53 protein-coding genes (2 of these 53 only partly in view) are annotated in these 57671 nt (G+C 68.8%); 17 read left to right on the plus strand and 36 right to left on the minus strand.

Annotated elements, in window-relative coordinates:
• From ACQP2T_RS48745 to rpmE, 19 genes are all read right to left on the minus strand, one after another.
• A protein-coding gene (locus ACQP2T_RS48745) for a F0F1 ATP synthase subunit gamma (protein WP_433511618.1) crosses the window boundary here: on the minus strand, positions 1-508 show its 5' portion. The gene continues 395 nt to the left of window position 1, outside the view; only the first 508 of its 903 coding nucleotides appear in the window; its start codon is at positions 506-508; its stop codon lies off the left edge, out of view.
• A 3-nt stretch (positions 509-511) separates the two neighbouring features.
• Positions 512-2161 carry a F0F1 ATP synthase subunit alpha gene (atpA, locus tag ACQP2T_RS48750; RefSeq protein ID WP_358427038.1) on the minus strand — a complete coding sequence of 550 codons (1650 nt, stop codon included), beginning with the start codon at positions 2159-2161 and terminating at the stop codon, positions 512-514.
• A 24-nt stretch (positions 2162-2185) separates the two neighbouring features.
• The gene (locus ACQP2T_RS48755) at positions 2186-3007 is read right to left on the minus strand and encodes a F0F1 ATP synthase subunit delta (protein WP_433511619.1); all 822 of its coding nucleotides are present in this window, start codon (positions 3005-3007) and stop codon (positions 2186-2188) included.
• Positions 3004-3555, minus strand: a complete 552-nt coding sequence (locus ACQP2T_RS48760) for a F0F1 ATP synthase subunit B (RefSeq protein ID WP_433511620.1) — start codon at positions 3553-3555, stop codon at positions 3004-3006. The genes ACQP2T_RS48755 and ACQP2T_RS48760 overlap by 4 nt, the downstream gene beginning before the upstream one ends.
• A 34-nt stretch (positions 3556-3589) precedes the next feature.
• On the minus strand, positions 3590-3820 hold the full coding sequence (gene atpE, locus ACQP2T_RS48765; RefSeq protein WP_225290366.1) for an ATP synthase F0 subunit C: 231 nt from the start codon (positions 3818-3820) through the stop codon (positions 3590-3592).
• Positions 3821-3894: 74 nt separating this feature from the next.
• Complete coding sequence (atpB, locus tag ACQP2T_RS48770; protein ID WP_433511621.1) at positions 3895-4686, minus strand: F0F1 ATP synthase subunit A; 792 nt, start codon at positions 4684-4686, stop codon at positions 3895-3897.
• Positions 4687-4753: 67 nt separating this feature from the next.
• The gene (locus ACQP2T_RS48775; protein ID WP_214641702.1) at positions 4754-4969 is read right to left on the minus strand and encodes an AtpZ/AtpI family protein; all 216 of its coding nucleotides are present in this window, start codon (positions 4967-4969) and stop codon (positions 4754-4756) included.
• Between the two features lie 65 nt (positions 4970-5034).
• Positions 5035-5457, minus strand: a complete 423-nt coding sequence (locus ACQP2T_RS48780; protein ID WP_433511622.1) for a hypothetical protein — start codon at positions 5455-5457, stop codon at positions 5035-5037.
• 131 nt (positions 5458-5588) lie between these two features.
• Positions 5589-6878: a glycosyltransferase family 4 protein gene (locus ACQP2T_RS48785; RefSeq protein ID WP_433511623.1), complete on the minus strand. Its 1290-nt coding sequence runs from the start codon at positions 6876-6878 to the stop codon at positions 5589-5591.
• A 70-nt stretch (positions 6879-6948) separates the two neighbouring features.
• Positions 6949-8214, minus strand: coding sequence for a serine hydroxymethyltransferase (gene glyA, locus ACQP2T_RS48790; RefSeq protein ID WP_433511624.1), 1266 nt, complete (start codon positions 8212-8214; stop codon positions 6949-6951).
• A gap of 279 nt (positions 8215-8493) precedes the next feature.
• Complete coding sequence (locus tag ACQP2T_RS48795) at positions 8494-10221, minus strand: SulP family inorganic anion transporter (protein WP_433511625.1); 1728 nt, start codon at positions 10219-10221, stop codon at positions 8494-8496.
• The gene (locus tag ACQP2T_RS48800; protein ID WP_433511626.1) at positions 10218-10562 is read right to left on the minus strand and encodes an ArsR/SmtB family transcription factor; all 345 of its coding nucleotides are present in this window, start codon (positions 10560-10562) and stop codon (positions 10218-10220) included. Before ACQP2T_RS48800 ends, ACQP2T_RS48795 begins: the two co-directional genes overlap by 4 nt.
• Positions 10559-10780 carry a hypothetical protein gene (locus ACQP2T_RS48805; RefSeq protein ID WP_433511627.1) on the minus strand — a complete coding sequence of 74 codons (222 nt, stop codon included), beginning with the start codon at positions 10778-10780 and terminating at the stop codon, positions 10559-10561. Before ACQP2T_RS48805 ends, ACQP2T_RS48800 begins: the two co-directional genes overlap by 4 nt.
• Before the next feature lie 167 nt (positions 10781-10947).
• Positions 10948-11325 (minus strand): hypothetical protein, encoded by a 378-nt coding sequence (locus tag ACQP2T_RS48810; protein WP_357942654.1) that lies wholly within the window; start codon positions 11323-11325, stop codon positions 10948-10950.
• A complete protein-coding gene (locus tag ACQP2T_RS48815) occupies positions 11325-13421 on the minus strand; it encodes a hypothetical protein (protein WP_433511628.1) in 2097 nt (698 codons plus the stop codon). Before ACQP2T_RS48815 ends, ACQP2T_RS48810 begins: the two co-directional genes overlap by 1 nt.
• Positions 13422-13779: 358 nt before the next feature.
• Positions 13780-14427 carry an L-threonylcarbamoyladenylate synthase gene (locus tag ACQP2T_RS48820; RefSeq protein WP_433511629.1) on the minus strand — a complete coding sequence of 216 codons (648 nt, stop codon included), beginning with the start codon at positions 14425-14427 and terminating at the stop codon, positions 13780-13782.
• Between the two features lie 117 nt (positions 14428-14544).
• Entirely contained in the window at positions 14545-15399 is an 855-nt protein-coding gene (gene prmC / locus ACQP2T_RS48825; RefSeq protein WP_357942650.1) for a peptide chain release factor N(5)-glutamine methyltransferase, read from the minus strand.
• Positions 15396-16448 carry a peptide chain release factor 1 gene (gene prfA, locus ACQP2T_RS48830; protein WP_433511630.1) on the minus strand — a complete coding sequence of 351 codons (1053 nt, stop codon included), beginning with the start codon at positions 16446-16448 and terminating at the stop codon, positions 15396-15398. The genes prmC and prfA overlap by 4 nt, the downstream gene beginning before the upstream one ends.
• An 89-nt stretch (positions 16449-16537) precedes the next feature.
• Positions 16538-16756 (minus strand): 50S ribosomal protein L31, encoded by a 219-nt coding sequence (gene rpmE / locus ACQP2T_RS48835; protein ID WP_225290356.1) that lies wholly within the window; start codon positions 16754-16756, stop codon positions 16538-16540.
• 214 nt (positions 16757-16970) lie between these two features.
• Between rpmE and ACQP2T_RS48840 the strand changes: the two genes are divergently transcribed.
• A complete protein-coding gene (locus ACQP2T_RS48840) occupies positions 16971-18008 on the plus strand; it encodes a hypothetical protein (protein ID WP_433511631.1) in 1038 nt (345 codons plus the stop codon).
• 206 nt (positions 18009-18214) lie between these two features.
• On the opposite strand, the gene ACQP2T_RS48845 is transcribed toward ACQP2T_RS48840, so the two are convergent.
• The 5 genes from ACQP2T_RS48845 to thrC all read right to left on the minus strand — a co-directional run bounded on the left by ACQP2T_RS48845 (position 18215) and on the right by thrC (position 25397).
• On the minus strand, positions 18215-18850 hold the full coding sequence (locus ACQP2T_RS48845) for a response regulator transcription factor (protein WP_358427004.1): 636 nt from the start codon (positions 18848-18850) through the stop codon (positions 18215-18217).
• A 9-nt stretch (positions 18851-18859) separates the two neighbouring features.
• Entirely contained in the window at positions 18860-20071 is a 1212-nt protein-coding gene (locus tag ACQP2T_RS48850) for a sensor histidine kinase (protein WP_433511632.1), read from the minus strand.
• A gap of 591 nt (positions 20072-20662) precedes the next feature.
• Positions 20663-22723 carry a transcription termination factor Rho gene (gene rho / locus ACQP2T_RS48855; RefSeq protein WP_433511633.1) on the minus strand — a complete coding sequence of 687 codons (2061 nt, stop codon included), beginning with the start codon at positions 22721-22723 and terminating at the stop codon, positions 20663-20665.
• A gap of 456 nt (positions 22724-23179) precedes the next feature.
• Positions 23180-24151, minus strand: a complete 972-nt coding sequence (locus ACQP2T_RS48860) for a homoserine kinase (protein WP_433511634.1) — start codon at positions 24149-24151, stop codon at positions 23180-23182.
• Between the two features lie 187 nt (positions 24152-24338).
• Complete coding sequence (gene thrC, locus ACQP2T_RS48865; protein WP_358537157.1) at positions 24339-25397, minus strand: threonine synthase; 1059 nt, start codon at positions 25395-25397, stop codon at positions 24339-24341.
• Between the two features lie 158 nt (positions 25398-25555).
• On the opposite strand from thrC, the gene ACQP2T_RS48870 reads away from it, so the two are divergent.
• Positions 25556-27070 carry a glycosyltransferase gene (locus ACQP2T_RS48870; protein ID WP_433511635.1) on the plus strand — a complete coding sequence of 505 codons (1515 nt, stop codon included), beginning with the start codon at positions 25556-25558 and terminating at the stop codon, positions 27068-27070.
• A gap of 9 nt (positions 27071-27079) precedes the next feature.
• Here the strand turns inward: ACQP2T_RS48870 and ACQP2T_RS48875 are convergent, their stop codons facing one another.
• On the minus strand, positions 27080-28723 hold the full coding sequence (locus ACQP2T_RS48875; protein ID WP_433511636.1) for a glycosyltransferase: 1644 nt from the start codon (positions 28721-28723) through the stop codon (positions 27080-27082).
• Positions 28720-29829, minus strand: coding sequence for a glycosyltransferase family 2 protein (locus ACQP2T_RS48880; protein ID WP_433511637.1), 1110 nt, complete (start codon positions 29827-29829; stop codon positions 28720-28722). Before ACQP2T_RS48880 ends, ACQP2T_RS48875 begins: the two co-directional genes overlap by 4 nt.
• A gap of 238 nt (positions 29830-30067) precedes the next feature.
• On the opposite strand from ACQP2T_RS48880, the gene ACQP2T_RS48885 reads away from it, so the two are divergent.
• The 4 genes from ACQP2T_RS48885 to ACQP2T_RS48900 are packed head-to-tail and all read left to right on the plus strand — an operon-like array spanning position 30068 to position 35671.
• The gene (locus ACQP2T_RS48885; RefSeq protein WP_433511638.1) at positions 30068-30505 is read left to right on the plus strand and encodes a hypothetical protein; all 438 of its coding nucleotides are present in this window, start codon (positions 30068-30070) and stop codon (positions 30503-30505) included.
• On the plus strand, positions 30502-31998 hold the full coding sequence (locus ACQP2T_RS48890; RefSeq protein ID WP_433511639.1) for a glycosyltransferase: 1497 nt from the start codon (positions 30502-30504) through the stop codon (positions 31996-31998). The genes ACQP2T_RS48885 and ACQP2T_RS48890 overlap by 4 nt, the downstream gene beginning before the upstream one ends.
• On the plus strand, positions 31995-33992 hold the full coding sequence (locus ACQP2T_RS48895; protein WP_433511640.1) for a glycosyltransferase: 1998 nt from the start codon (positions 31995-31997) through the stop codon (positions 33990-33992). The genes ACQP2T_RS48890 and ACQP2T_RS48895 overlap by 4 nt, the downstream gene beginning before the upstream one ends.
• Complete coding sequence (locus ACQP2T_RS48900) at positions 33989-35671, plus strand: glycosyltransferase (protein ID WP_433511641.1); 1683 nt, start codon at positions 33989-33991, stop codon at positions 35669-35671. The genes ACQP2T_RS48895 and ACQP2T_RS48900 overlap by 4 nt, the downstream gene beginning before the upstream one ends.
• A 750-nt stretch (positions 35672-36421) precedes the next feature.
• On the opposite strand, the gene iscB is transcribed toward ACQP2T_RS48900, so the two are convergent.
• Positions 36422-37744 carry an RNA-guided endonuclease IscB gene (gene iscB, locus ACQP2T_RS48905; RefSeq protein WP_433511642.1) on the minus strand — a complete coding sequence of 441 codons (1323 nt, stop codon included), beginning with the start codon at positions 37742-37744 and terminating at the stop codon, positions 36422-36424.
• An 849-nt stretch (positions 37745-38593) separates the two neighbouring features.
• Here iscB and ACQP2T_RS48910 point away from each other — a divergent pair.
• From ACQP2T_RS48910 to ACQP2T_RS48920, 3 genes are all read left to right on the plus strand, one after another.
• Complete coding sequence (locus tag ACQP2T_RS48910; protein WP_433511643.1) at positions 38594-39046, plus strand: hypothetical protein; 453 nt, start codon at positions 38594-38596, stop codon at positions 39044-39046.
• Between the two features lie 732 nt (positions 39047-39778).
• Positions 39779-39994 carry a hypothetical protein gene (locus tag ACQP2T_RS48915; protein ID WP_433511644.1) on the plus strand — a complete coding sequence of 72 codons (216 nt, stop codon included), beginning with the start codon at positions 39779-39781 and terminating at the stop codon, positions 39992-39994.
• Between the two features lie 200 nt (positions 39995-40194).
• On the plus strand, positions 40195-41337 hold the full coding sequence (locus ACQP2T_RS48920) for a hypothetical protein (protein WP_433511645.1): 1143 nt from the start codon (positions 40195-40197) through the stop codon (positions 41335-41337).
• A 58-nt stretch (positions 41338-41395) separates the two neighbouring features.
• Here the strand turns inward: ACQP2T_RS48920 and ACQP2T_RS48925 are convergent, their stop codons facing one another.
• On the minus strand, positions 41396-41791 hold the full coding sequence (locus ACQP2T_RS48925; RefSeq protein WP_433519933.1) for a RidA family protein: 396 nt from the start codon (positions 41789-41791) through the stop codon (positions 41396-41398).
• A gap of 142 nt (positions 41792-41933) precedes the next feature.
• Between ACQP2T_RS48925 and ACQP2T_RS48930 the strand changes: the two genes are divergently transcribed.
• Entirely contained in the window at positions 41934-42908 is a 975-nt protein-coding gene (locus ACQP2T_RS48930; protein ID WP_433511646.1) for a helix-turn-helix transcriptional regulator, read from the plus strand.
• Between the two features lie 58 nt (positions 42909-42966).
• Positions 42967-45198: a hypothetical protein gene (locus ACQP2T_RS48935; RefSeq protein WP_433511647.1), complete on the plus strand. Its 2232-nt coding sequence runs from the start codon at positions 42967-42969 to the stop codon at positions 45196-45198.
• A gap of 67 nt (positions 45199-45265) precedes the next feature.
• Here the strand turns inward: ACQP2T_RS48935 and ACQP2T_RS48940 are convergent, their stop codons facing one another.
• Entirely contained in the window at positions 45266-45910 is a 645-nt protein-coding gene (locus ACQP2T_RS48940) for an NYN domain-containing protein (RefSeq protein WP_433511648.1), read from the minus strand.
• Between the two features lie 175 nt (positions 45911-46085).
• A complete protein-coding gene (locus tag ACQP2T_RS48945) occupies positions 46086-46520 on the minus strand; it encodes a nitroreductase family deazaflavin-dependent oxidoreductase (protein ID WP_433511649.1) in 435 nt (144 codons plus the stop codon).
• A gap of 80 nt (positions 46521-46600) precedes the next feature.
• Between ACQP2T_RS48945 and ACQP2T_RS48950 the strand changes: the two genes are divergently transcribed.
• Positions 46601-49969 carry a protein kinase domain-containing protein gene (locus ACQP2T_RS48950; protein ID WP_433511650.1) on the plus strand — a complete coding sequence of 1123 codons (3369 nt, stop codon included), beginning with the start codon at positions 46601-46603 and terminating at the stop codon, positions 49967-49969.
• Here the strand turns inward: ACQP2T_RS48950 and ACQP2T_RS48955 are convergent.
• Positions 49966-50178 (minus strand): DUF397 domain-containing protein, encoded by a 213-nt coding sequence (locus tag ACQP2T_RS48955; RefSeq protein WP_433511651.1) that lies wholly within the window; start codon positions 50176-50178, stop codon positions 49966-49968. The two genes, ACQP2T_RS48950 and ACQP2T_RS48955, sit on opposite strands and share 4 nt — an antisense overlap.
• Before the next feature lie 22 nt (positions 50179-50200).
• Positions 50201-50662, minus strand: a complete 462-nt coding sequence (locus tag ACQP2T_RS48960; protein ID WP_433511652.1) for a Scr1 family TA system antitoxin-like transcriptional regulator — start codon at positions 50660-50662, stop codon at positions 50201-50203.
• 386 nt (positions 50663-51048) lie between these two features.
• Between ACQP2T_RS48960 and ACQP2T_RS48965 the strand changes: the two genes are divergently transcribed.
• On the plus strand, positions 51049-51861 hold the full coding sequence (locus ACQP2T_RS48965; protein ID WP_433511653.1) for a lysostaphin resistance A-like protein: 813 nt from the start codon (positions 51049-51051) through the stop codon (positions 51859-51861).
• Here the strand turns inward: ACQP2T_RS48965 and ACQP2T_RS48970 are convergent.
• The 4 genes from ACQP2T_RS48970 to ACQP2T_RS48985 form a co-directional block, all read right to left on the minus strand.
• On the minus strand, positions 51809-52528 hold the full coding sequence (locus ACQP2T_RS48970) for a response regulator (protein ID WP_433511654.1): 720 nt from the start codon (positions 52526-52528) through the stop codon (positions 51809-51811). The genes ACQP2T_RS48965 and ACQP2T_RS48970 overlap by 53 nt on opposite strands.
• On the minus strand, positions 52528-53844 hold the full coding sequence (locus ACQP2T_RS48975; protein WP_433511655.1) for a sensor histidine kinase: 1317 nt from the start codon (positions 53842-53844) through the stop codon (positions 52528-52530). The genes ACQP2T_RS48970 and ACQP2T_RS48975 overlap by 1 nt, the downstream gene beginning before the upstream one ends.
• 102 nt (positions 53845-53946) lie before the next feature.
• Positions 53947-54471, minus strand: a complete 525-nt coding sequence (locus tag ACQP2T_RS48980) for a hypothetical protein (protein ID WP_433511656.1) — start codon at positions 54469-54471, stop codon at positions 53947-53949.
• Between the two features lie 162 nt (positions 54472-54633).
• A complete protein-coding gene (locus tag ACQP2T_RS48985) occupies positions 54634-55584 on the minus strand; it encodes an NADP-dependent oxidoreductase (protein WP_433511657.1) in 951 nt (316 codons plus the stop codon).
• A 48-nt stretch (positions 55585-55632) separates the two neighbouring features.
• On the opposite strand from ACQP2T_RS48985, the gene ACQP2T_RS48990 reads away from it, so the two are divergent.
• The 4 genes from ACQP2T_RS48990 to ACQP2T_RS49005 all read left to right on the plus strand — a co-directional run.
• Positions 55633-56253 (plus strand): TetR/AcrR family transcriptional regulator, encoded by a 621-nt coding sequence (locus tag ACQP2T_RS48990; protein WP_433511658.1) that lies wholly within the window; start codon positions 55633-55635, stop codon positions 56251-56253.
• Positions 56254-56346: 93 nt separating this feature from the next.
• Entirely contained in the window at positions 56347-56706 is a 360-nt protein-coding gene (locus ACQP2T_RS48995) for a nuclear transport factor 2 family protein (RefSeq protein ID WP_433511659.1), read from the plus strand.
• A gap of 93 nt (positions 56707-56799) precedes the next feature.
• Positions 56800-57345, plus strand: a complete 546-nt coding sequence (locus tag ACQP2T_RS49000) for a GNAT family N-acetyltransferase (protein ID WP_433511660.1) — start codon at positions 56800-56802, stop codon at positions 57343-57345.
• Positions 57346-57439: 94 nt separating this feature from the next.
• A protein-coding gene (locus tag ACQP2T_RS49005) for a hypothetical protein (protein WP_433511661.1) crosses the window boundary here: on the plus strand, positions 57440-57671 show its 5' portion. The gene runs 86 nt beyond the window's last position; the window shows 232 of its 318 coding nt (coding positions 1-232); it begins with the start codon at positions 57440-57442; its stop codon lies off the right edge, out of view.

Here is a 57671-nt window from a genome sequence, read left to right on the forward strand (position 1 = left end):
CGTCGATCCCGTTCTCGTCCTTGAACGACTCGATCAGCAGCTCGGCGATCTCCTTGGCGTCGCTGTAGGCGGGCTTCCTGGAGAAGCCGACCCACTGCCCGCCCATCGTCCGGTTACGGAAGGAGTGCCAGGTGACACCCTTACGGCCGGTGACGAACGGAATGACCTCAAGGCCGCGGGTCTTCAGCAGTCCGCGCAGGGCCTCGGCCTCGCGCAGGACGTTGGCGTTGAAGCCGCCGCAGAACCCGCTGTCGCTGGTGACGACGAGCACGCCCGCCTTGGTGGGATTGTCCTTCGCCACGGTCAGCGGATGATCGACGCTCGCCGCGTTGCTGACGACGCCGGTGACGGCGCGAGTGATCTCACGCTCGTACGGCAGCGCCGCCTGCATCCGCAGCTGCGCCTTCACGATCCGCGAAGAGGCGATGAGCTCCTGAGCGCGGGTGATCTTGGCGGTCGACTTGACCGACTTGATCCGCCGCCGCAGCAGCCTTAGCTGGGCACCCATGGGCTACTTCTTCTCCGCCGAGCGGACGACCTTGCGAATCTTCTCCTGGCCGACCTCGCCCTCTTCGAGCGGGGCGACCGGCTCGTCCTTGACCAGGAGCTCGCCGGAGAAGGTGGTGAAGGACTTCTTGAACTCCGTGATGGCGTCCTTGAGGACGGTCACCGTGTCGTCCAGCAGATCGTTGGTCTCACGGATGCTGTCGAAGACACCCTTGTGCTTGCTCTGCAGGTAGTCCAGGAACTCCGACTCGAAGCGGCGGATGTCCTCGACCGGCACCTCGTCGAGCTCACCGGTGGTGCCGGCCCAGACCGACACGACCTCGCGCTCGACCGAGAACGGCGAGTATTGCGCCTGCTTGAGCAGCTCGGTCAGGCGCTGACCGCGCTCCAGCTGAGCCTTGGACGCCGCGTCGAGGTCGGACGCGAAGGCCGCGAAGGCCTCCAGGTCGCGATACTGCGACAGCGACAGACGCAGCGTGCCCGCGACCTTCCGCATCGCCTTGATCTGCGCCGAGCCACCGACTCGCGAGACCGAGATACCGACGTTGATGGCGGGGCGGATACCGGCGTTGAAGTAGTCGGTCTCCAGGAAGCACTGCCCGTCGGTGATGGAGATGACGTTGGTCGGGATGAACGCCGAGACGTCGTTGCCCTTCGTCTCGATGATCGGCAGACCGGTCATCGAGCCCGCGCCCATGTCGTTGGAGAGCTTGGCGCAGCGCTCCAGCAGGCGGGAGTGGAGGTAGAAGACGTCGCCCGGGAAGGCCTCACGGCCCGGCGGACGGCGCAGCAGCAGCGAGACCGCGCGGTAGGCGTCGGCCTGCTTGGTCAGGTCGTCGAAGACGATGAGAACGTGCTTGCCCTGGTACATCCAGTGCTGCCCGATGGCGGAACCGGTGTAGGGCGAAATGTACTTGTAGCCCGCGGGGTCGGACGCCGGAGCGGCGACGATCGTGGTGTACTCGAGCGCGCCCGCCTCCTCAAGGCGAGCCCGCACCTGGGCGATCGTCGAGCCCTTCTGGCCGACCGCGACGTAGACGCAGCGCACCTGCTTGTCCGGGTCACCGGACGCCCAGTTGTCGCGCTGGTTGATGATGGTGTCCACGGCGATCGCGGTCTTGCCGGTGCCACGGTCACCGATGATCAGCTGACGCTGGCCACGGCCGATCGGCGTCATGGCGTCGATCGCCTTGATGCCGGTCTGCAGCGGCTGCTTCACCGGCTGCCGCTGGACGACCGACGGGGCCTGGAGTTCGAGGGCGCGCAGGCCCTCGGACTCGATGGCGCCCTTGCCGTCGAGCGGGTTGCCGAGGGGGTCGACCACGCGGCCGAGGAAGCCATCGCCGACGGGCACGGACAGGACCTCGCCCGTCCGGCGGACCGTCTGGCCCTCCTCGATGCTGCTGAAGTCGCCCAGGACCACGACACCGATCTCGCGGGTGTCGAGGTTGAGTGCCAGGCCGCGCGTGCCGTCCTCGAACTCGAGCAGCTCGTTCGCCATCGCCGAGGGAAGGCCGGAGACATGGGCGATGCCGTCGCCACAGTCGACGACGGTCCCGATCTCCTCGCGCGCGGCGCCTTCCGGTTCGTACGCCTGGACGAAGCGCTCAAGCGCGTCCCGGATCTCGTCCGGCCGGATCGTAAGCTCCGCCATCTCTTCTCTGTCTCCTCTATCGCCCTAGCCGGCCAACCGGCGGCGGACTTCTTCGATTCGTCCCACAATGGTGGTGTCGATGATCTCGTCGCCGATGCGGACCGAGAAACCACCGAGCACTCGGGGATCCACTTCGACGTTGACGTGCACGTCGCGACCGTAAGAGGTGCGCAGCCACGCCGTGAGGCGCTGCTTCTGCTCCCCGGTCAGCTCGACCGCGGTGCGCACCGTCGCGACGAGGCGCTGGCGCTGCTGCGCCACCAGCCGGCTGAACTCCTCCAGGCCTGCCTCCAGGCTACGCCCACGAGGATGCACGACCACTTGCGTGATCAGACGCAGGCTGGTGGCGGCGACACGGCCACCGAGCAGGTCCTGCAGCAGCTGCCGCTTGCCCTCCTCGGGAGCGGCCGCGTCGGTGAGGGCCAGGCGGAGCTCGGGGTTGGCGGCGACGATCCGGCCGAAGCGGAAGAGCTCGTCCTCCACATCGTCCAGCTTGCCCTGCGCCTCGGCCTCCGCGGCCGCGGCGACGACGCCGAGCCGTTCGAGCACGTCGGCCAGGTCGCCGGCGCGCGACCACTTGACCTCGACCGCGGCCTCGGCCGTGGCGAGCGCGGCCGCGGTGACCTTGCCATCGAGCAGATTCCGGATGACCTGCGCCTTCTGAGCGCCGGGCCTGGCCGGGTCCGACAGGGCCCGGCGCAGTCCGTGCTCACGGTCCAGCAGGTCCGCGATCGCGTTGAGGTCCTCGGCCAGCTGGCCCAGGTCCGCCGAGCCCGCCACAGCGTTGAACCGCTCCTCGACCACGGCGAGCGAGTCCTTGCTGAGGCCCCTCATCTGGTCGCTCACCGCACCGCCTGCGCGTCCGAGCGCTCAAGCTCGTCGAGGAAGCGGTCGATGACGCGGCTCTGCCGGGCCTCGTCCTCCAGGGACTCACCGACGATGCGGCCGGCCAGGTCGGTCGACAGCCGGCCGATCTCGGTACGGAGCTGGGCGAAGGCCGCCTGCCGGTCGGCCTCGATCTGGGCGTGCGCCGCCTCGACGAGACGGCGGGCCTCGGCCTGCGCCTCCTCGCGGAGCTCCGCCCGGATCTCCGCGGCCTGCTCGCGAGCCTCCTCACGGAGACGAGCCGCTTCCTGCCTGGCCTCGGCCAGCTGTTCGCGGTACTGCTTCTGCAGGTTCAGGGCCTCGGCCTGAGCGTCTTCCGCTCGCTTTATGCCGCCTTCGATAGCTTCGGTCCGCTCGGCCAGCGTCTTCTGGATGCGGGGGACGAGCAGCTTACCGACTACGAAGAGGACAACGAAGAACGAGAAGATACCGACGACGAGCTCGAATGTGTGCGGGATGAGAGGGTTGGAGCCCTCCTCCGCGGCGAGGATCGTAGCTGCCATAGTCATGGATGCAGCCTTTCGTCAGGGATTCTTCTGGTCGTCAGATGTTCTGGAAGATGAACGGCGCGACCAGACCGAGCAGGGCGAGGGCCTCGGTGAGGACGAAGCCGAGGAGCATGTTCTGGCGGATCAGGCCGTAGGCCTCGGGCTGACGCGCGATGGCCTGCACGCCCTGACCGAAGATGATGCCGACGCCGATGCCGGGGCCGATGGCGGCGAGACCGTAACCGATGGCGGTGACGTTGCCGGAGACCTCAGCGAGAACGCTCATTGCTGTATTCCTTTACTGGACGGCCGGTGAAGCGGTGTCTCCACCGGTCATGGATATTCCGGTATGGATGGTTCTCAGTGCTCGGGGTGAAGTGCGTTGCCGATGTACATCGAGGCCAGCATGGCGAACAGGAACGCCTGCAGGAACTGGATGAAGATCTCGAAGCCGGTGAAGATGATGGTCATCACCACGCCGATGACGCCGACGGGGGCGCCCAGCGGGGTCAGCTTCTCGAACAGGAACCAGAAGCCCACCATGCTGAAGAACGCGAGGAGCATGTGGCCGGCGAACATGTTCGCGAACAGTCGGACCGCGTGCGTGAACGGCGCGATGATCAGGTTCGACAGGAACTCGATCGGCGACAGCAGGATGTAGATCGGCTTGGGCAGTCCCGGCGGGAACATCATGTTCTTGAAGTAGCCGATCGCCCCCTGGTGCTTGATGCCCAGGTAGACCTTCAGCACGTAGATCGAGATCGCGAGCACGGCCGGGAAGGCGATGTGCGAGGCCACGGGGAACTGGAGCAGCGGGACGACGCCCATGATGTTCCACACGAAGACCAGGAAGAACAGCGTCAGCAGCAGGCCCATCCACCGGTCGGCGTCCTTGCCCAGGAAGGGCCGGGCGACCTGGTCGCGGACGAACATGTAGCCGTATTCGGCAGCATTCTGGACGCCCCGTGGCACGACCTTCGGGTTGGCGAAGGCCGCCCAGCAGAAGCCGATCACGATGATCGAGCTGAGGAGCGCGAGAAGAACCGGCTTGGTGAACCAGTCCACCCCGGGAATGATGGGGGCGAAAGTGAACAGTTCATCAGGCGACGGCGCCTTGAACTGATCGTCGGCGAGGACCGTCAGCGCACTCACGCGGCGTTCCCTTCAACGTCGTAGCGGATCACAAGGGTTTCCTCAGCGAAGTGGTCGCGCCGTGCGGCTAGCGACCGTACTTGCGGTAGACCAGGTACACGGACAGCACGATCCCCAGGACGACGCCTATAGGGAAGAACGCGGACGTGTCGAGCCAACGGTCCAGCAACCAGCCGCCGCCGCCGTAGATCGCCATCCCGGCGAGCAGGTAGCTGGGGATCGACCATGCGGCGTTGGCGAAGTCCTGACCGTCGTCTTCCGGTCGGCGTTCCTGTTCGCTCATCGCGGGGCCGACGATAGCAGGCAAGTAGAGGACTAGTCATATCGGACCCCATCCCTTTACCAGCCTCATGGGCCACCGTTCCCCGGGACCTTGGCTTCGGGGTCGACATAAAGCATTTTTGTCTTCATGAACGCCCGGACCTCGAAGGCCGTCCAGACGAGCGTGCACACCACGACGGACCAGGCGAAAGCCCTGGTGTTCCAGGCCGTGGTGTCGCGGAAGGTCGCCAGCATCGCCATGATGGCGATGACTTTGATGAGATAGCTCACCATCGCGACGATGGCCATGATTTGCGGGGACACTCGGGCCGCGTAGGAGACGGCCACCACGCTGATACTGAAGAAGACGCCGACGAGCGCCGCGCCGATGGCCGCGCCCAGCGCTCCCTTCGCTCCCGACAGGAGCAGGGCCACGACCACGGCGACCACCCCAACCGCGAGGGTCGGGATCGCGGCACTCTTGAGTACGCGCACGTCGTTGGCCTGCATCGGTGCTCCAGTAAGCATGTTATCAAGCGAGCGTTTGCTACCCCCAAAGCCGGTGCATTGGGGGCCCCTGCTCGTGAAAGATATCACAAGCTCACTGAAGACCGCTTTTACCTGCCGTTTCTAGTTCGCGATCATGAACGGCCTGGAACGGCAGGAATGACCGGTTTCGCCGCGGCGTTCGCGCGCTCCTGCGACGGGCCGGGCGGCGGGCCGACGGGAGGCGGGGCCTGCCGCCTGACCTCGGCTTCCGGCAGGATCGGCGGCATCGGGCCGGTGGGCGGGCCGTCGTCGTCGGACCTGCCGCGGGAGTGGAGGCCGCCCCTGCCCCGCCAGCGCGGCGCGGCCATCAGGACCAGCACGCCGAGCGCGAGCAGGATGACCACCGGGAACAGCAGGACGGGCACGCCGATCGTGGACAGCGCGACGATGCCGAACGCGAACAGGAACGTCCACGCGTACATGATCAGCACGGTGCGGCGGTGGGAGTGGCCGATGTCGAGCAGGCGATGGTGCAGGTGACCGCGGTCGGGCGCGAACGGCGACATGCCGTGCGAAGTGCGCCGCACGACGGCGGTGACCAGGTCGATGAGCGGGAGCACCAGCACCGCGGCGGGCACGAGCAGCGGCAGCAGCACCGGCACCTTGTTCATGCCCTCGATGATCGACGGGTCGACCGGCGTGACGGTGACGATCGAGGAGGCGAGGACCAGCCCGATGAGCATCGCGCCGGTGTCGCCCATGAAGATCTTCGCGGGGTGGAAGTTGTGCGGCAGGAATCCCAGGCAGCAGCCGATGAGGATGGCGGCGATGGCCGCCGTGGTGGCGATGCGGTCACCGCTGATGCTCTGTTTGAGGAAGATCGAGTAGGCCCAGGTGGCCATGCCCGCGATGCAGACGATGCCCGCCGCCAGGCCGTCGAGCCCGTCGACGAAGTTGACCGCGTTGATCGCCACCACCACGACCATGATCGTGATGACGGTGCTCAGCGTGTAGTCGAGGCTGGTGGAGCCGCCCCAGTCCTTGGGCAGCGGGATGTAGGTGAGCCGCAGGCCGAACCAGACGAGCACGCCGGCGGCCGCGATCTGGCCGGCCAGCTTGATGAAGGCGTCCATGCCCCACCAGTCGTCGAGGAACCCCGTCAACGTGATGAGACCGCCCGAGATGATCAACGCCATCACCGGCTTGCCCTCGGCCTCGCTCAGCACCTTGCCGGTGTTGGTCAGCTCGCTGGCCACCAGCAGCCCGACGACCAGCCCGCCGTACATGGCCAGACCGCCCAGTCTCGGCGTCGGCGTGGTGTGCACGTCGCGTTCGCGGACCTCGGGCATGGCGCCGATGCGGATGGCGAAACGGCGCACCAGGGGGACGAGCAGATACGTCACCGCTGCCGCAATGAGCGCCATGAACAGGTATTCGCGCACGGACCTAGTTTCCTGGATGCTCCGACCGGCTGTGACCGGAAATCGACACACACCAGCTTAATTTTGGCTCTTAATATTGGCTGTCATATGGCTGGAAGGTCGCCGCCAGGGCCGCAACCCGGCCCCTGACCTCGGCCGCAGTGCCCGGATGGCGCACGGCCTGCACGAGCAGGGCCCCCACTTCCTTCAACTCCTGGGGCCCCATCCCCTGAGTGGTGAGACACGGCGTGCCGACACGTATCCCGGAGGTCACGGCCGGAGACTCCGGATCGTACGGGATCACGTTCCGGTTGAGCGTGATCCCCGCCGCGGCGCACCGCCGCTCGGCCTCGGCGCCCGACACGCCCAGTTCGCGCAGGTCGATGAGCATCAGATGCGTCTCCGTACCGCCTGACACGGGCCGCATCCCCTCGGCCGCCAGGGAGTCGCACAGGGCCTGGGCGTTGGCGACCACCTGCTTGGCGTACTCGCCGAACTCGGGCCGCAGCGCCTCACCGAACGCCACCGCCTTGGCCGCCACGGCGTGCATGAGGGGACCGCTCTGGATAAACGGGTACACCGCCCGGTCGATCCGCGCGGCGAGCTCCGCCGTACAGAGGATGCCGCCCCCGCGCGGTCCGCGCAGCGCCTTGTGCGTGGTGTAGGTGACCACGTCCGCGTACGGCACGGCGGACGGGATGGCGCCGCCGGCCATCAGCCCGATCGGATGCGCCACGTCGGCGAGCAGCCAGGCGCCCACCTCGTCCGCGATGCCACGGAAGACGGCGAAGTCGATCAGCCGGGCGTAGGAGGTGGCGCCACAGACGATCACCTTCGGCTGGTGCCGCAGCGCGAGGTCCCGCACTTCGTCGTAGTCGATGAGTTCGGTGTCCCGTCGCACCCCGTATGACACGACGTCGAACCATCTTCCCGAGAAGTTCACCTTCGAGCCATGGGTGAGATGCCCACCGTGCAGCAGATCCATGGCCAGCATGGTGTCGCCGGGCTGCAGCAGGGCCGCATACGCCGCGAGATTGGCGGAGGCCCCCGAGTGGGGCTGCACGTTGGCGTGGTCGGCCCCGAACAGCCTCAACGCCCGCTCGATCGCCAGCCGCTCCGCCCGGTCGACGACCTCGCAACCGCCGTAGTAACGACGGCCCGGGTAGCCTTCGGCGTACTTGTTGGTGAGGGTGGATCCGAGGGCGGCGAGGACCGCCGGGGAAGCGAGATTCTCACTCGCGATCAGCTGCAGACCGCCGCGGACCCGTTCCAGCTCGTCGAGCAGCACCTGAGCCAGCTCGGGGTCCTGCCGCTGGAGCCGTCCGAAGTCGGGACCGTAGTAGGGCACTACACCCATTCTCCCACTGTACGGCCTTTTGTCCGTTTTTCCCATGCCCCACAGCGGGTCCGGCAGCCAGGCAGCCGGCCAATGCGGCGCCCAACGTGCACCCCCGAAGGAGATAACCGTTCCTGGACAGCGAACGTGAGTTGCACTGGCGCGCCCCGGACGGTGTTGGGCGCGCGAGTGTGACCATGCTGTACGGGTCGACAGGGCCAGGGCGGCGCACGGGTGGCGCCTGTGGCGGGAACAAGTCCGCTGAGGGAACCCCTTAGGGACACCTGCTGGGACGATTCTTCAGATGGTCTTGAATTCCACTTCCGGTTCCTCGGCGGAGACGGCGGCGACCAGCACGCCATCATGGTGCAGGTGGTCGCGGGCGGCGGTGATCGCCTCGGGCGTGGAGGCGAACACATGCCCGGCGGCATCGAGTCGGGCGATGACGCCCAGCGTATGCAGGGCCTGGTGATGACCGTTGCGGATGCCGGAGACGTAGACGGAGATGCCGCGACGTTCTAGCCGGGTGATGGCGTCGCCCAGGATGAGCGCGCCGCTGGCGTCGATGGTAGTGACGCGCGACATACGCAGGATGACCACGGAAACGGCCGCGACTTCGGACAGTTCCAGCAGGAAGCGGTGAGCGGCTGCGAAGAACAGCGGCCCGTCGAGCCGGTAGGCGACGATGTGCTCGGCCAGCAGGGCATGCTCTTGCTCAGTGTGGTCGCCGGGCAGGTCAGGGCGGATGGGTGTCTCGTCCAGGCGGACGTTGCGGGCAATAGCACGTAGCGCGAGTGCCCCGGCCACGATCAGCCCGAGGATGACTGCCTGGACCAGATCAAGGATCAGCGTGGCCAGCGCGGTCAGGCCGAGCACGACCGCGTCTCCGCGGGTGGCGCGCGCCATTGCCTTGACCGAACCGACCTCGACCATCCGCACCGCGGTGGCCAGCAGCACCCCGGCCAGCGCAGCCAGCGGGATGAGTGTGACCAGATCGGCCGCCGAGTAGACGATCACTGCGAGGATGGCGGCGTGGGCGAGCGCGGCCAGACGGGAAGTGGCGCCGGAGCGTACGTTGACTGCGGTACGGGCGATGGCGCCGGTAGCCGGGACCCCGCCGAACAGTGGGGTGAGTAGGTTGGCCAGGCCCTGACCGAAAAGCTCGCGGTCCGGATCGTGCCTGTGGCTGACGCTCATGCCGTCGGCCACCGCCGCCGAGAGCAGCGATTCCAGTGCGGCCAGCGCGGCCACCGCGACCGCAGGGGCCAGCAGCGAGCCGAGCGCCGCCGGGTCGAGGAAGGCCAGCGATGGCGCGGGCAGCCCGGCGGGCAGCGCGCCGATCCGCATCAGCGGAGCGTGCGTCAGCTCCGCGACCACCGTGGCCGTGGCCACCGCGATCAGGGAGAACGGCACCGTGGGCCGCCGGCGGGCACCGGCGAGCATGAGGGCGGCCACGGCCAGGGTGGTCACCGGCGCCCCCCACGACGGCTCGGCCCAGAAGGCTTGCACCGCGTGCCAGGCCACCAACAGCACCTTCTCACCCTCTGGCGTGGGCACGCCAAGCGCGGAGGGGATCTGCTGCAGGCCGATGACACAGGCGATACCGATGGTGAAGCCCTCCACCACCGGGGCGGGCACCAGGGCCATGTAGCGGCCCGCCCGCGCCAACGCCAAGGCGATCAGCATCAGCCCGGCCAGCATCCCGACCGTCAGCACGCCGCTCGCGCCGTAGGTGTGCACGATCGGGACCAGCACCACGGTCATCGCCCCGGTCGGCCCGGACACCTGCAGGGCGGAGCCGCCGAAGACGGCGGCCAGGGCGCCGGCGATCACCGCGGTGGCCAGCCCCGCCGCCGCGCCCATTCCCGAGGAGATGCCGAAGCCCAGCGCCAGCGGCAATGCCACGATCGCCACCGTCAGCCCGGCCAGTAGGTCACGCCGGGGATGGCGGCCGATGGCGGCCAGCTCGCGGCGTTCGGGCAGCACCGCGCGCACCCGGGCCCAGCCCGAGGAGATCCTGGGGTTCACGAGGTGCTCTCCTCCGCCTTCAACAGTTCATCGAGCAACTCGTGCTGGCCGGTCAGCTTGTGGGTGAGCAGCTGACGGGCGGCGCGCAGCAGGTTGGCCACGTCCCCGCCGGACAAGCTGTAGACCACGGTGGAGCCGTCGCGGTGCGCGCTGACCATGCCCGAGCGCCGCAGCACGGCTAAGTGCTGCGACAACCCGCTGGCCTCCACCTCAATGGCGGCCAGCAGGTCGCGCACCGGCTGTGGCCCGTCCTGCAGCAGTTCCAGCACCCGGATCCGCACCGGATGGCCCAGCAGCCGAAACAGCTCGGCCTTGGCCTCGTACAGCGGCACCGAGTTCACGAGATCGGTCCCTCGACGTGTCCGGCATCCCGCTCGCCGGGTATCTCGGCGGGCGAGTCGATCGAGACGCCGTGGCGGCGGGCGAAGCGCTGCATGTCCTCCCAGTCCGCCTCGGCCAGCAGCACCGTATCGGCGTCGCCGGCACGGCGAGCGGCCTCCAATGCCTCACGCGCGCGGTCGGCCCGCTCCCGCACCGTGGCGATGAACGACTGGCTCACTAGACCTCCCGTATCAGGAAACTCTCGCCATGCAGGATGTAGTAAATTGCGCATCTTCGCAATTCCGCGATGCTGGCGGGCTCTTCTGAAACTCGTTGATCTCTCGGTGCAAGCGACGGTCCCAGCGGCCCAGCCGAGCGGCCGGTCGGGACGGCCGGTCGGGACGGTCAGGAGAACGCGTGGGGGGCGCCGATCGCGCTGGGCACCCAGCGAGGCGTGTCGGCGGCCTCCTCGCTGATCGAGGTCAGCACGGCCTGGCGGTAGAGAGCGAGCCTGGAGCGCCACGCGCCGATGTCCTCGACGTAGCGGGTGCCTACAGGGGCATCCCACGTCTGCGGGCTCTTGGCAAGCTGGTACGCCTTGTCAAGGGCCGTTGTGAGGCCCTCTAGCAGGGGTAGGACGGTCTGCCAGGCGGTGACCAGGCGTTGGTACTCGGGATTGAACTCCCAGGCCCTTGGGTGGGCTTCCAGGGGGTTGCCGTTGCCGTTCACGGGTGGGTTCTCGCCCGGCTGGCGGGGTTGAGGGGCGGGCGGGTCCAGGTACATCACACGCTCCTCTCGTGGGTTCCCGGCCCGACCGTGCCGGGCGGCCCATCAGGCTGAATGTCTCTGAGCGCCCACACGCCCTTGCCGTACTCGCCCTGCGGCACCTGCACGCTCGGCATGTCCATGGGCTGAACGTCACGGGCGTGTTCGACCAGGGTCCTGAGCGCGTCGGTGTCCAGCGGCTTCACGTCGATGGAGACGACGTCGCCGGCCCACTTCCCGGCATCTGCCCCTTGCGCCGCGTAGACGGTCGTAGCGGTGGTCTCACCGGTGGAGGTGTCGGCGGGCGGGGGCGTCGCGCTGTCGGTGGCAGGCGGTGAGGTGGAGCCACCCTGGTCCGCCGACGGCTCGGTGGGCGGCACCACGACCGGCTCGCCGACAGTGGGCATCGAGACATCCGTGGCCCGCTGCCCCGAGGGATTGGTCGGTGTCGTGTCACCTGCTCTGTTGTCGGGCACCTGCTGGCCTGGCGGGGTGGTCGGCGTCACATCACCAGCCCTGTGATCCGGAACCTGCTGACCCGGCGGGTTGATCGGCGTCACATCACCAGCCCTATGGTCCGGCACCTGCTGACCCGGAGGATCCGTCGGTGTGACCACCGACCCGTCGCCGGTCGAGCGCGTTCCCGTGTCCGTTCCCTGGCACTCACCGGTGTCGGTCGTGGCCGTGGGCGTGTCCGCCGTCGCGGTGGAGTCGGTGGTCGGGGCCGTTGGGGTGGAGTCGGCTGTCTGGGCCGTGGCAGCCGTGTCCGCCGTCGAGCCCGATATGCCGTCCATGGACGGCGTGCTGGTTGCGGAGGCTATATCCCCAGTTGATGGGGTGTGGTGGCCCGTGGATGAGGCGGTGCTGCCGGGGTCGATCGTCCCCGGCTGGCCGTCGGGGCTGATGTGCCTGGGTGCCCACTCGCCCGTGCCGTACTCGCCCGCCGGGACCTCCACTCTCGGCATCTCGGCCGGCTGGATGTCGCGCACGTGGTCCACCACCGTCGACACCGTGCCGGGGTCCAACGGCTTGGCATCGATGGACACCACGTCGCTGCCGTCGTTGGCCCAGGCGTTGACGTCCGCGCCGTGCGTGGACGCGTCGCCGGAGACCGAGGGCATCTCGGCGGGCTGCACCTTCTCGATGTCGTCGAGCAGCGCCCGCAGCTCTTCGGCCGTAGGCGGATCAATGGGCACCTGGAGCACCTTGACACCGTCGACCACGATGACCCGCGGTTTGTGCGGGTCGGAGTCGTCGGGATGGTCCTTGGCCGGGGTGTCGATGATCCCACTGTCGGAGTCGGCGCCGCGATCTCGCCTACTGGCGATGTCGTCGTCCTTGGGATCGTCACCGGTGTCGGGCGTGATGTTGTCGACGTCCGGTTTGTCGTCACCCGTCCTGGTGTCCGGCTTGTCCTCACCGGTCTTGGCATCCGGTTTGTCGTCCTCGCAAGCCTTGGCATCAGGCTTGTCTTCGCCCGTCTTCGCGTCCGGCTTGTCATCCGTCTTCGCGTCGGGTTTGTCCTCGGTCTTCGCGTCCGGCTTGTCCTCGCCCGTCTTGGCATCCGGCTTGTCGTCGGTCTTCGCGTCCGGCTTATCGTCCGCCTTGGCGTCGGGCTTGTCGTCGGTCTTCGCGTCCGGCTTGTCATCCCTCTTCGCGTCAGGCTTGTCATCCGCCTTGGCATCCGGCTTGTCGCCCGTCTTCGTGTCGGGCTTGTCCTCGCCGGTTTTGGCGTCCGGCTTGTCGGCAGAGGTGCCGTCGTCCGCTCGCGGGTTCTCGTACTTGGACCGCTCATCGCCTCGGTCCTTCTTGGGCTCGTCGCCGTCCTTGGCGTCGCTGCCCACCGTCGGCGCGGCCTCCTTGGCCTGATCCCCCACCCGTGGGTGATCGGCCTTCTTCTCCAGCAGCCCCAGCCGGGCCGTCACGTCACGGACCATCACCTCGGCGGCGTCGGCCACCTGGACCGGGCGATGGGTGGTCTGGGTGGCCAGACCCGCCCCGCTCATGACCTGCCCGACACGGCCCTCGACCGACCGCATCTGCGTGACCGCGTGCTTGACCTCGGCCAGCAGATCACGGACCAGCTTGGGATCCATGCCGTCGAACTTGCCCATGGGTCACTCCCGGACGTCTCGCCGCTCCGGACTTCACCGTAAAGGGCCTGCTGGCATCGCCGCAGCCGGGATAATCAGACGGTATACGTCAGGGGTCCTCCAAGCCGTACACGCCGACCGGACGAACCGGGTGGGCAGACCGGACAGACCGGACAGACCGAATAGGCCCGCCGGGCAAACCAGGCGGACGGGCATACGGACGAGCCGGGCGGACGAACAGACCAAGACCGACAGGCCAGATCGATGGACCGGACGGACGTGCCGAGCGGGCGGACCAGGCCGACAAGCCGGACAGGGCAGGCGGCCGAGGGACCCCGCGGATGGAGATATAGACCGGCTAGGCCGACAGACCGCGTGGTCAGTCGTCCGTGGCGACGTAGCCGATGATGCCGCGTAGTTTCTCCACCGGGATCGCCCCCCGCCTGAGCATCCGCGGCACCGCCGTGGTCAGGTCCAGGATCGTGGAGGGTGTGTTGTCCGTGGTCTTGCCGCCGTCCAGATAGACCGCGACCGACTCACCCAGCTGCTCCTCGGCCTCCGCCGCCGTCATGGCCGCCGGAGCGCCCGAGCGGTTGGCGCTGGAGACGGCCATCGGGCCGGTCTCCTTCAGCAGGTCGAGCGCGACCGGGTGGAGCGGCATGCGCAGCGCGACCGTGCCCTTGGTCTCGCCCAAGTCCCAGGACAGCGCCCGGTTGGCCTTGCAGACGAGCGTGAGCGGGCCGGGCCAGAAGGCGTCGATGAGGTCCTGACCGTACGGTCCCAGGTCGTCGACCAGGGCGTTGGCCGCCCTGACGGTGCCGACGAGGACCGGTGGCGGCATGTCGCGGCCGCGGCCCTTCGCCTCGAGCAGGGCGGTGATCGCCGCGGGTGTGAAGGCGTCGGCGCCTATCCCGTAGACCGTGTCGGTCGGCAGCACTACCAGCTCGCCACGGCGTACGGCGGAGGCCGCCTCCGCCAGGCCCTCGGCCCGCTGCTCCATGTCCGTGCAGTCAAAGCGTCTTCCCACGGTCTTATCGCCTCGCTCCGCTCGGCGGGGAGCGGCGCTCTCGAGGCTCCCCCCTCCTCATTCGGTCACTTCGCGACCTCTCGCCGTCAGGAGGAGGCCGCGCCGCTCGCGTGCATCCTAGTCCTGGCCAAGTCTGGCCGTGACGAAGCGGTCCCTGCGGGTCAGATCCTGCCGCAGTCGTACGTCCCGCCAGCCGTTGTCCTCAGGGAAGGTCAGGTAGACGGCCCTGCCCTGCTCGTCGGCGTGTTCGACGGAGACCCAGCCACCGGGCCGCAGCAGGCGGCGCGCGGTACGTTCAACGGCGCGCACCTCGCCCAGACCGTCGTCCCCGGTGCCGTAGAGGGCCCGCGAGGGATCGTAGTCGCGCACCTCGGGGTCACGCGGAATCGCGCCAGGAGGGATGTAGGGCGGGTTGGAGATGACCAGGTCGACCTTGCCGTTGAGCTCGGGCAGGGCTTCGGCCAGGTCGTCCGGATGCAGGTGGGTGCGGCCCTGGCCGTGTTCGGAGATGTTGCGCTTGGCCCAGCCGTACGCGCCGGGGTCGACCTCGACCGCGTGCACCTCGGAGAGCGCGACCTCCTGGGCGATCGACAGCGCGATCGCGCCCGAGCCGGTGCCGAGGTCGACGACCAGGGGCGCGGCGACGTCCATCGCGCGCAGCGTCTCGATGGCCCAGCCCGCCATGACCTCGGTCTCGGGCCGGGGTACGAACACGCCGGGCCCGACCGCGAGCTCCAGGTAGCGGAAATAGGCGTGGCCGGTGATGTGCTGCAGCGGCTCGCGAGCCTCGCGCCTGGCGACGCCCTCCCAGAAGAGCGCGTCGAAGTCGGCGTCCTTGACCGTGTGCAGCTCGCTCCTGCGCACGGCGTGGACGAAGGCCGCGATCTCCTCCGCGTCCGTACGCGGTGAGGGCACACCTGCCTCGGCCAGCCGTGCGGTGGCGAGGGCGATTTCGTCCAGCAGAAATGTCATGAGTGTTGTGCGAGCTTCTCCGCCATTTCGGCGTCGATGAGGGCCTGGGTGACGGCGGTGAGCTCGCCGTCGAGAACTTGGTCGAGGTTATACGCCTTGAAGCCGACTCGGTGGTCGGAGATGCGGTTTTCCGGGAAGTTGTACGTGCGAACCCGCTCGGAACGGTCGACCGTCCGCACCTGCGACTTGCGTTCGGCCTGCGCGGCGGCCTCGGCCTGCTCTTGGGCGATGGCCAGCAGCCGGGCGCGCAGGATGCGCAGCGCCGACTCCTTGTTCTGGAGCTGGCTCTTCTCGTTCTGGCAGGAGACCACGGTGCCCGTGGGCAGGTGGGTGATCCGGACCGCCGAGTCGGTGGTGTTGACGCTCTGGCCGCCGGGGCCGCTGGAGCGGTAGACGTCGATGCGCAGCTCGTTGGGGTCGATCTGGATCTCGACGTCCTCGGCCTCGGGGTAGATGAGCACGCCCGCTGCGCTGGTGTGGATGCGGCCCTGCGACTCGGTGACGGGCACCCGCTGCACACGGTGTACGCCGCCCTCGAACTTCAGCCTGGACCACACGCCCTCGTCGCCCTTGGCCTTGATCGCGACCGTGACGTCCTTGTAGCCGCCCAGGTCGGAGTGCTGGGTGTCGATGATCTCGGTCTTCCAGCCGAGCCGCTCCGCGTAACGCAGATACATCCGGAGCAGGTCGCCGGCGAACAGCGCGGACTCCTCGCCGCCCTCGCCCGCCTTGATCTCCATGATGATGTCTTTGTCATCGTTGGGGTCACGCGGGATGAGCAGGTGCCTGAGCCGCTCCTCGAGGCGCGGGATGCGCTCCTCGATCTCGGCCGCCTCCGCGGCGAAGCCCTCGTCCTCGCCCGCCAGCTCCTTGGCCGCGGCCAGGTCGTCGCGGGCCGACGCCAGCTCCCGGTAGGTGCCCACGATCGGGGTCAGCTGCCGGTAACGCCTGCCGAGGGTGCGGGCCTTGTTCTGGTCGGCGTGCACGGCGGGATCGGCGAGCTGCAGCTCCAGCTCGGAATACTCCTTGAGCAACTCGTCGAGATTCACCGTGTGTCCTTCGTCTGGGGTGTAACGGTCTCTTCACCAAGAACGCCGACCCGGCGCACGTGAGTGCGTCCGGGTCGGCGTCGGTGAAGCTAGTTGCCCGAGGACTTCTTGCCGAAGCGCTTCTCGAAGCGCGCGACCCGGCCGCCGGTGTCGAGGATCTTCTGCTTGCCCGTGTAGAACGGGTGGCAGGCCGAGCACACGTCGGCGTGGATGACGCCGTTCTTGGCGGTGCTGCGGGTGGTGAACGTGTTGCCACAGGTGCAGGAGACCTGGGTCACGTTGTAGGCGGGGTGGATGTCGGGCTTCATTGCTGTCCTTTCGAGGTGCGGTCGCCGGGTCGCCAGAAGTCGCGATCGAGCGCGGGCGGGAGCCGGAACCGCTGCGGGTCAGCTACCAGTGTGCCAGATGCTGTAACCGTCCCAGGCCACTGGGCATTCCCGGAACCTTATAGCGGACTCACTGTCGTCACATTAGGCTCCCGCGCACAAACCATTACTTTCATCCCATAAGGACTGCGATCAGATGAAGAAGGGGCTGCGGTCGCTACTCGCGACCGCTACGGGGGCCGCGCTTCTCCTCGGATGCGTGAACCTCCCGGCCGCGCAGGCGGCCAGTGCTGGAAGCGACTTCAACGGGGCGGCTACGTCAGACGCGTTCATCCCGGTCGACCGGGACATCGAAGTCAGCGTCACTCTCAGGCTGAAGGACCCGGCGACCGTCACGGCGGCCGTCACCGGAAGCATCACTCCGCCCGGCAAGTCGGGACGGGACGTGGACTTCGACTTCCGACCGTCTTCGGCGAGCAAGGCCACGGAGACGACGATCACCGGCAGGTTCGGCATCGGCAAGGACGACCCTGCCGGCGACTGGAAGCTGAACGTCAGTGTCCCGCGCGCTTCGGGCACCGGAAACAACGCCTTCGTCCTCAATGTCTCCGGCAAGCAGGGCATCACCAGCGGGGGCGTCACGCCCAACCCGGTGCGCCTGGTCAAGGGCAAGGACGTCAAGGTCTCGGTGAAGGCTTCGGTGACCGATGCGGATTCGGTCTCCGCGAAGCTCATCAGCGAGGAGTCCAACGAGTCCTACGACCTGGGCGACCTGGAGCGCGGCTCCGACGACTATTACCGGGGCAGCACGTTCTTCAGCGACGACACGCCGCCCGGCGACTGGACGCTGGAGGTGTACGCCAACCGCGGCGGCCAGACGCTCAAGGGCGTCAGCTCCTTCACCGTCGTCGCCCCGGCGGGCGGCGCCTCGAAGAAGACCAAGGTCAGGATCACGATCAAGGCCCCGGCCAAGGTACGGAAGGGTGCCTCCGCCACGGTCTCCGGCAAGGTCTATCGCGGCTCCAAGGGGTATGCGAAGAAGAAGCTGGAGGTCTACTTCAAGACCAAGGGCACCAAGACGTACAAGCTCCTGCGCTTCGTGCAGACGAACTCGACCGGCAAGTACGCCAAGTCCTTCACCATGAAGACGGACGGCTACTTCCGCGTCAAGGCGCCCGGCACTAGCAGGACCCGCAGCGCGCTGTCGCCGCAGGAGTTCGTGGACGTCAGGTAGTCGGCGTCCCGGACATCCGTGGGACGCCAGATAGTCGGCGTCCCGCACATCCGTGGGACGTCAGGTAGTCGCCGCCCCACAAAATCCGTGGGAAGTCAGTTGCTCGCCCCCCACACACAATCCGTAGGACGTCGGATAGTCGACGTCCCACGGATTGTGTGTGAGTCAGTTGGTCAACGGCCCAGACTCTCGTGGGCGTCAGTCGGTCAACGGCCCAGATAGGTGAGTACGGCGAGCACTCGCCGATGGTCCTCGGGCGCCGGCCCGAGGGCCAGCTTGGCGAAGATCCCGGAGATGTGCTTCTCCACGGCCCCTTCGGTGACGACCAGCCGGGCGGCGATGGCCGTGTTGGAGCGGCCCTCGGCCATCAGCGCCAGCACCTCGCGCTCGCGCCGGGAGAGCGTGTCGAGCGGGGCGCCACGCCGCTGCCTGCTGAGGAGCTGCATCACCACCTCGGGGTCGATGACCGTGCCGCCCGCCGCCACCTGCCGTACGGCCTCCAGGAACTCGGCCACGTCGGCCACCCGCTCCTTCAGCAGGTAACCGACGGCCGGGCCGATGAGCTCGCCCGCGTAGCGTTCCTCGACGTATTGCGACAGCACCAGGATCGGGAAGTCCGGCCTGGCCGCCCGCACCTTCAGCGCGGCGCGCAGGCCCTCGTCGGTGTGACTCGGCGGCATCCGGACGTCGACGATCGCCAGGTCGGGCGCATGCTCCTTGACCGCGGTGATCAGGGACGGCCCATCGGAGACCGCCGCGACGGTCTCGATGCCTCCGTCGGCGAGCAGCCGGGCCAGCCCCTCGCGGAGCAGTACGGAATCCTCGGCGATGACCACGCGCATGTGCAATGCCTACCACTCACAGGGCAACTCCGCGCGCACGAGGGTGGGACCGCCGACGGGGCTGTGCAGGATGAGCACCCCGTCTATGGTGGCCGCCCGGTCGGCTAACCCTGACAGGCCGCCGCCCGCGCTGACCAGGGCGCCGCCGATGCCGTTGTCCCACACGTCGACGATCACCTGCCGGTTTTCCTTGGTCACCCGCACGGACGCCTCCGTGGCGGCCGAATGTTTGGCCATGTTGGCCAGGGCCTCGGCCACGATGAAGTAGGCGATGCTCTCCACGGCCGGGGGCGGCCGCTCGTCGGCCGTGCCGAGCTCGACCGCCACGTCCACGTGCACCGGCGCCCGCGCTGCCAGCCCGGACAGCGCCGCGTCGAGCCCCCGGTCGCTCAGGATGGCCGGGTGGATGCCCCTGGCCAGGTCGCGTAGCTCGGCGATCGCGGCCTTCGTGCCACTGTGCGCCTGGGCGATCAGCAGCCTGGCCTCTTCGGGGGCGTGGTCGAGCTTGGCCTGCGCCCGCCCGAGGTCCACCGCGACGGACAGCAGCCGCTGCTGGGCGCCGTCGTGCAGGTCGCGTTCGATCCTGCGGCGCTCCGCCTCGGCCGCGTCGATGCCCCTGGCCCTGCTGGCCCGCAGCCGCTCCTCCTCGCTCCCGCTGAGCAGCACCACGGCCAGCGTGCCGTGCAGCCAGGCCATCCCGCGTACGGCATAGGCGGTCACGGCCAGCATGCAGAAGCCCAGGATCGTGCCGAGCACCGCCCCCGGCCAGCTGTCGAGGGCCAGGGCATCGTTGAACCGCAGCACCTCACCCTGCGCGTGCCAGAAGGGCGCGGTGATCAGTGTGAGGGTCCCCACCCATGACAGAGCGGACACCACGAACTCCACCAGGCTCAGCGGGAACAGCAGTAACAGATAGCCGAGGTCCTTCCAGGTGGCCGGATCCTTGTACAACCACCCCACATGAGCGCCGATCCCCCGCTCGGGACGGGCGCGGTAGGGATCGGCGATCCGTACGCCCAGTGCGGCCCGCAGGACCCGGCGCTCCAGCATCGCCGCTCCGCGACACGCGAACGTGGTCAGCAGCACCAGCGGGATGCCCACCCAGAAGATCACCAGCATGATGGAGAACGGCACCGCTATGGCCAGCAGGGCGAACCAGCCGACCCCGAAGGCCAGACTGACCAGCATGTAGGGCACGGCCCGCCACGTGGCCGGATCCACCACAACGCCAATGGGCCCCCGGGGCCCCAACGGCACGCGCTCCCTCAACGGCACAGCAACCATGCCATCAAGGGTGCCCGGCCGACGGGCCGCTGAGAATGTGGCGGACTTCCGTCCTCAGGTGGGGTTATCCCCAGTGGCCGGTCTCACTGCCTCGCCACAGCCCCACCCCCGGGGGGGTCAGCGGCTGTGCCCCTTGCGATGGCTCCCCGGGTGGTCCGTCATATGACCGCCTCGAGCCCTGTGACGGTCCGTGAGTGGCTGAGGTCCTTTGCAGGGATAACCCCCCTCCGGGAGGACGAAGAAGACGGTCCGTTGTGGCTGGGGTCCTTAACGAGCGAAACCCCCTCCGGGGGAGGGAACGAAGACGACCCATCGTCGCCGCAACACCTACGAAGGGACTCCCCCTCCGGCCGAGCGGACGAAGACAGCCCATCGTGGCAGGCCGCCCCTTGTAGAAGCAGCGGCCGTGTCCCTGGAGGCCCCAGACCCCTTGTGGGGCCCGTGATACATGCCGTACCAGAGAGAGAAGGCCGTACAAAGAGAAAAGGGGGCGGCAGAGAAGAACTCTGCCGCCCCCTTTCACCAGCGTCAGTCGCGGTCGTTGCTCACCGTGGTCTTCTGGACCTGCAGGAGGAACTCGGCGTTGGACTTGGTCTCCTTCATCTTCTCCAGGAGCAGCTCCAGCGCCTGCTGCATGTCGAGCGCGTGGAGCACCCGGCGCAGCTTCCAGACGATCTGGAGCTCGTCCTTGGCCATGAGGATCTCTTCCTTACGGGTGCTGGACGCGTCGACGTCCACCGCGGGGAAGATGCGCTTGTCGGCCAGGGAGCGGCTGAGCTTGAGCTCCATGTTGCCGGTGCCCTTGAACTCCTCGAAGATGACCTCGTCCATCTTGGACCCGGTCTCGACCAGGGCCGTGGCGAGGATCGTCAGCGAGCCGCCGTTCTCGATGTTGCGGGCGGCACCGAAGAAGCGCTTGGGCGGGTAGAGCGCGGTCGAGTCGACACCACCCGACAGGATGCGCCCGCTCGCGGGAGCCGCGAGGTTGTAGGCGCGCCCGAGGCGGGTGATCGAGTCGAGCAGCACGACCACGTCGTGGCCCAGCTCCACCAGGCGCTTGGCCCGCTCGATGGCGAGCTCGGCGACCGTGGTGTGGTCCTCGGCGGGACGGTCGAAGGTCGAGTGGATGACCTCGCCCTTGACCGACCGCTGCATGTCGGTGACCTCTTCAGGCCGCTCGTCCACCAGCACGACCATCAGGTGGCACTCGGTGTTGTTGCGGGTGATCGCGTTGGCGATCGCCTGGAGGACCATCGTCTTACCGGCCTTGGGCGGCGAGACGATGAGGCCGCGCTGGCCCTTGCCGATCGGCGAGACGAGGTCGATGATCCGCGTGGTGAGGATGTTCGGCTCGGTCTCGAGGCGCAGGCGGTCCTGCGGGTAGAGCGGCGTGAGCTTGTTGAAGTCGGGCCGGTTGCGGGCCTGCTCCGGGTCCATGCCGTTGACGGTGTCGAGGCGGACCAGAGCGTTGAACTTCTCGCGGCGTTCGCCGTCGCGCGGCTGCCGGACGGCGCCGGTGATGACGTCGCCCTTGCGCAGGCCGTTGCGGCGGATCTGGGCGAGCGAGACGTAGACGTCGTTGCTGCCGGGCAGGTAGCCGCTCGTCCTGACGAACGCGTAGTTGTCGAGGATGTCGAGGATGCCGGCGATCGGGATGAGTACGTCGTCGTCGCCGATCACGGGCTCGTTGCTCTCGAAGCGGTCACGGCCACGGCCGCGGTTGCGCTCCCTGAACCGGCCCCGTCGGCCACGACCGCCACGGTCGTCGTCGTCGCCGCCACCGCGCGGATCGTTGCGCGAGTCGCCCCGCTGATCGTTGCGGGAGTCGCCGCGCTGGTCACCGCGCTGGTCGTTGCCGCCACGCGGGTCACCGCCACGGCCGCCGTCGGCGACGCGCTCACGCTGGTCCACGCGACCGCCGTCACGGCCACCATCACGACCGCTGTCACGGTTGTCACGACCGTCTCGGCCATCGCGGCTGTCGCGAACATCACGGCTGTCGCGACCGTCACGAACATCGCGGCCGCCCTCACCGCGGTCGTTGCCGCCACGGTCACCACGCTCACGGCGCTCGCCTCTGGTGCGCCGCTCACGGCGGCTCTCACCACGGTCGCCACGCGGGTCGAGCTGGGTGTCGGCGGGCTGTGCCTGCTCCACGACCGGCTCTGCCGGGGCGGCGGCGGCCACGGGCTCGGGGGCCGCGGCCACCGGCTCGGGAGCCTGCGCGACGGGCTCTTCAACGGTCTTGGGGCGGGAACGTTCCCGGCGTGCCCTGGTGGGCCGCTCCGCGGCGGGCGCCGCGTCGGCGGCGGCCGGGGCCTCGGCTACGGCAGCGGGCGCGCCTTCTCCGGTGCCGCCACCCTGCTTCTCCTGGATGGCCGCGATGAGCTGGCTCTTCCGCATGCGCCCGGTGCCGCTGATGCCCAGCTCAGCGGCCATTTTCTGCAGCTCGGGCAGCACCTTGGCGGACAGGCCGGTGCCGGAGCGACGCGCACGGGGCTTGGCCGCGGCGCGGGTGGGGGTGTCGCCGGACGCGGGCTGCGCAGGTGAGCCTGGTGCGTCGGAGAGGAGTTCGGTGGTGTCGCTCAACTAAAGGTCCTTCCCAGGGGTCGGGCGCCGGTTTTGTTCTGCCGGGCGTCCCGGAGGTGCTTGCGATCCGGCGGGACAGACCGGGTCGGGGTGCACGTTGCGATCTTCGGCCGCCGCTGGGGACGACCGCCACTCTTGGGGAGAGGCACGTCCAAGCGGCCACAGGACAGTGACGCGTGGATGACACCCCTCAGATTGCTGTCGCCAGCCAGATGTCGAGGTGATTCGAACGCGCAGACCCCCGTCGTCGCCGCCTCACGTTGGGCCAACCGGGTGTGGGCCAACCGGAGGCAACGGATTCCGGGGAGACAGCCGCGCTGCACACGCCTCGCGACGTGCAGCATTATGCAGCGATGTGTGGCTGACAAGCACGCACCCACCAAGGGGGCATCTGGTGCGGCTATCAGCCTAACATCACCAGCGCACACGGCTATTCCCTGAAGGTCTAAAGAGGCATCAGCGTGTCTCGGGGAACTGAACGTTCGCACCAACCGGGTCGACGTCCATAAGCTGGATGTGCCAGTCATTACCCACTTCTGGCGCGATCAAATCCTGCGAATCCGATGTCGAAAACGCAAGAACTGTGGGACCTGCTCCCGAAACGACCGCAGGCACGCCCACTGCACGGAGACGTTCTACCAGATCCGCGCTGGCCCGCATCGCAGGCGCACGGTATTTCTGGTGAAGTCGGTCTTCGGTGGCGGCGAGCAGCAGCCCGCGCTCCGGCCGCTGGGTCAGCGCCGCGATCAGCAGCGCAGCCCTGCCGGCGTTGAAAGAGGCGTCCTTGTGGGGCACGTCCTTCGGCAACAACCCCCGTGCGGTCTCCGTGGCCAGACGCGTCGCCGGAACGAACACGACAGGCTGGATGCGCACATCCGGGAGCAGTTTCACCATACGCGGTGATCCGGAGTGGTCGGTCCACGCAATCGTCAAGCCTCCGGCCAGGCATGGCGCGACATTGTCGGGATGCCCTTCCATCTCGGTGGCCAGGGCGAACACTTCGTCGTCTGAAAGGCCGTATCCGTCGGGGAATCCGGCCGCGCGCGGCCCCCCGTCGCCGGTTTCCCCACTCGTGGATTCGCCGGGCCGGGCCAGCGCCCGGGCGGCCAGAATGCCCGCGCAGATCGCGGCCGAGGACGAGCCAAGGCCGCGGGCGTGCGGGATGCGGTTGAGACAGTGCAGCCGGATGCCCTCGGGCTGGGCGGCCCCCATGCGGTCGAACGTCCTGCGCATGGCCTTGACGACCAGGTGTCCTTCACCGAGGTCGAGCTCGCCTTCGCCTTGTCCTTCGACGGTGACGTGGACGCCCCGCTCGCCGGTCAGCGTGGCCCGGACCTCGTCGTACAGCCCCAAGGCCAGGCCCAGGGTGTCGAAGCCGGGGCCCAGGTTCGCCGACGTGGCAGGCACACGGATGTCAACGGTGCTCATTCGCCTGATCCTTCTCCCGCCGCCTTCAGGGGACGGGCCTGTTTTCCGTACGGCAAAGCATCCGTGCGGCAAAGCTTCCCGTACGGCAACGCTTCCGTACGGCAACGCTTCCGTATAAAAGCATCCGTAGGGCAAGCAGAGCGCGGGCCACGGCATGCGCCCGCACGCTGTACGAGTCCCGGCGGTCCTAGCCCAGGTTGAGGGCGGCCGCGGCGGCGTGGACGTCGATGGGGATGGTGACCGGAGCCGGCGCGCCGGCGATCGCCCAGTCAGGGTCCTTGAGGCCGTTGCCCGTGACCGTGCAGACGATGCGCTGCCCGGGCTCGATGAGCCCGCGCGCGTGCGCCTGAAGGAGGCCGGCGACGCTGGCCGCCGAGGCGAGCTCGACGAAGACGCCCTCCTCCTGGGCCAGCAGTTTGTACGCGGCCGCGATCTGCCGGTCCGTGACCGACTCGATGGCGCCACCGGACTCGTCGCGCGCCGCCGTGGCGAGTTGCCAGGAGGCGGGGTTGCCGATGCGGATGGCGGTGGCGATCGTGTGCGGGTGGGCGACGGGCCCGCCGTTGACGATGGGTGCCGCCCCGCTGGCCTGGAAGCCGAACATACGCGGCGCCTTGGTGGCGATCCCGTCGGCGGCGTATTCGCGGTAGCCCATCCAGTAGGCCGAGATGTTGCCCGCGTTGCCCACCGGGATGCAGTGGATGTCGGGCGCGTCGCCGAGCGTGTCGACGATCTCGAAGGCGGCCGTCTTCTGGCCCTGCAGCCGGAAGGGGTTGACCGAGTTGACCAGCGCGATCGGATAGCTGGACGACAGCTTGCGGGTCATCTCCAGGCAGTCGTCGAAGGAGCCCTCGACCTGGAGCAGCGTGGCCCCGTGGACGAGCGCCTGGGCCAGCTTGCCCATCGCGATCTTGCCTCGCGGCACCAGCACGGCGCAGGTGAGCCCGGCGCGTACGGCGTAGGCGGCGGCCGAGGCCGAGGTGTTGCCGGTGGAGGCGCAGATGACCGCCTTGGCTCCCTCTTCGACGGCCTTGCTGATGGCCATCGTCATGCCACGGTCCTTGAAACTGCCCGTCGGGTTGGCGCCCTCTACCTTGAGGTAGACGTCACACCCGGTCAGCGCGGAGACGCGGTGCGCGGGCACCAGCGGCGTGCCGCCCTCCAGCAGCGTGATGACGGGCGTCTTCGTGGTGACCGGAAGGCGCTCTCGGTACTCCTCGATGAGGCCACGCCACGACCTGCTCATATTGACTCCCTACCTGCGGTCTTGGGCACCGAGTGTACGGGGTCCCGGCGGTGTTCACGGAGTCGAGTCCCGGGCCGCCGAGCCTCAGCCGCAACAACCCATATTTCAGGAAATTCTCAGCATCTCCCGGTAAGGTCCCCGGCAGGGGGGTCACCACCATGAACGCGCGTCCTGCCATGACGCAGAACGACTATTCTCCGCTGTCGCCGCCAGAGCTCGGCACCTGGTCACCGGCCCTGTCCGTGAGCGTGGTGATACCCGCGCACGGTGGGCCTCATCTGGAGCTGACGCTGGCCGCGCTGGCCGCTCAGACGTACCCGGACCATCTCATGGAGGTCCTGGTCGTGGACGACGGCAGCGAACCGCCGATCCGGCTGCCGGAGATCCGTCCGGTCAACACCCGGATCGTCCCGGTGAAGACCGGCTGGGGCATCTCGAACGCCGTCAACACCGGCGCCAAGGCCGCCGACGGCGAGATCATCCAGCGCCTCGACGCCGACATGGTGGCCTGCCGCGAGCACATCGAGGCCCTGGCCCGCTGGCACCACGTGACCGACTATCTGGTCACGATCGGGATGAAGCGCTTCATCGAGGTGCCGACGATCACCGCCGAGCAGGTCTTCCGGGCGGGACACTTGGGAGACGTGTTCGACCTGGCGTCGGGCGTGTCGAGCTCCACAGAGGCGACGATCGCCAAGACCGACGGGCTCCGCAAGAGCCGCAATCCCTACCACGTGTGCACGGGACCGACCTTCGCCCTTCCCCGTGAGGTCTTCCACGCCGTGGGCGGTCTCGACCCGAACGTCGTACGCGGTGAGGACACCGAGTTCGCCTACCGGCTGGCCATGCACGGTGTCGTGTTCATCCCGGACATGGAAGCGCAGGCCGTACATCTCGGGCTGCCCGCTCAGCACCGCGACCGGGATCGCGCCGTGCGGGCCGTCGAGCCGTACCTGGCGCACCGGGTTCCGCTCCGCCGCGACCTGCGCAAGGACCAGGGCCGCCGCTGGATCGTGCCGTACGTGGAGATCGTCCTGGACGTCACGGACACCTCGGAAGCGGTGGTCCGGCAGGCGGTGGCGGCGGCGCTCGACGGCAAGCTTCAGGACATCGTGGTGACGCTGGTGGGTCCGTGGGCGCGGCTGCACGACGGGCGGCGGGCCGTACTCAGTGACCCGCTCTTCGAGATGCGGCTGATGCGCGACCTGTTCGCCCACGACGAGCGGATCCGGCTGATCGACGAGGCGGCCCCGACACCGGCACCCGCGCCGTTCCGCTACCGGGGGCCGATCGACGTGCCGCTGCACAAGGCGACGCTGGAGCGGATGATCGAGACGGTGCAGAAGGACCTGACGGGCGTGCTCGTCGTGGACCTGCCCGACGGCCGCGCGGCCCGCCTCGAACGCACCTCCGCCCTGGGCCGCGCCCTGCTGCTCGCCGCGCCGGGTGACGATCTCGACGAGATCATCCAGACCACGCACGGCGTACGGCACGAGGACCCGGACCGCTATTGGCCCCCGGCCCCGCAACCGAAACCCACGGCCGAGAAGACGGCAGCCCCGAAGGTGGCGCCCCAGAAGCCCGCCGCGCCGTTGCCGCCGATCGTCACGGTACCCACCGCCGAGGAACGGACCCTCCTGGGCCGCCTCAAGTCCGCGCTCCGGCAAAGTTAAAAACGCAGGCTAGCCGCGCAGCCTCTTACCCAGGGCGCGCTTGACCGTGGTGGCCAGCAGGACTTTCATGCTCTGCTGGGCCCGGTTGGCGGCGGCCAGCTGACGGCGCAGCGTGCTGACGTCTCGCCGCAGCTCCACCGCGCTCTTGCGCCAGCGCCCCGCCTCGTCGCGCCACTTGGTCACCTGCGCGCGCAGCCGTTCGGCCTCCTTGGTCAGCCGCGCCACGTCGGCCTCCGCCTTGAGCCTGGCCCGGTAGGCGCTGCGGCGGCCGAGCAGTTCCGCAGCCTCCTCGGCGAACCCGTACGTCTCGCCCTCCACCCAAGCGACGCCCGCCACGTCGTCCACCGCGTCGTCGAGCTCCTCGCCGGGGCGTACGACGATACGCGCCCGGGCGAAGGAGGAGGCGCGCTCCAGCCGGGCGGCCACGACGCCGTCCTTGGACTCGTGGAGCAGGACGTTCACCAGCCCCAGCCCTTCGCCGCGGGCCAGGTCCAGCAGCCGGGCCAGGCTGTCCTCCCCCGGCACCCAGCCGGCGGGCAGCCGCAGCACGTACGGCACGCCGGGGTCGACCTCGCCGGAGACCGCGAGCCGTACCCGGCCCTCGTGCAGGTAGTGGCCGTGGACCAGCACCTGGTCGAGGTCGGGGTCCTTCAGCGGCGCCCGGCGCTCGCGACCGAGGGAGTCCCAGGGACCGACCACGACGATGGACAGGTCCAGCATGGTGCCCGCGAGCAGGGCGTCGACCGTGGCGCGGACCTGCTCGTAGCCCGCGGTGCCGTCGACGACGATCGCGATGTACGGGACCTTCCACTGACGGGAGGGGTGCGAGCGGAGCCACCGGTAGGCGGGGATGCGGTCGGCGACGAACGCGTAGCTCACCCGGTCGATGGGCCGCTGGTCGCGCATGCGCATGGTCGGCCCGAGATGGTAGGCGCGGGCCTTGGGCTCGGGTACGAACACCGCCCCGGCCTGGTAGAGCCGGTAGCCCATCTCCGTGTCCTGGCCGAGGATCAGCTCGTCGTCCATCGTCCCGGCGGCGGCGACCAGCCGGGCGTTGACCGAGGTCGCGCCGCCGACGTGCAGGCTGAAGGGGCGCTGGGTGTTGTCGGTGAGGCCGTTCGTCCGTTCGATGAGGTCGACGATCCAGGCGTGCGGTTCGGCCGGTTCGAAGGCCTTCTCCAGGTCGTCGGGCAGTTCGGCGGGAAGCGGCGCGTCGGTGAACCTGATGTAGCTGGTCACGGCCAGATAGGGCGCGGCGTGGTGCCAGCGCATGTGCGCCTCGATCGAGCCCGGAGTGAGCACGACGTCGGAGTCGAGCCAGTGGATCACGTCGCCGGTGGCCTCGGCGAGCCCGGCGTTGCGCGCGCCGGCCCGCCCCGGGTCGTGGCAGACGATCAGCCGGGTGCCTTCGGGGCGTTCGGCCGGCAGCCGCAGGGGCGGGGAGCTGCCGTTGTCGACGACGATGACCTCGATCAGCGCGGCGGGGTAGGTCTGCCGGGCGAGCCCGGCCAGCGCCAGGTCGAGCTTGTCCTGGCCGCCGTACGCGGGCACGACCACGCTGACCCGCAGCGTGGGCGTGTAGGTCTCCGGCGGTTCGAGCATCCGGTAGTCGTTGCCGCGAACCCTCGTGCCGCTTCCAGTAGCAGCCCTCATGCCGCTTCCAGAAGCAGGCTCGGGCGGAAGCCGCGCCACTGGTTCGTGGCGACCTTCAGGAAGTGGGCGAGCGGGAGTTGCCAGGTGTGCTGGTCGCTCAGCGTGCGCCGGAGCATATAGCCGAGGCCGTGGGTGCGGTAGATGCTCGCCCCGGCCGCCTGGGCGGCCTTGAGGAAGTCCCTGTCCACCGCCCGCGGCTGGGCCGGAAATCCCCCTAAGTCCTGAAATATCGTTCTTGAGGCGAGAATCGTGCCGCCTGCCACATGATCGCTGGATACCTCGCTCGGATAAGCGGCGCCACTGGCGAACGTGGTACGTCTGATCGTGGCGTGCAACGGCTCAAGGTAAAAGAATTCGGCCGTCGTGCCCACGATGTCGGCCCCCGAATAGGACGCCGCCATGATCAGGTCGGCGAGGTGGTCGGGGCCGTACCAATCGTCGTCGTCCCACTTGGCCACGTAGTCGCCGGCCGCCAGGGCCGCGGCCTCGTTCAGCACCTCGCCGAAGGACGTCGTGGCCGGGGCCTCGACCCAGCTCACGGGCAGGGGACAGCTCTCGACCGCCTGCCGTACCTGCTCGAAGGGGACGCCATGCAGGCCCAGCAGTACCTCGATGTCGGCGTCGCGCTGCCGGGCCATCTGCGCGAGCGCCCCGGCGACCAGCGCTGGGCGCCTGGTGGACATGACCACGCTGATCCGCGGCGTACGCGAGGGCGGCAGGCGGTGGGTCAGGCGGCGCAGCCGGACGCTGTGCTCCTCGCGGCGTAAGTCGGCCAGTGACCTGGGGCCGGTCCCGGTGTGACCGAGCCAGTCGCGGTCCGTGAGCAGCGCCGCCAGCTCCGGGGGGACCCAGGCAGGGGCGTCGTCGGCGGTCAGCGGCACGCCCGCCGCCGCCAGCCGGACCAGCCCGGCGAGCGGCACCTCGTGATCGGGCCACTCGATCTCCAGGCCGCGCAGCGGGCGCAGCGACGGCACGTCGGGCTCATGGCCGTCGACGGCCCATCCGGTGAAGGCCCCGGGCAACTCGGCAGGGCGGCCCTCACTCCAGTGCAGGCGGGCGAGCCCCTTCTCCGGGGTACGCGCGAAGCCGCAGGGGGTGACGGACATGGTGCTCCTCGACCGACGGGGACTCAGTCAGGCGCCTACCTTACGCCGGTCTGACACCCTCTGAGACGTTGAGTTCACCTTAGGTGTGGATGACCGTGCAGACGGCGATGTGAGCTGAACTAGCAGGATCCTCCCAGTTTTTGTCCAGGAAGCTATGGCACGGTAGTGGTGAATGTTTATTAAGGTGTCAATATCCCATTGCCACCAGATACGTCATGACTACGAAAGGTATGCGCGGATGTTCTCGCCCCGCCGCCTGGCAGCGACCGCCGCAATCCTCGGAGTTCTGGCCGTCGCCGTGCTCGTGCTGCTCGTCCTCACCGATCTGCTCACGCTCGGCGCCGCCGCCGCTACGGGGGCGTTCGCCGTCACGCTGGCCGGGCTCGCCGTGCTCGTGCTGACCGTACGACGCCTCGACGGCAAGGCCCAGCGCATCGACCTGCGAGCCAAGAAGCACGAGGCCGAGCTGGCCAAGACCGCCACCGCGCTCAAGCGCATCGAGACGCGGCTGGACCGCCTGACCGAGGCCATCGAGCAGTCGGCCACGCGGCGCGAGGAGGACCTCGGCGCGATCCTGGCCTCGCTGGGCGAGGACCGGGTCAACGCCATGACGCGGGCGCGAGAGGTGGAGGAGCTGCGCGAGGAAGTCCGCGCGCTGGCCAAGGGCCCGGTATGACGCGGATCAGGCACAACGACTGGGGCACGCTGGATCCGCCGGCCATCGGCGCCTGGCAGCCCGCGCTGACCGTCTCCGTGGTGATCCCCGCCTACAACTGCGCCGCGGCACTCGCCCAGACCGTGGCCGCGCTGGCGGAGCAGACCTATCCGGCCCGATTGGTCGAGGTCGTCGTCGCCGACGACGGCAGCGAGCCCCCCATCGACCTGCCCGGCGTCCGGGTCGTCCGGGTGAGCGAGGGCTGGGGGCGCGGCACGGCCAGGGAGACCGGCCGGCTCGCCGCCACCGGAGACGTGATCCACTGGCTCGACGCGGACATGGTCCTGGCTCCGGACCACCTGGAAGCGCACATGCGCTGGCACCACCTCATCGACCACGCCGTCGTGATCGGCGACACCCGGTTCGTGGCGGCGCTGGGCGAGGAGGGCACCAGGACCGAGTACACCCGCGCGACCCTGGAGTCCACCAGGATGCTCAAGGACGCGGGTTCGAGCGCGTACCTGCTGCACACCGGTGCCTCCTCCTCCGTCCGCGCCGACCTGCTGCGCGACGCGGGCGGCGTCGACCGGACCCTGAACATGGCCGAGGACACCGAGCTGGGCTACCGGCTGGCGCAGGCCGGAGCGGTGTTCATCCCCGACGAGCAGGCGCGCGCCTGGCATGTCGGACAGTCCACCGTGATGCGCCGCGAGAAGGACGTACACCGGCACAACTGGTCATTCCTCGGCGATCTGATCCCCGATCTGCGCTGGCTGCGCGGCCATCCGCGACGCCGCTGGCTCGTGCCGTACGTCCAGGTCGTCGTGGCGGCGACCGGTTACGAGGAGACGCGCGCCGGCGTGGACTCCGCGCTCGCGGGCACGATCGCCGACACGGCCGTGGCGATCATCGGCCCCTGGGACAAACTGACGGACGAGCGCCGCGACAGCCTCGACGACCCGCTGCTCGACCTGCGCCTCATCCACAACCTCTACCGGAACGAGCCGCGCGTCACGTTCGTGACGGCCGCCCCCGACTCGGCCGCGCCCTCCCCCTTCCTGCTCACGCTCCCGTCCGGCTGGGTGCTGGGCGCCGACACGTTGTCCCGGCTCGTACGGCTGGCGGAACAGGACACGCTGGGACTCGTCTGCGCCGCGCTCGCCGAGGCCGAGACCGGGGTCGTGACCGCGAGGCTGGAGCGCACCGCGGCCTTCTCCCGCGCGGCCCTGTTCCACGGGGGGACCGACGACCTGGTGGACGAGATGTTCGGGTCGGTGTGGGTGAGCGGGGCCGAGTACGGCTTCGCCACGGAGGACCAGGCCGAGCCGCTGGCCGGAGACCCCGCCAAGTGGCGGGCGCTGGCCGGCAAGCGGCAGAACGAGGTGAAGGAGCTGCGCGCCGAGATCGACCGGCTGACGGCCGAGGTGGACCGGCTGTCGGCCGATCCCGCCCCCGACACCGCCGCCACCGGACCGCTGACCTCGCTCATCAGGCACCTGCGGAGCGCCGGATGATCCGCGAACTGCTGGCCGAGATGCCCAAGGCGCGCATCTTCCTGGCCGGGGTCGAGCACGACGTCACCGCCGTGGACCTGGACCGGGACCTGCTGGAGCCGTCGGCGGACACGGAACGGGTGCACGAGGTGCTCGTCCTCGCCCGCACCCCCGCCGACCTGCGCCGGGCCGCCACGCTGCACAAGCTGCTGCCGAAGGCCCGGCGGGTGGTCGTGGCCGTGCTCGACACGCCCGCCTCCCATCCGGCTCCCGTGCCCACCCCGACGCCCGCGCACCGCTGGCGCTCGCTCACCGATCTGCGGGTCTACCAGCCGAAGGACCGGGTGTGGGTGGTGGACGCGCGGTTCTCCGCGCCCACGCCCGCCGGCCGTACGGTGACCGCGACGGCTCGGGCGTTCGCCGGGCACCGGCTCGACGTCATCACGGCGCCCGCGGCGGCGATCGCGGGCGTCGGCGCGGCGGCCTGGCGTCCCGGGGATCCGAACGCGACGCCCGCCGAGGTGACCGGGCCGGTGCCGGAACGGGTCGGCGCCCCGGGCAGCGACGTCGTGCTCCGCACGGTCGACGCTTCCGAAACACTGGCCACTTCACTCGCCGCTTCGAGAGCACTCACCGCCTCCAGCACGCTCGCCGCCTCCGGAACAGCTTCCGGAACGGCTTCCGGATCAGCTTCCGAGTCCGGGGAGGGCTCGGACGACACGGCCGTGCCCGGCTGGTCCGGGTCGCAGAAGCCGATCGAGCGGCCGACCGCACGGTCCGCGAGCTGGGAGCGGCTCGGCCGTCCCGGCGGCGCCGGGCTGTCCCTGGCCGACCCCGACGTGCTCGGTCAGCCGTCCATGATCCCGCCGGTCGACGAGCGGCTGGTGAACCCGCAGGGCTTCGTCACCACCCCGTCCCGCGGCCTGGCGTCCCTGGTGGAGCGCGACGGCCGCTGGTCGGTCGTGCTCGACGGGAAGTTGGTGACGGCGTTCGCCGAGTCGGGCGGCGTCACGGACGCCGACGTGGGCAGGCTCAGGCAGCTGCGCGGCGTGGAGATCGACTGGCACCACGCCCACAGCGGCCCCCTCGCCGCAGTCCGCGTGCTCACGGGCCTGGCCGCGGCCGGCGTGCCGCTGATCGCGGACACGGTGCCGCGCTGGGCGGGCGCACTCGGCGACGAGCTCGCCCGGCTGCTGATGTCCGATCCCGACCTCTCCGACGAGCTCCGCCGCGAGGAGCACAGCATCCGGCTCCGCCGCGAGGCGCTGCGCACCCACGGCGTCGCGGCCCGCTGGGAGCAGCTCGGCGCCCCCGCCCCCGCTCCCCCGCTGACCTCCGTACTGCTGGCCACCCGGCGCACCGACATGGTCGGGTTCGCGCTCGACCAGGTAGCCCGGCAGCGCGACGCCCAGCTCGAAGTGATCCTCGCCCTGCACGGCGTGCCCCAGGGCCATCCGGACGTGGCCGCGGCCGTCGCCGCCTTCGACGGCCCGCTGACCATCCTGGAGGCCGACCACCAGGCGGTGTTCGGCCAGGTGCTCAACGACGCGGCGGCGCGGGCCTCGGGCTCGTTCCTGCTGAAGATGGACGACGACGACTGGTACGGCCCCGACTTCCTGGCCGACCTGCTGCTCGCGCACTCCTACTCGGGCGCCCAGGTGGTGGGCACCGTGCCGGAATTCGTCTACCTGACGTCGATCGACGTCACCGTGCACCGCAAGCAGATCACCGAGCAGATCACCAGCTTCATCGCGGGCGGCACGATCCTGGTGGAGCGCTCGGCGTTCCAGGCGGTGGGCGGTTTCCGGCCGCTGCGCCGCTCGGTCGACACCCAGTTCCAGGAGGCGCTGCAGGCGGCCGGCGGGCAGATCTACCGTACGCACGGGCTCGGCTACATCCTGCGCCGCGGCCCCGCCGCCAACCACACCTGGCAGGAGCCGATCGGCACGTTCCTGCAGCGCAACAGGAACCAGTGGCGCGGCTTCCACCCCAGCTCCCTCATGGAACTGCAGTGACTCCTTCTCCGGCCCCTCGCATCCGCCGCAACGACTACGGGGTGCTCACCCCGCCCCTCCTCGGCCAGTGGACACCCGAGCTGACCGTCACCGTCGTCATCCCGGCCCACGACCGCCAGGAGACCCTCGACCTCACCCTGGCCGCGCTGTCGGCGCAGAGCTATCCGGCCGAGCTCATAGACGTCATCGTCGTGGACGACGGCAGCGCGGTGCCGGTGCGCCTGCCCGACCTCGTCCCGGCGCGTACCCGCCTCATCACCAGCCCGCCAGGCGGCTGGGGCCGGGCCTGGGCCGTCCAGACCGGCGTCGACGCCGCCACCGGCGAGATCGTCTTCGTGCTGGACGCCGACATGGTGCCCCATCGCCACCACGTCGAGGCCCAGCTCCGCTGGCACCACCTGGCCCCGTACCTGGTCGTGCTGGGCTGGATAGACTTCACCGCCGGCGAGGTGCTGCCCACCCCCGGCGAGGTCCGCCAGGCGCTGGAGGACGGGCACGAGGACAAGCTGTTCCCCCTCTCCCCGCACCGCCACGACTGGGCCGAGAAGATCATTCTCGACCACGACGGCCTGCGCACCGCCCCGAGCTCCCTGGCCACCCGCATCCACGTCGGCGCCACCGTCTCCTACCCCGCCTCGCTGCTGCGCTCGATCGGCGGGCTGGACACCTCCCTGGTGCTGGCGGAGGACACGGAGCTCGGCTACCGGCTCACGCAGGCGGGCGCCGTGTACGTACCGGACCCGGACTCGCGCGCGTGGCACATCGGGCTGCCGACGGCCATGCGTGATTTCCTGTCGTTGAAGCGGTACAACGACCCTTACGTGGCGGACCGCGTACCGTACCGGCGCTATCTGCGCACGGACCCGGGCCGGCAGTGGCTCGTCCCGTACGTGGACGCCATCGTCCCGGCGGCGGGCTACGAGGACGTCCGCGCGACGGTCGACGCCCTGCTGGCCGGCTCGATGCCGGACGTCGCGATCACCATCACCGGCCCCTGGTCCGCGCTGGGCGACGGCCGCCGCTCCCCGCTCCGCGACCCCGACCTGGACCTCCGCCTCATCCACGCCACCTTCGAACACGACCCCCGGGTACGGCTGGCCTCGGACCCTTCTGGCGTCGTGTCACCGTTCCGCCTCCTCATGCCGCCCGGCTGGGTCCCGGCTCGCGACACCCTTGAACGCCTGGTCGACCACCTGGAAGAGCACGACGGCGGCGCCCTCTGCGTCGCCCTCGACGAAACCGACCAGGGCGTCACCGTGGCCAGACTCGAACGCACCGCCGCCCTCTCCCGCGCCGCCCTGGTGGCCCGCCCCGGCGAGCACCTGGACACAGTCCTGGACGAGGTCTTCGGCCTGGAATGGGTGGACGGCGACACCTGGGGCTTCACCCGCCGCCCCCCGATCTACCCGCCGCGCCGCCGCCCCGTCCCCGAACTGGACCGCGTCACGGCCCAGTACGAGAAGGAGCTCACCCGCCTGCGCAAGCGCACCACCCTCATGCAGACCGAACTCGCCCAGCTCCGCAGGGAGGCGGGCAAGGGCCGCAGGGACGCGGAACGGTGGCGCGAGAAGGCCGAGTCGTGGCGCCGCGAGGCGGTCCGCCTGTCCCGCGCCCGGGACCGCACGGTACTCAAACGCGCCGTCCAACGAGTCCGCAACCTGGCCTTTCCCGACAGCTAACTCCAAACTGCAAGGCCTTCTCTGATGGGGACGCTTCGCGCCTCGGGAGCTCAGACTGCGTCCAGTGGGGGCGCGGCCCCCACACCCCGCCCAACTGCATCGCCTTCGCCATGGGGGGCGCTTCGCGCCTTCGGAGCTCAGACTGTGTCTATTGGGGCTGCGCCCCAAACCCCGTCGAGGGGCTGCCGCCCCTCGAGCTCCCCGCCCCGTGGGCCGGAGCGGATGGACAGCGAAGTAACCGATGTCCGATTCCTGCGCGACCTCAGGCCCCTTAGCTCGGGCAAGCGGGTTAACAAGGGCACGTGGATGCTGATGGCGGTCGCATGACGCCTTCTACGGAAAGCCGCGCTTCACGTTCGACGGCGATCCATACCTGTGGGCGTCGGCGAAATTTGACGCGACGGATCGAGCGGGCTGCTACTTCCCAGCCTCGATCTTTTTCTTTCGTTTGTGGCGAAGCCCCTTCAGGACCAGCGATTGCTCACGGTGACCTCGTGCTGCGTCAAGTCTGACACCGCTACGTTCTAGCAGCTCCACGATGGTGAGAACTGAGTCTTGGAGCTGTCGTGTCTGCTCTCCTGAGAGCACTGCCGCAGGCGGGGCGGCAGGCGCCGATGCCGCTGCTTCCAATCCAACCTTGCGCAACCACGCGCTCAGTTTCATCAGAACCTCCCGTGGATACCCCGGCGTTCACGCCGGGGAGGAAACGGGAACGTGAAGGCCCCCAAGGGCCTGAGCGTGCCCTGAGGTTCACCGTTCAATGGCGTTCTCCTGTCTGGTGGTGTAGCTGTAGCCGTCGGCTCTTTGGAGCAGGCGGATGTGTTTGTGGTTGATGCCTTGGCGGGTGCCGGTCGCGGCGGTGAGGTTGAAGGAGCCTGTGGCGCGGACGGCGACACGTCCGGTGTGGACTCCGGTGTGCTTGCCTTTGGCGAGGGTGGCGCGTACGAGGTCGCCGGTGGCGAACCCGTGGACGTGCTTGATACGAGGTAGTCGCAGGCGGGGGAACCCGTACCGGTCGGTGCGGGTGCGGCAGTAGCTGCCGCGGCCGGTGGCCTTGACCACCAGGACGCGGCCCGGCCACCCGGTCACCTGCCCGAGCTCGCCGACGTGCAGGGCGTCCAGAGTGTGGGACTTCGGCGCGTTCGTGCGGGAACGGTTCCACTTGGTACGCCCGCCCGAACTGGTGGCCACGGGCAGAGTCGTCGCGGTGAGCGCCCGCCACAGCGCCCAGCGGGTGGCGTTGACCGCCGCAGCGTCCCGCAGCGGGGCCTTGGCCTGTCTGAGGACACGCACCAGCAGCGCGGGCTTGCTGTGCAGGAACGCTTCGACGGGCGTGCTGTTCTTCGCCTCGTTGCACGGCCGGCACGCCAACGCCAGATTGGAGATCCGGTCGGAGCCGCCGCGCGCTTTGGGGTGGATGTGCTCGACCTGCAACGGCGTACCCGCCGCACCGCAGTACACGCAGGTCCGGCCCCATTTCTCCAGCAGGTATTGGCGGATTTCGTATCCGGCCAGCGTCCCCTGCTGGTACTCGATGCCCTTCAGCGGCTTGCCCGCCGACATGGCGTGGGTGTCGAAGGCGACGCGCTCGACGTGGATGGCGCGTACGGGTGCCCAGCGCCTCAGCCGGGTCACCCATGACATGGTGGTGTCCACGCGGTGCCGTAGGGATGGCGCGAGCCAGCTCTTGGGTGTGGTGCGGTTGAGGAATCGAGGAGCGCGGTAGCGCAGCTTGCGTGACCTCCTGCCGCGCCGGTAGTTCGAGCGGGCGGTGAGCTTGTCGCCGATCGCCGTGCCCCGGTGGTCGAGTTGGATGCTGTACTTCCCGGTACGGCTGCTGCCGCGTTCGGTGAAGACGGCGATGCCGGTGTGCTGGGAGCCGGGGTCGAGGCCGACCTCAACCCCGTGGACCGTGGAGTCGGCCGCCGTACGGTCGATCAGGCGGATGACGAACGGGGTGTGCCGGACCACCACCGCCCGACCCGCCTTGAGGAGTTGCCGGGCGCGGCAGGGCCGGCAGGGCTGCAACGGTTTCCCGTCGCGATCGAGCACGAAAACGTGTGCGTCTGTCACGAAAATGTGTAGGTGGTCTGTAAGGACCCTTGCGCCCTTCCCGGACTGCTCCGGGTCGGGGTGACGCCCGCCGCTTGGTGCGGTGCGGCGGGTCTCCCCTCGCCCAGCTTCCACACCGGGTGCGCGGCCTGCCGCGCGTCCGTGAGCCGTTTCGTGCCCACCCTCGGGCGTGTCTGCTCCCACGGATTCCAGAGCAGCGAACTGAGGAAGCATTCGCTGGTGGGTCTGCGGTCCTGCGTGAAAGGTAGCCATCTGGATCACACCTCCAACGATGATGACTAGGGCTGGTCAACGCGGGGCTTCAAAGCACCTGGCGGCACCTCAAGCCCCCTCCTTCAGGAGGGGGTCGTTGACAGAACCATTGGGCACGCTCGGCCTCATCCATCTCAGCGATCTTCCGCGCAGCTGGATCGTTCTTCCTCGTAACGAGCCCTTCTTTTACTGCGCGCTCCTGGCGGGAGTGCGCCTCTTGGGCCACCGCCCCGCCGGACGCTTTGCCGTTGGTGCGGACACCAATGGGGGCGGGGACCGAGCGCCAGCCAGGCAGCCGACTGTGACAGAAAATTACCTCACTATTACTATCTGTGGCAATCGATCAGTCAGAGAAATCCAACAACAGTTCTAACGGTAATCACCGGCTCGCATAGCGAGCGCCGACAACAGTGCACACCCGGGGCCAGCCCACCCACCTGCCCGCTACTCGTGCCGCCTCCGGCAACCGGGCGACCCCGCGCGATGAAGCGGAGCGGCTACGCCACCTCAGCCAGCTCCAACAGATCCTCAACTCATCCTCAACAACCCGCCTCTAACCTCAGCCGCAGACACGAGTCACGTGAAGGGGACTGCGAAATGATGCGCATCGTCGGGAAGGCCGTCGCAATGCTCAGCGGGACCGGCCTGTCGCTCGTCCTGTTAACCTGCGCCGCACACGCCACCGCTGTTCCGGGGCATCGCGTCAAGGCAAGTTGCACGATGAGTGATGGCCAGAAGGCGGACTTCGAGCTGAAGTACAGGACGTCCGGCGGGTATCACCGCGTCTCCGACATCATCTACCGATGGAACTCCGAGGCGCCGATCCGCCTGAAGACCGCACAACTTCGCCTGATGGTCGAACGACGCGGCAAGGACAAGAAGGTCTTCGGGGAGGTCCTCCATGAGAAGGACACCTCCAGTAGCGCCTCCTACGACATCGTCGTCGACGTCAAGGTCCCGACCAAGAGGAAGCTCTATCTCGTCGTCGACTCCACGTTCGTGAAGAAGGGTAAGACCATGCGCTGCGCGGGGCACACCGCCGGCGTTTGACGCGCTCCCCGGTTGAATCGGGGAGCGGTACAGCCGACGGGCTGCGGTGGGGTCCCGGCGGCCAGACGCGCCTCCCACAGGCGAACGGGGACCGCGACTTGTTGGTGACGCAGACGGGTCACCGCCGAGTCGGTGGGCGTCAGAAGGTAATTCCGAGGTGTCTTCCCACAACTTCACGATCGCTGGATACTTACCGCCCAGACCTCGGCGAACTCCAAGAACCGTTCCAGCGCGGCTGCCTCGGTCGGAGTGGTTGTCCCCGATCGCGCGGGGGGGTGATCTCCACCGGCCCAATGTCGGTGATGACGGTTTGGGACCGGCTGCCGTCACCACGCACAGGCAGCAACCTGCCCCTCGAACTCCCCGCCCCTTTGACCGGAGTGGATGGCCAGGAAGTAACCGAAGTCCGATTTCTGCCCAGCCTCTGGCCCCTGAACAGGCGCTTCGCATTGCTGCCGTGTCATGGGATGTTGATGGCGGTCACATGACACCTTTTACGGAGAGCCGGACTTCACGTTCGACGGCTCTGCGCGCGCCACCCGGCTGATCCGCCTGCTAGGAGACGAACACGCTGCTGGGCAGGTCTACCGGTGGCTGAGCGGACGATACGGTGTCGGCTGATCGTTTCGCCTGATGCTCCGCTGGCGATCATTGGCCGAGGATGGCCTGGCTGTAAGTCGGCAAGCTATGCTTGTGGGGCCTATGTGGGTTGTCGATGATGAGGGGAGTGCCATGAGCGTGGTCCTGTTGCCAGGCGACGTCTTGCGTGTTCCTACCGTCGACACATTGCCCAACGGGGCCAAAGTGCATGGCACTCGCGATCTGCAACCGGGCGACCCGGGTTACGAGATGTGGCTGCCGTGGGCGGAACCCGAGAAGGCGCAGTGGGGAGAAGACGCCGACGACGCAGCGATTCTCGCGCGTTGGCGCGACGCGGCCACCGCTTAACCAGCTACGTGCAGGCTGGCTGACCCAGCGGCTCCGCTCACAACGGGGATTCCACTCGCCTCGTCCTTACGAAGGTCAGCCGCCGCAGGCGGGATGAGACGATCTCACCTGCCTGGCTCGCCGGGAAGATCGTTCGGGCGCATCAGCAGTGGTATATAGGGGTGATGACCGAGCCGGACGCTGAAATGGTTCAGCCTGCCATGCTCAAACGTCCAGTGGATCCAGCCCGTTACGGGGGTGTGGTCCGGCCGGACAAAACCGTGCGGTGGGCGGCGGACGCGCTCGAACAGGTCAGGCAGCTGCGTGGACGATCCCCGGATACATGGCCCACGCCCACCGCCTTGCCCGAGTCGCTGGACCGACTCGCCCAGTGGCTGACCGAGCTGGGATGGGACGATCTCTCCTGCCTGGCTCGCCGGGAAGAACTGGCGGTCTATCGGGCATTGTCCGCCGTCCAACCGAACCTGTTCACTGACCAGATCGTCCACGCCTTGGCCGCGTTACGGCGCGGCCTCATGGAGTGCCAGCGGCATGAGGAAGCACTCGAGGTGGTCGAGGAGCTCCTGCGGCTGTCGGAAGCCGGCCGATTCGCACAGAAAGAGGCCCCTGATGCGCGCTACTGGCGGACGCTGCTCCTCGCCAGGCTCGGCCGCGACCAGGAGGCGGTGGAGTCCGCAGCCGAGGCGGTGACCGAGACCCGCGGACGGCTACAGCACGCGGGGGCCACATCGGCGAGCTTCGAGCTCATCCACGCGCTGACGGCCTATGCGGATCGCCTGGACAAGGTCGGCCGCGTCGCCGAAGCCGCCGAGGTGAGCGCCGAGGTCATGACGGCTTGGTGGCGACAGGCCGACTCGACGGTTCAGTTCCTCCAGACGCTGGACCAGTACAGCGAACGACTTGTCCGGAGCGGGCAGGCCGAACAGGCGCGCGCGTGCATCGTCGAGGCGATGGGAAAGATGCGACGCCGTAAGCGTGACACTTACCAGGCAACGGCCTGGCACAACCTCGGCGTCCGCCTGCTCGCGCTGGGGGCGCCGGAAGCAGCGCTGACCGCCGGAGAGGAGGCGGTGCAACTCTTCCGCGACAGGACGCGCGCTCATCAGAAGCGGCACCGGGAGCTGGAGGCGGAGGACGACTGGGACGACGATCACCGCTACTCCGAGGCGTACCTGCTCAAGCGGCGACGTGAGGAGCTGAAGTCCTCGCGGAAGGTGGTCCGTCGAGCCGAGCAGGACCTGCACGACGCCCTGCTCGCCCTGAGTGCCTGCCTGCGGCAGCTCGACCGCATCGACGAGGCGGCGTCGGCCGACGCCGAAGCCGCCGCCGCACTCCCCGGCTAGGGCCAGGTCGATGCCGGTCCCCGCCTCCGGCAGCCCTGCCGGAGGCGGCGAGGTCGCATCACGCGACGGCGGTCCCCTCAAGCTCGATCATCAGGGTGGGGATCGCCAGCCGTGTCACCCCGAGCATCGTGGTGGACGGCGCCACCCCGGCGGCGCCCAACCGCGACGCCAGCACGCCGTAGTGCTGGAAGAGCAGATCGACGTCGGTGGTGTAGACGTTGAGCCGGACGAGGTTCGCGAGGGACATGCCGGCCTCGCCGAGCACGGCCTCCAGGTTGTCGAGGGTCAGCGCCAACTGCGCCGCCATGTCACCGTCATGCTGGGGCTTGCCGTCACCGCTCATCGCGGTCTGCCCGGAGCAGTACAGGGTCCGGGTGTGCCCGGAGACGATCTCACCCTGGTTGTAGCCCATCTCCACCGACCATGCCCACGGGTTGATCACCGCTCGCTCCATTGCCATATCAGCTCCATTCGATTCGTCGACATTTCGGTTCGTCGACATCACGTGCGTCGATCGGCTCGGTAGCCGCTCGCGCTTGATGAGCCTGCCAACAAATCACGACATCCTGTGTCGTATATTTCGCTAAAGTTCTTGTATGCGCGCTGACCGGTTGGTCTCGCTGGTGCTACTCCTGCGCCGGCATGGTCGGCTGTCCGCGGCCGCGCTGGCCCGCGAGCTGGAGGTGTCCACCCGCACCGTGCTGCGCGACATCGAGGCGCTGTCCGCGGCCGGTGTCCCGGTCTACGCCGAACGCGGCCGGCACGGCGGTTTCGCGTTGTTGCCCGGTTTCCGTACCGAGCTCACCGGACTGAACCCCGACGAGGCCCTTGCCCTGCTGGTCGCCGGATCGCGGCGCGGCGCACAGGCGTTCGGCCTCGGCTCGGCGCTCGCTTCGGCGATGCTCAAGGTGGTCGACGCGCTGCCCGAAAGCTATCGGGACACCGCGGCCGGCGCGGCCGAGCGCTTGCTCATCGACCCGGAGACCGACCTGCTCTCGCGTCGGCTGGCCGCTGAGGAGGTGCCTGACGCCATAGCGGCCGAGGTCCTGCGCGCGGTGTTCGCCGGACACAAGCTGCGGATCCACTACGCGGCCATGGACCAGGCCCCGGAGTGGCGCACGGTGGACCCGATCGGCCTGGTGACCATACGCGACCGGGGCTATTTGCTGGCCACGAGGTCTGGCGCGGACCGTACGTACCGGCTGTCCCGGATCTTGGCCGCCGAGGAACTCGCCGAACCCGCACAGCGACCAGACCGGGTCGACCTGGACCGGGCCTGGCAAGAACGCAGCACCCGGTTTCGGGCCGGCGGGGACCAGGTCACCGTGCTGGTACGGATGAACCCGGCACGGCGGGAGGAGTTGCTGGGCACCGCGCTGGCCGTCCGCGCCGAAGAGGCCGACCCAGACGGCTGGCTGCGGCTGGAGGTGACCTTCCAAGACGCGAGACATGCCGAATGGGCGCTGTGGCAGCTCAGCACGGGCGCGGAAGCCCTGGCCCCGCAGTGGTTGCGCACCTCCCTGCGCAACCGCGCCACCACGATCGCCACCCGCTACGAAGGCTCCTCCTGATCATCCCGCCCGTGCCCGCCGGGGTCGCGCTCAATAGGGTGATCACATGCTTGATGAGGTGACCTTATTCCGGGCCTGTGCGACCGGTCAGGTCCTTCGCGCGAAGGACGGCGAGGAGTTCGTCGTCCAGAGCCGTCTGCTGCGTGAGCTGTGCCGGCGGGGCAGCGCGGACATCGACCCGCGCGGGTTGGCCATCCAGGGGGCGAGGATCGCCGGCGACCTCGACCTGAGCGGCATGCAGGTGCCCTATCCGCTGCGCTTCGTGAACTGTGTGTTCGACCGTCCGCTCGCCCTGGACGGCGCCGAGTTGCACCTGCTGGTGCTGGACGGTTGCACGGTACCCGGGATTCTCGGCAACGGGCTGCGCGTACGCCGTGACCTGGATCTGTCCAGGTCACGGATCAGCGGCGGCCTGTGGACCTCGGCCAGCACCTCCTGCAGCGCGGCGGTGTGGCTGTGCGAGTCGGAGATCGGCGGCCGCCTGATCTGCCTGGACACCGTCATAGACGCCGACATGCGGGCCGTACAGGCCGACCGGATGCGGGTCGGCGGCACGATCCGGTTGCTGCACGGCTTCGAGGCGCGCGGCGGGATGCGACTCCTCGGCGTCGAGCTCGCGGGCTCGCTGGACCTGACCGGTGCCCGGCTGACTCGGCCGGACCGCGGACTGGCCCTGGACCTGGGCGACGCCCAGATCGGCGGCAGCGTCTTCCTCATCGACGACCAGACGGGCCGCCGCCCGCTGATCGACGGCCGCCTCACCATGAGCAACGCCAGGGTCGCCGGGAAGTTCCTCATCCGCAACGCCGACTTCAGACCCCGCGAAACGATCACAGGTGCGGGCTACTCCAGCCGGCGCGACGGCGGGACCGCGATCAGCGCGCCGGGCCTGTTCGTGGGCGGAGATCTCAGCGTCGAAGGCGAATGCCGGATCGGCGGTGGCGTGGATCTGTCCATGGGGTCCTTCAGCACCATCCAGATCCGCAAGGGGTGCGAGTTCGCCGTCGCCGGCGGGCGCGCCCTCGACCTGACGAACGCCGAGCTGCGGTCCAGTCTCGTCTTCGAAGAGGGAGTGGCGGTCCAGGGCATGCTGAAGCTGTCCGGGGCCCATATCAAGGGATCCCTCATCCTCCGGGGAACCCGGTGGGGCGGGCCAGAGAACGGCTCGCTCATCTCAGCGGGGGGCGTGATCGTCGACAGCGCGGTGGACCTGCGGGACGTGGAGACCACGGGTGGCAGGCTGCTGTTCCGCTCGGCGACGGTCGGCGGCATCGTGGACGCCCACCGCGCCCGCCTCCACAACCCCGGTGGCGAGGCGCTCTCGCTCCAGCGGGTGGCGGTCAGAGGGTCGATACAGCTCACCGGCGGATTCATCGCCGACGGCCGCGTGTCGCTGAACCGGTGCGTCGTGGAAGGGCGGCTCGACTGCGCGGACGGCACCTTCACCAACGGGATCGAGGCGGTGTCGGCCACGGTCCGCGGCGGCATGCACCTGCGTTGGAAGGACGTCCCGAAGTCGGTGGACCTGACGGGTGCGGTCACCACCGTGCTCGCCGACGACCCGGCCAGGTGGCCGCGGCGTTCGGCGATCGCCGGATTCGTGTACGACCGGTTCGACGGCCCCTGGGACTGGCGGACGCGTCGCGACTGGCTGCGCGCCATGGTCCCGTTCGACGCGGGACCGTACGAGCAGGCGGCCCGGGTGTTCCGCCAGCACGGCCACCCTGCTGAAGCCGAGCGCCTGCTCATCGAGCAGCGCAAGCGGGCCAGGCAGGAGCAGCCACCAGGCGGCCGCTCGCCGCGCCGCCGGCTTCGCGACCTGCGGGATCTTCTGTACGGGGTCACGGTCGGCTACGGCTACCGTCCGGGCCGTACCTTGTGGCTGCTGGGCGCCCTGCTCGCCCTGGTCGGTGTCATGATGCTGACTCCCGCGGTCCAGCAGACGCTACGCGCCACCGACCCTCGCGGCAACGTGTACGCGGTCGACGGCCGCCTGGTCACCGTGAACGGGACGTCGGCGGCGACGGACGGCACCGCGACACGGGCCCGGCTCGCCGCACGGCCCGGGCCGTGCGGCGACGGCCAGGTGCGCTGCTTCGACCCCGTGTTCTACACGGTGGACACCGTCATCCCGCTTCTCTCGCTGGGCCAGCGCGCCACCTGGTACGCCGAGACGCGCAGCTCAGCGGGCACTCTTACTTCTACGCTCCTGAATCTGGCCAGCATGCTGGGCTGGCTCCTGTCGACGGTCGTCGTCCTGTCCTTCGCCCGGCTCGCCCGACCGGCGTAACTCCCTGACCCGTTGGCCCCTGGAACGGCCCTTTTCGTGGCCCCATGCCGCGCCGGTTCTATTACCGTCACGCGCTCCACTTCCCCGGGCGCTGGTAGATGCGCCCGTCTGGACCCAGAACGGCTTCAGGGAGCAGGGAGGCTTGAAGGTGCTTCTCAGGTATCGCAAACGAGAGCACCTGTCCCGAGAAGTCGTGCTTCGGACCGACGCGGCCGGGTGGGCAGGCGATCATCACCGGCCGGGCAGGAGCCAGCCGAAGCGAAGCCTCGACCGCAGGACGAAAGTCGGTGTCAGTCGACATGAGCAACGACATATCACCGTAAGCGGATGCCGCATCCATGGTCATGGCCACTGCCAGCGCCACGTCTGTCAGCTTTTCTTCGTAGGTATGGAACGTCTGCACGGGATGACATGCGCACGTCCATCGAGAACCGCAGTCTCTGCACCGAGCCGTCTTCTTTTTGAAGTGGCCGCGGATGATCTCCACCTTCGCGTGGTACGCAGCCAGGGCAGCCAGGTAGGTCTCCTGTCTCAGCGCCGCGTCAGGCTCACCCTTGACGATCGCAGTGAAGTACCGGACCTTGAGGACTACGTCATGCTGGCGGATCTGCCGTACCAGCTCGACGAGATCAAGCCACAAGTACGCACGCCCGTACTTGCTCTTCAGCCCGTGATACAGGTTGAAGCCGTCGATGTACGCGACCACATTCACCAGCAGACACCTCCAACGTTGGCCAGCCTCGCCGATGGTAGCTACGATGGAGGTACACGAAGTTGGTTACGGCCAACTGGGCGGCCCCGCAAGGGGCCGCATTTTTATGCCATGCCCCGAGTCGCCGGGGTAGTCGAGGCCAGGCCCGGCCCGTGCGGTGCTGGAGATCAGTTGATCAGCGCTCCAGGACCACCAAGGGGATCTCTCGCCCGGCCTTGCTCTGGTAATCGTCATAGAGCGGAAAGACCGACGCCATGATCCGCCACAACGACGACCTCTCGGCACCGGTGACAGTGCGGGCTCGGGCGGTGAACACATCCGCGAGCACCTGCACCGTCACCTCGGGATCGGCGACCAGGTTGAGATACCACGCCGGATGGCTGTCCGACCCGCCGTTGGACGCCACCAGCAGGTAACGGTCACCGTCCCGGCCGTAGATCAAGGCCGTGCGGCGCAGTTTGCCGGACTTCCGGCCGCGCGTGCTGAGCAGCAGCGTCGGCCATTCCTGGTACATGTGGCCGTCCCGGCCGTCCGTCTCCACGTATCGGCGGATGTGGTCGGCCACCCAGTCGGTCGGGCTGTCGAGCACTTCTTCGCTGTTCTCCGTCATGGCGGACAGGCTCCTCCATGAACTGGGGTTTAAGTCAAGCGCCCCGCAACCATCTGGTCGGACCGGTAGTCCAACCGGACATGGGAAGCACGTTGCTCGACGGGGATCCGCAGCGCCTCGGCGAATATTGGCTGGCCGCGCGGATCGGGGCGGGCGGGCAGGGCGTCGTCTACGAGGCCTACGATCCGGCGGGGGCCAGGGTCGCGGTCAAGGTGCTTCACGGCGACCCGGCCAACCAGGACGAGCTGCGCGGTCGCATGGCCAAGGAGGCGGTCGCGACGCAGCGGGTGGCCTCGTTCTGTACGGCCAGGGTGCTCGGCGTCCATCTCGATGGGTCCAGGCCGTACATCGTCAGCGAGTACGTCGAAGGCCCGAGCCTGCGGAAGGCCGGGCGGGTGTTCCGGGGCGACGACCTGCACCGGCTGGCCACGGCCATCGCCACCGCGCTGACCGCCATCCATGACGCGGGCGTCGTTCACCGTGACCTCAAACCCGACAACGTGCTGCTCGGCCCCGACGGCCCCCGGGTGATCGACTTCGGGGTGGCCCGCACGCTGGAGATGTCGCTCACCGCCTCGGGAGTGGTGGCGGGCACGCCCAATTACATGGCGCCGGAGGTGTTCTCGGGCCAGCGGGCGGGGACGGCCGCGGACGTGTTCGCCTGGGGCGCGGTCATCCTGTACGCCGCCACCGGCGAGGATCCGTTCACCGCGGAGGCCCTGGGCGCGGTCATGCACCGCGTACTCTCCCACGAACCCGACCTGTCCGCGCTGCCCGACTCACTGCGTCCCCTGGTGCGCGCGGCGCTGGCCAAGGAACCGGCCGGCCGCCCCACCGCGCGCGAACTGCTGCTCAGCCTGGTCAACGGCGACGGCATCCTCGACACCTCGCGGCTGCTGGCCCTGGGCGCCGGCGACGGCCGGCCGGTCGGGATCGCCACCGACGGCGAGCGGGTCGGGGCCGCCGCCGACGACCCCGCGCTCGGCGTCATCGCCGAGGACGCCTACGCCGCGCTCTCCCCCGCCGACAAGGAGCTGGTCCCCGAGCTGTTCCTGCGGCTGGTCACAGTGACGGCCAAGGATGAGCTGGCGCTGCGCGAACTACGCAGGTCCGAGCTCCCCGACGACATCGAGCGGGTGCTGGACGCGTTCACGTACCTGGTCTCGAAAGGCGATCCGGTACGGCTGCTGCGTCCGGCCCTCCCCCTGGCCTGGCCCCGGCTGCGCACCTGGATCGCCACGAACCGGGACGGCCTGGTCATGCACCGCCAGATCTGGACGGCCGCCGAACGCTGGCAGGAGCACGGACGCCGGGACGCCGACCTGTTCCACGGCAGCTCGCTGGACGACGCGCTGCGCTGGGCAGCGGCGGAACGCCGGAACATCACGCTCACTCCCAGCGAGCGGGACTTCCTGGCGGCCGCCTCCGCGCTCACCAGGCGCCGATCCCGCAGAACCAGGTTCCTGTCCATCGGTCTGGCCGTGCTCCTGGTGCTGGCCCTGGTGGCGGGCGGTCTGGCCGTACGGCAGAGCGTCACACTCGCCGAGCAGCGCGACACGGCGGAGTCCGCGCGGCTGGCCGGACTCGCCGACACCACAAGAGGCATGGACCCTGTGCTGGGCATGCTGCTCAGCGCCACGGCCGCGCGCCTGTCCCCCACGGCCGAGGCCCGGGCGAGCCTGTTCGCCTCGGTCGCCGACCAGGGCGGCGCCGCCTTTCGCGACCCGGACACCGGCCCCGATGTGGTCCGTGCCCTCACTGCCGACGGCCGGTCGCTGATCAGTGTCAGCCCCGACGGGGTCAAGGTGTGGGATGTGTCGTCCGGCAGGCGGGCAGGCGGCTTCACCGGGCTCGGCCCGGTCGCCACGCCCCTGCGCAAGGCCGCGGTCAGCGAGGACGGGCGGCTGCTGGCCGTCGGCGACAGCAAGAGCGTCAGGCTCTGGGATCTGGCCAGCGGCAAGCGGACGGGCCCGCGCGTACTCGCCTCCGACATGGGCGACCTGGAGCTCAGTTTCAGCGGCGGCCTCCTGATCATCGACTGGGGGCAGGGGAAGACCGTCTACAACCCGCGTACCGGAAAGACGACCATGCTGCCCGCGATCGCCAGGGCCACGATCCACCCAGGCGGCGACTACGCCGTGGCCGGAGTCGAGCGCTGGGCACTCCCGTCAGGCAAGAAACAGCCCGGATTTCCCGGCGTCTGCACCGGCTGCATCCCCTTCTCGGCGTTCAGCCGCGACGGACGGCTACTCGCCGTCGGCGGCAACGACAACCTCACCGTCTTCGACGCCCGTTCTCACAAGGAGATCACCACGATCACGGAATGGGATAGCAACGCGATGCCGGTGTTCAGCCCGGACGGCAAGGTGCTCGCTGGGATCGGCTCGACCATCGGGCTCTACCGGCTGAACTCTGACGTCCCACTGATGTTCAAACGCAACATAGTGGACCCGGTGTCCGCGGTCGCCTTCGGTCCGACCGGGCTGCGGTACCTGAGCGAGGACACGGTCGTGACGCTCCAGCCGTACTTCGCCGGGGAAGACGCCCTGGACGAGGTACAGTTCAGCGCCGATGGCAAACTCCTCGCCACCCACGCGCTGGACTCCACCAAGATCACACTGAACGGCAAGGACTTCGAGGCAGGGCCGTTCGAGAGCTACGACGCCGACCTCACCTTCAGCCGGGACGGCCGGCTGCTGGCGATCAAACGCAGCGACGATGTCACCGTCTGGGACACCGCCACCCGGCGCAAGCTGGCGAAGGTCCCGAGCCCCGCCAATTCGGACAGCGTACTGCCGGCCCCGGCCGGGCTCTGGACGCCCGATGAGAAGACCTTCACGCTCTGGCAGGTCCCCGGCGGCCGGCGCCTCAAGCAGGTGACCAGGCCACGCCTGCTCGGCTGGACGATCGCCCCCGACGGACGCCTCATCGGCCTGGACGCGAGCCTGCTGCGCCTGGTCGACCTCGAGTCCGGCCGGCCGTTCGGCCCGAAACTCCTGTTCTCCGGTACGGCGGAGGAGGTCTGGTTCAGTGCCGACCTGAAGCTGGTCGCGGCGAACTTCGCCGGCAAGGTGGGCATATGGGACACGAGCACGGGCGCGCAGGTCGGCGATTGGCTGCGGGCCGGCCAGGCAGCGTGGACCGGCGCGTTCTCCGCCGACGACCGGCTGTTCGCGTTCGCGTCCCAGGAAAAGTCGCTGACCGTCTGGGACGTGCGGCTGGGCCGGCGGATCGGGCCCGAGATCCAGCTTCCGGACGACGCGCGATCGATCGCCTTCTCCGCAGACTCCGCCGAACTGCTGGCCATGGGCAGGGCGGGCCGTCTGACCCGGCTGCCCATGGCGATCGAGCCTCTGATGAAGGCGGTGTGCGCACGGGCCGGAAGATCATTGACCGAGGCCGAATGGACCCACTACCTGCCCGGCCAGCCGTTCAGGAGAGTCTGCTAAAAGTCGAATTCGCCGTTTCGCCAGCCCTTGCCGAAGGCGGCCCACACCGAACCGCTGACCACCCACGGCTCCAGGTCGGGACGCTCGGTGTCCCGCATCGCGACCCGCCCCCCGCTCAGCGGAGCGACCTCGATGCAGTTTCCGCCGTTGTCACCGGAGAAGGAGGACTTGCGCCACGCCGCAGTCCTCAGCTCATCTCTCAGTTCCATGCTGTCACCAATCTCTCTTTGATCACCTTGAGTGATACATGCTGTGGAAGCGCCTCCGCGCGTATCGCAGCGCCTCTTCTATCTGCTCGGGTGTCGTACCTGGCTTGCCGGTGAAAATGGCGCGCGCGTAATAGGTGGTTTGAAGCAGTCCGGGGACGATGAGCGGCTCCCAAATCCGCAAGGCCGTGGCCCCCTGCTCGACCTCCAGCCACGGCCGGAACCATTTGGGGCTCCGCGTCCGGCTTATGCTCGGCCAGCGGGCGATAAGTTCGCCGGACAGGCCCAGCGTCTCCTCGCAACGCTCGGTGAAGTCCTTGCTCGGGTTTCTGGCGGCCCGTTCGACGCTGCCGACGAGGCTCGGACTGTAACCGATCCGGTCCGCTAGTTGATCGATGGTCAGCCCTTTGTCGATGCGGAATCTCCGCAATTCATATCCGAACTGAGCCAGCGGTCCAGCGTCCGGGTTAAATTCGCCAACGCTCACCAAGCACCTCCGCCGTTCTGTCGCCACGAAACCACACAGGACGACACACACAACATATGCCCAATCTGCGCGGTGATCGCCCCGCTGATTGCTCACTTAAAGTAGCCGCTCGCTGGCACCGTGAGAGATGACTTTCGCGATACATCCGCGTGAATTGAGGCTGGTTCATACGCCAGAAAAGCGATCTTGTGTGCCGGGCGACCAACGTAATAAAGTGCCGGAATTGTCCAACGTCAATTCAGCGGACCACCCCGTGGTGTGGGTCGGCCTGAGGTGCTAGTCCCGTGAGGGGAGGGCCGGGCCGAAATTCGGATCGTGGGTGGATGGCGGCGGCGGCGCGTTCTTGAACACTGGGCCAGGCCAAATCCCCAAAGGAAGGTCTGTCCGTGTTCGAACGGCTCTCCGATCGCGCCACGTCGATCGTTTTCATCGTCCTGGCGCTCACGATCTCGCTGGGCACCGCCAACATCGCCGATGGGCTCGTCCTCGCCTTGTCGCCCCTGCTCGTCGTACTGGCGATGCTGCTCGTCGTCACGCGAGAGGGATACTCCAGAGACGGTTGGCGCCGGCTCGGCATGGGGCGGCTCGGCCTGCGAACCTGGCCGCTCACGATCGCCACCACCGCCGGTGTCTGCCTGCTCGCCACCGCGGGCGCCGTCGTGCTCGGCTTCGGCCGATTCACCGCACCGCACGGCGAGTGGGTGCAGTCAGTGATCGCCGTGTCCATCACCGGGCCGATCCTGGCGTTCGCCGAAGAGATCGGGTGGCGCGGCTACCTGCAGCCACGGCTCGCGTACCTGGGCGAGCGCTCGGCGATGTTCGTCGTCGGGCTGGTCTGGATCGCCTGGCACCTGCCGTACATCCTGTTCACCCCGTACTACCACACCGGCGGGAACCGCGCCCTGGTGCTCCTGCTGTTCAGTGGCTCGGTGATCGCGTTCTCGTTCCTCTTCGGGTACCTGCGCGTCATGTCCGGCAGCCTGTGGCCGGTGGTGCTGGCGCACTTCGCGCACAATGCCACCTTTGCCCTGTTGTTGGAGCACGTGGTGTCGACTGAGCAGCCCGTGGTGCTGCGCGAATACCTGGCCGGTGACACCGGGCTGTTCGTACTCGTCGGCACAGCGGCCTGCGCCCTCGCGATCGGGATCAGTCGGTCCGCCGCGAGTCTCCGGTCAGCCCATGCGTCTGCGCGAGGATGACCGCCTGCACACGATCGCGTAGTTCGAGCTTGCGCAGTACGGAGCCGAGATGCGTCTTGACGGTCGACTCCGCCAGCCGCAGCCGCGCGGCGATCTCCGCGTTGGTGAGTCCCAGGCCGACCGAGGCGAGGATCTCGCGTTCGCGGGAGGTGAGCCGCCCCAGCCTGGACGCGCCGGCGGGCGGACGCTCGGCGGGCGGGTGCTCGGCGGATGTGGTCGTCGGCGGCGCGAGGACGAACGAGTCGATCAAGCGACGTACGAGCCTCGGCGCGACCGGCGCCTCCCCGGCGGCGGCCGCCCGGATCGCCGTCAGCAGTTCGGCCGCGCCCGCGTCCTTGAGCAGGAAGCCGGCCGCTCCCGCTCGAAGAGCCGCGACGAGCAGCTCGTCGTCGTCGAAGGTCGTCAGCATGACGACCCGTGGCGGGTCGGGTGTGGCCAGCAGCCGCCGGGTGGTTTCCACGCCGTCGATGCCCGGCATGCGAATGTCCATCAAGACGACGTCCGCATGGTGCTCGGGCCGCCGCAGGGCGTCGAGGGCCGTCTGCCCGTCGGCGGCCGATCCGACGACCCGCAGGTCCGGGGTGGCGTCGAGGATCATCGCGAACCCGGTACGCACCAGCTCCTGATCGTCCACCAGGAAGACGCGGATGAGACGATCGGGACTCATCACGCGCCTTCCGCTCGACCCGCAGGCGACAGAACGGCTACGGGGATCGCGGCATCGACCACGAATCCGCCGTCACGGCGTGGGCCTGCCTCCAGCACTCCGCCCAGGGCGCGCAACCGCTCCCGCATCCCGTCGAGGCCATAGCCGGAACGTTCGGAAGCGTGGCCCGTGATCGGGTCGGCTGGCTCGGAAACGTGGTCCGTGATCGGGTCGGCTGGCTCGGAAACGTGGTCCGTGATCGGGTCGGCACGACGAGCACCGACACCTACACCGTCGTCCTCGACCCGAACCATGATCCCCTCCTGCGTCCTCGCGACGATCACGTGCGCCGTGGCGTGCGGGCCGGCGTGCTTCAACACGTTCGTCAGTGACTCCCGGACGACCCGGAGTACGGCAAACCGTATCGCGGTGGGCACATCGTCGAACACGGCCGGATCGGCCTCGACGTCCACAGCGAGTCCCGCCGCCCGTACCGACTCCACGAGCTGCGGCAACTCGGCCCCACTCAGCTCGCCCGCCCCGTCACCGTCGAGGTCGGGGTCGGCGTCGCGGAGTACCTCGATGACGCCACGCACCTCGGTGAGGGCCGACCGCGCGGTACGCCCGATCGTCGCGAAGACCCTTCCCGCGTCCGCGCGATCCCAGGGCCGCGCGTGCTCGGCGGCATACTCGGCGCCGTCAGCCTGCACGATCACGACGGTGAGGGAGTGGGCAAGGATGTCGTGAATCTCCCGTGCCGCGCCAACACGTTTCCGCTGCGCGACGTACCGCTCGCGCTGCAACCGGCTCTCCTCGAGCCGGGCACTCGCCTCACGCAGGGCGCGCATGTTGGCCTGACGACCGCGGACGAGATTGCCAATGACCCAGATCAGTACAAACAGGATCCCCAGGAACACAGCGTTCTTGAGCACGTTCGTCAGGTATTCAGGCGGGACGCTCCACCGGAAGCCGGCGAGCACGCTCCCGACGAGCGCGGCACCGAGGGCGAGCAGGCGGATCGGCAGGGACGCGACGTGCGCGGCGACGGTATAGACGACGATCGCCTGCGCGACGTTGGCCGGCAACGGAATCGGCACCACCGCCAGCTGAACGGCGAAGGCCGCCGCCGACCAGGCGAGGACCGCGGTCGGGAAGCGCCGCCGTACGGCGAGAGGGAGGATGGCGGCGGTGCCGACGAGAAAGGCGGGCAGCCCCGCGAGAGCACTCGACAGGCCGAGAACCAGCCACATCAAGCCGGCCAGTGCCAGATCCAGCATCCTGGGGTGCTCGCGTGACCATTGATCGATGCGAGCGGCGAGGAAAGTCCGCTGTTTCAAGGGTCCCTCGACCTTCCGTGACCATTCAGCCGAAACGGAAGCCCAGGATAGAGCGGACGATCCTCTCCAATTGCCCGGCGAACGACGCGGGGGCTGTGGGGGCTAGTACCTGACGCAGTCCTGCGTGGCCAGAACCAGGCTCAGGCTGGATACCTTGTTGTCCCTCGACACGTAGAACATGTAGAGCGCCTTCTTGTTGCCCGGCACGGTGGCGGTTGGATACCCACCCGGACCACGCCGCAGACCGGGGTAGGCGGCCTTCAGTTGCGCGTTGCTGGAGCCGAGTCCGATGCCCTGAGGCGTCTTCAGGCCGGGCGGTGCGATGATCATGGCGACACCGCGCTTCTTGGAGATGTACATCCCCACCGCGTACTCGCCGTTCGAGCTCTCCTTGAGGTCCCAGCCCGTGCATCTGGCGGAGTCCCCGACCGCTTTGTGGACGATCCGCCCGGTCGCCCTGGCCTTGGAGGCGGTCATGCCGAGCTTCAGGTTGCCGTACCCGTACGGACCCAGTGTCGCCTTCCGCGCGGCGAGCGCCGGGGACGCGACGCCAGCCGTCACGACGCCTCCCGCCAGCGCCACCACCAGCATTGAACGGCCGATCCGCCGGGCGATCGTCTGCTTCACCAGGTTCCTCCTTGATCTTTGACTTGATCACCTTAGTGATAGTTCGGATCGGTTGTTGACCATTTGCCGGATTAAGGGGCAGGCACACCGCCGCCGCGTGACAGGGTCTCGGCCATTGAGCGGCATCGGGCCCGCGACCGGTGAACGGCCACGGGCGGCCGATCAGTTCACCAGCACGATCTTTCCGCGCGCGTGGCGGCTTTCGCTCAGTTCGTGCGCGGCCGCGGCCTCGGCGAGCGGGAACACCGCCGCGACCGGCACCCGCAGCCGGCCCTCGGCGGCGAGCTTGACCGCGATCGCGAGGCCATGCACCGCCTGCGGGTCGGCGGGGGCTCCCACGGCCGTGCCCGTCTCCTCGGCCGGCGCTCCGTGCGACATGTGTACGCTGTGGGCCGCCGCGGTGAAGTCGGCGATCGTCACCACACGCGCCGTGTCACCGGCGATGGCGATGAGGTCTGGCAGCGCCCCTCCGGCGCAGTCGAACACCGCGTCCACCCCGGCCGGTGCCAGTGCGCGGACCCGTTCGACGAGCCCCGGCCCGTACGTGGTCGGCTCCGCGCCGAGGGAACGCAGGAAGTCGTGGTTGTGCTCGCTCGCCGTACCGATGACGGTGGCGCCGCGGGCGGCCGCGAGCTGGACAGCGACGGTGCCCACCGCACCGGCCGCGCCCTGTACGAGCACGGTGTGCCCGGCACCGACCGCGAGCCGGTCGAGCACCCGGGTGGCCGTCTCGACGCTGCCCGCGGCGCCGCCCGCTTCCTCCCAGCTCCACGCGGCCGGTTTGGGCGCCCAGGCGGCCAGGACCGCGAAGTCGGCATTGACGCCGCGCGCGATCGTGTCGGCCATGCCGAACACCTCGTCGCCGACGCTCACGCCCGTGACGCCGTCGCCGACCTCGTCCACCACGCCCGCGGCGTCGAATCCGGTCCGATACGGGAACGTCGTGGGCACCATGTCACGCAGCGCCCCGGAACGGATGTAGGTCTCCCCGGGCGAGACTCCAGAGGCCCGTACGGCGATGCGGATCTCGCCCGGCCCGGCGTGCGGCGCCTCCACCTCGGCGACGTGCACAACGCTGGGCGGGCCGTACTCAGTGAATTGAATCGCTCTCATGCGCCGAACGTAACGGAGCACCCCCTCCGTTTAGCTAAAGTGAGAGCGATGACGGCCCAAGTGATAACGAAGCTCCGCTCGGACGCCCGCGACAACCGCGAGCGCATCCTCGCGGTGGCTCGCGCGGCCTTCGCCGCCGAGGGCCTCGAGGTGCCGATCCGGGAGATCGCCCGGCGCGCCGAGGTCGGCGTCGCGACCGTCTACCGGCACTTCCAGACCAAGGAAGCGCTGCTGGCCGAGGCCTTCGCCGAGCAGATGGCTTCTTGCTCGGCAATCGTGGAGGAGGGCATGGCGGCGGGCGACCCGTGGCGCGGGTTCCGCCTGGTGATCGAGAGGCTCATGGAGGCGCACGCCCTCGACCGGGGCTTCGCCCGCGCGTTCACCTCGCGACTCCCCCAATCGGCCGAGTTCGCCGCGGAGCACGCTCGCACGCTGCGCCGACTGCTCGAACTGGTGCGGCGCGCGAAGGAAGCAGGCCCGTTGCGGAAGGATTTCGTGCTGGAGGACATCAGCCTGGCGCTGATGGCGAACGACGGCATCCACGCCGAGTCACCCGAGATGAGAGTGGCGGCCTCGCGCCGCTTCGCGGCCCTGATGATCCAGTCGTTCCAGGCCAACCCGGTCCCGACGCCGCTTTCGCCGCCCGTCCGGCTGCCCCTTTCCAGGTGAGAGTACCTGCCGGGAGATGGCAGGTATGGCTGGCAACCTGGGCCGTGACCGCCAGGCGATGGCTGGCCCGGCACAACTGGAGGAGCAGGCAAGATGAGCGAGATCGAAAAGACGCTACTGGAAATCGAGCAGCGAATGCTGAACGCCGACGCAGCCTACGATGAGAAGTTCTTCCAGGAGTATTGCGCCGACGACTTCATGGCCATGGGAAATTATGGCATCGTGTCCAGGCAGCAGGTGCTCCAGATGTACTCCCAAGGGAGCGGAAATCCGGACCGGAGCAGCCAGGCAAACGATGCCACCGTCAAGTTGCTCGGCGACTCCGGCGCCATTGTCGCCTACACGCTGACCAGCACCACCGGCGAAGAGACAACCTCGTGGTACGCGACGACCGCATATCGCCGCACCCCCGAAGGCTGGCGGGTCGTCCTCATCCATCAGACACCGATGTAATCGATGGCGGGCGTAAGCGAGGAATTGGATACGCTCTCTGCGCGAGCACACTGAAGCGGCGATTTCCGGAGTTCACCGCCCATGAATCCAGTAATGATCACCTCCCCGCGCGCCAACCTCCGCGAGTTCACTTCGACCGACGTGGATGCCCTTCTGGCCATCTACGGCGACCCGACGGTGGTGGAGCACATGTCCTTCGAGCCGCGCACCCGCGAACAGGTCCGGGCCACGATCGACAGCTTGATGACGTTGGCTCAAGCGGAACCGCGGCTCGAATACTCCCTGGCCGGAACCGACCCGGACGGGGAGTTGGTGGCGTTCGCGCGGCTGGCGATCGACGTCGGCCATCCGCTGCAGAGCAGTGGTCAGATCGGCTTCGCACTTCGGGCTGACCGGTGGGGGCAGGGCCTCGGTGCCGCAGTGGTAACGCTCCTGCTGCGGCTGGCCTTCGATGAGCTCGGCCTGTATCGAGTCTGGGGCGCGCGTAGCCCGGCGAATGAGCCCTCGGCCCGGGTGATGAGCAAGCTCCGCATGGTCGAGGAGGGCCGCATTCGCGGGCATATCCGCGTCCGGGACGGATGGCGAGACTCGATCGTCCATTCCATTCTGGCTCCAGAATGGACCAGCGGATTGGGGTGACTCGGGCGGGCCAGTGAGACGCTGCCCGATGCTCGCGAATGTACCAGCGGTGAGGCAGGCTGTCGGTTGACAACTGATTCGCGAGGAGAACCCAATGTCCACAGATCTGTACGGCGTCCGCGTGCTCGATTGCGATCCCGGTGCGCTACGTGCGCGGTTACGAATCTTCGTAGTGTACTACTTGACCCACGACAAGGATCACGCGCCATTGCCCGACGGCGACCTGGACTTCTTCTTCAAAATGCTGTGGGACGCGGCATACAACCACCGAGAGATGGAGCCCTACGACGTACTGACGGTGACTATGGACGAGTTCCTCGATGAGA

It is taken from the genome of Nonomuraea sp. CA-143628, assembly GCF_050942315.1.
Classification (GTDB): domain Bacteria; phylum Actinomycetota; class Actinomycetes; order Streptosporangiales; family Streptosporangiaceae; genus Nonomuraea.

Bases quoted from the DNA above. Each gene is read 5' to 3' on its own strand.
- glyA (WP_433511624.1), bottom strand. From the start codon at position 8,214: ATGGGTGTAGTGCCCTACTACGGTCCCGACTTCGGACGGCTCCAGCGG.
- ACQP2T_RS48945 (WP_433511649.1), bottom strand. From the start codon at position 46,520: ATGACGGAGAACAGCGAAGAAGTGCTCGACAGCCCGACCGACTGGGTG.
- ACQP2T_RS48780 (WP_433511622.1), bottom strand. From the start codon at position 5,457: ATGCAGGCCAACGACGTGCGCGTACTCAAGAGTGCCGCGATCCCGACC.
- rpmE (WP_225290356.1), bottom strand. From the start codon at position 16,756: ATGAAGCCCGACATCCACCCCGCCTACAACGTGACCCAGGTCTCCTGC.
- atpE (WP_225290366.1), bottom strand. From the start codon at position 3,820: ATGAGCGTTCTCGCTGAGGTCTCCGGCAACGTCACCGCCATCGGTTAC.
- ACQP2T_RS48875 (WP_433511636.1), bottom strand. From the start codon at position 28,723: ATGAGGGCTGCTACTGGAAGCGGCACGAGGGTTCGCGGCAACGACTAC.
- ACQP2T_RS48880 (WP_433511637.1), bottom strand. From the start codon at position 29,829: ATGTCCGTCACCCCCTGCGGCTTCGCGCGTACCCCGGAGAAGGGGCTC.
- ACQP2T_RS48970 (WP_433511654.1), bottom strand. From the start codon at position 52,528: ATGAGTCCCGATCGTCTCATCCGCGTCTTCCTGGTGGACGATCAGGAG.
- prmC (WP_357942650.1), bottom strand. From the start codon at position 15,399: ATGACATTTCTGCTGGACGAAATCGCCCTCGCCACCGCACGGCTGGCC.
- ACQP2T_RS48920 (WP_433511645.1), top strand. From the start codon at position 40,195: ATGCTCAAACGTCCAGTGGATCCAGCCCGTTACGGGGGTGTGGTCCGG.
- atpA (WP_358427038.1), bottom strand. From the start codon at position 2,161: ATGGCGGAGCTTACGATCCGGCCGGACGAGATCCGGGACGCGCTTGAG.
- ACQP2T_RS48915 (WP_433511644.1), top strand. From the start codon at position 39,779: ATGAGCGTGGTCCTGTTGCCAGGCGACGTCTTGCGTGTTCCTACCGTC.
- ACQP2T_RS48930 (WP_433511646.1), top strand. From the start codon at position 41,934: ATGCGCGCTGACCGGTTGGTCTCGCTGGTGCTACTCCTGCGCCGGCAT.
- ACQP2T_RS48995 (WP_433511659.1), top strand. From the start codon at position 56,347: ATGAGCGAGATCGAAAAGACGCTACTGGAAATCGAGCAGCGAATGCTG.
- ACQP2T_RS49000 (WP_433511660.1), top strand. From the start codon at position 56,800: ATGATCACCTCCCCGCGCGCCAACCTCCGCGAGTTCACTTCGACCGAC.
- ACQP2T_RS48925 (WP_433519933.1), bottom strand. From the start codon at position 41,791: ATGGAGCGAGCGGTGATCAACCCGTGGGCATGGTCGGTGGAGATGGGC.
- ACQP2T_RS48955 (WP_433511651.1), bottom strand. From the start codon at position 50,178: ATGGAACTGAGAGATGAGCTGAGGACTGCGGCGTGGCGCAAGTCCTCC.
- ACQP2T_RS48845 (WP_358427004.1), bottom strand. From the start codon at position 18,850: ATGCGCGTGGTCATCGCCGAGGATTCCGTACTGCTCCGCGAGGGGCTG.
- ACQP2T_RS48985 (WP_433511657.1), bottom strand. From the start codon at position 55,584: ATGAGAGCGATTCAATTCACTGAGTACGGCCCGCCCAGCGTTGTGCAC.
- ACQP2T_RS48990 (WP_433511658.1), top strand. From the start codon at position 55,633: ATGACGGCCCAAGTGATAACGAAGCTCCGCTCGGACGCCCGCGACAAC.
- ACQP2T_RS48890 (WP_433511639.1), top strand. From the start codon at position 30,502: ATGACGCGGATCAGGCACAACGACTGGGGCACGCTGGATCCGCCGGCC.
- ACQP2T_RS48760 (WP_433511620.1), bottom strand. From the start codon at position 3,555: ATGACTATGGCAGCTACGATCCTCGCCGCGGAGGAGGGCTCCAACCCT.
- ACQP2T_RS48885 (WP_433511638.1), top strand. From the start codon at position 30,068: ATGTTCTCGCCCCGCCGCCTGGCAGCGACCGCCGCAATCCTCGGAGTT.
- ACQP2T_RS48895 (WP_433511640.1), top strand. From the start codon at position 31,995: ATGATCCGCGAACTGCTGGCCGAGATGCCCAAGGCGCGCATCTTCCTG.
- ACQP2T_RS48815 (WP_433511628.1), bottom strand. From the start codon at position 13,421: ATGGGCAAGTTCGACGGCATGGATCCCAAGCTGGTCCGTGATCTGCTG.
- thrC (WP_358537157.1), bottom strand. From the start codon at position 25,397: ATGAGCAGGTCGTGGCGTGGCCTCATCGAGGAGTACCGAGAGCGCCTT.
- ACQP2T_RS48950 (WP_433511650.1), top strand. From the start codon at position 46,601: ATGGGAAGCACGTTGCTCGACGGGGATCCGCAGCGCCTCGGCGAATAT.
- ACQP2T_RS48810 (WP_357942654.1), bottom strand. From the start codon at position 11,325: ATGTACCTGGACCCGCCCGCCCCTCAACCCCGCCAGCCGGGCGAGAAC.
- ACQP2T_RS48775 (WP_214641702.1), bottom strand. From the start codon at position 4,969: ATGAGCGAACAGGAACGCCGACCGGAAGACGACGGTCAGGACTTCGCC.
- ACQP2T_RS48870 (WP_433511635.1), top strand. From the start codon at position 25,556: ATGAACGCGCGTCCTGCCATGACGCAGAACGACTATTCTCCGCTGTCG.
- ACQP2T_RS48840 (WP_433511631.1), top strand. From the start codon at position 16,971: ATGAAGAAGGGGCTGCGGTCGCTACTCGCGACCGCTACGGGGGCCGCG.
- ACQP2T_RS48860 (WP_433511634.1), bottom strand. From the start codon at position 24,151: ATGAGCACCGTTGACATCCGTGTGCCTGCCACGTCGGCGAACCTGGGC.
- ACQP2T_RS48910 (WP_433511643.1), top strand. From the start codon at position 38,594: ATGATGCGCATCGTCGGGAAGGCCGTCGCAATGCTCAGCGGGACCGGC.